Origin of the sequence: Halobacteroides halobius DSM 5150, from assembly GCF_000328625.1 — a bacterium.
GTDB classification, from domain to species: Bacteria; Bacillota; Halanaerobiia; order Halobacteroidales; family Halobacteroidaceae; genus Halobacteroides; species Halobacteroides halobius.
This window is the reverse complement of the sequence record NC_019978.1, coordinates 1,325,631-1,383,301: the sequence shown is the minus strand read 5'-3', so window position 1 is coordinate 1,383,301 and position 57,671 is coordinate 1,325,631. Positions and strand designations below refer to the sequence as shown.

The window sequence follows — 57,671 nt, the reverse complement described above, 5'->3', positions numbered from 1 at the left end:
ATCTATTAGAACAAGTTTACTAAAAGCTAAACAGAATTTAATCAAGTATAAAGGATCAAAACATATTATATTAGTAACAGATGGTGAAGATACAGGAAAGATTATGCCTAGTAAAGTAATAAAAAAGCTGACTAAGTTTAAAATAAAGACACATATTGTTCATATTGGTAAAATAGATAAAGTTAGTCAGTTAAAATTAAAATCATTAGCTAATTTAGGTAATGGTAAATATTTTACTTACTTTGAAAAAAATAAAATATCTCCTACAATTAACTTGAAATAAGTTTATTATGAAGGTAAAATTAATCTTTTATAGAAAAATTAAAAATATGGGAAGGAGGTACTTTATTATATAATTAAAATTAAATTGGAGGTGTAGATTAATAATTAGAAAAATAATAGCTATACTAATAACAGTTTTTATTGTCGTTAATATTTTGTTGAGTTTGGGGATTAATTTTTTTATAGATTGGTTATGGTTTGAAAGCCTTGGGTTTTCAAACAGTTTTTGGACAATCATCCAAAGTAAGATTAGTGTTAGATTGGGAACTTGGTTGTTTATTTCAACAATTATACTGGTTAATTTGTTTTTAACTAGAAAAAAAGTGATTAATTTTTGGCAGAGAATAAAGACAAAACATCAACAAGGTAAAGATGTTATTGAAATGAATCCTATGAACTCAAATAAATGGGCCAAATTAATTACTCCCAATAGAATAAATATAGTCTATATTCTGATTAGCTTATTTATAGGGTTTATTTTTAGTAATTTTGGTGGGTGGAAGATTATACTTAAATTTATAAATAGTACTTCTTTTAATAAAGTTGATCCAATATTTCAGAATGATATAGGGTTTTATGTTTTCAAACTTCCTTTCTATAATTTAAGCTACCAACTAGCAATGTTTTCACTAGTTATAGCTGGGGTTATTTCGGGGATTGTTTATCTAATAACTGCTAGCGGTGATTCTTTGTTTAGCAAGTTAAATGATAAACATATTAAATATCATCTATCTATTTTACTTTCTATCTTCTTTTTACTTAAAGCCTGGGGTTATCGACTCGATATGTACCAATTATTATATTCAGGCCGAGGAGTAGCATTTGGTGCTAGTTATACAGATATTAATGCTCGATTATTAGCTTTAAAAATATTATCAGTAATAACAATCATCATAGCTATCTTTGTATTCACCAATATTTTCTTTAAAAACCTAAAATTTATTATTGGTGGAGTAGTAACTTTAGTATTAGTTTCAGTTTTAGTAGGGGGAATCTATCCGCAAGTTATTCAACAATTTGTAGTAGAACCTAACGAAATAGCTAAAGAAACTCCTTATCTTAAATATAATATCAAATTTACTAGACAAGCTTATAATTTAGATAATATAGAAGAAAGAAATTTTCCGGTTAAGGAAGAATTAAGTTATAAAAAAATTGTTGATAATAAAAACTTGATTGGTAATATCAGATTATGGGATAAGAAACCTTTAAAAGCTACTTATAGTCAGTTACAAGAAATCAAGTCTTATTATAATTTTAAAAATATTGATATTGATAGATATAAAATTAATGGGAAGTTAAAGCAAGTAATGTTATCAGCAAGAGAACTAAATCAAGATTCATTAGCTAACCGTGCTCAAACCTGGGTTAATAAAAGATTAGTATTCACCCATGGGTTTGGAGTAGCTATGAGTCCAGTTAATAAGGTGACTCCAAGTGGATTGCCTAAATTTTTAATTAAGGATATTCCACCCGAAAGTACAGAAATAAATATAACTCAACCTAGAATCTACTATGGAGAGGCAAACAATGGTTATGCAATAGTAGATACTAAAGCAAAAGAGTTTGATTATCCGAAAGGAGATATTAATCAATATACTAATTATCAAGGTAGCGGAGGAATTAAGTTAAATACATTTTTTAAGAAAATAATCTTTGCTTTAAAGTATCAAACACTAAAGATATTTTTGAATGAAGATATTACAAATGATAGTCAACTAATGCTTAGACGAAATATTAATAAGAGAATTAGAAGAGTAGCACCTTTTTTAAGATATGATGCAGACCCATATTTAGTTATTAGTAAAGCAGGAAAGCTTTATTGGGTACAGGATGCTTATACAACAACTAGCTTATACCCTTATTCAGAACCTCAAACATGGGGGAATTATATTAGAAACTCTGTAAAAGTTGTTGTTAATGCTTATAGTGGTAAGATGAAGTTTTATGTGGTTGATCAGTCAGACCCAATTATTCAAACATATGATAAAATTTTCCCAGAATTATTTGTTTCAGCTAACAAGATGCCCCAAGATATAAAAAAACATCTTAGATATCCTAAAGGGTTATTCAATATTCAAGCAGATGTATATAAAAATTATCATATGCAAAATCCAAGAGTATTCTATAATAAAGAAGACTTATGGAGTATACCTCAGCAAACATATGCTAGACGAGCTCAAAATAACAATTCACAACGTTGGTTAAACTCCATAATTGAAGTGCAACCATATTATGCTTTGTTTAATCTACCCCAAGAAAAAGAAGCTAGCATGCTTTTAATGCTACCTTTTACTCCATTTAAAAAGAATAATATGATTTCTTGGTTAGCAGCTAAACCCAATGGCAAATTAGTTTTATATGAATTTCCGAAACAAAAACTAACTTACGGGCCAATGCAAATTGAATCTAGAATAGATCAAGACTCTAGTATTTCCAAACAGTTAAGCCTGTGGAATCAGCGAGGTTCCGAAGTGATTAGAGGAAACTTATTAACCATTCCAGTTAATAAATCTTTATTATATATAGAACCTATTTATTTGCAAGCTGAACAAAGTGAACTACCCGAGTTAAAACGAGTTGTTGTTGCTACTAGTGATGATTTAGCAATGGCTACTAATCTTCGATTAGCTTTACAGAAATTATTTGGTATAAAAAAAGAATTTAAAAAAGATATTCCAATAGAAGAAGCTCCACTAGTTAAGCAACCAACAACAATTAAAAAATTAATAGTAGAAGCTAATCAACTATATAAAGAAGCTCAAACTGAGTTAAAAGCAGGTAACTGGAGTAAATATGGTCAATTAATTAAAAAATTAAAAGATAAACTTAAGAAACTAAAAACTAAAGTTAAGTAATAAGTAGGGAGCGGAGGCTCCCTTTTTATTATGGATAATTTATTAATTATTGGAGGAATAAACTTTAAAAATAAGAAGTATAAATATATGTTACAGTATAATATTGATAAAGGATGGTAAGAATGGATAATAAAGTGGAGGTAATAAAAGAAACACTAGGTGTTGAAAATAATGAAGCTAAAAAAGCTTTGGATTTAGCTGACCAAGATTTAGATAAAGCATTAGAAATGGTAGAGTTTGTTGATAAAAGTTATGTGCTAATTCAAGGTAAGTTAAACTATGGTGGCTATAATAAAAATTATGCTCTATTTAATTTAATATTAAATGGAAAAGAAGGAGAATTTATTAAGACCAACTCTGTAGTTGATACAGATAATAAACTATGGGAAACAGATTTAACAGTTAATAATAAGGTTTTTACTAAAACTATAGATCAATTTTCATCCAATTTAAATAAAAAGAAACAACACCTAGCCTTAAAAAAAATCTTCACTCCAGCTCATATATATCAAATTTTCCAATTAACAAAAGAAGATAATATTGAAGAAAGGCAATTTTTCTTTGCAGAAAAATTAGAGAGGTATTTAGAAGAAGCAGTAGAATTAGAAATTATAGCTAAGCTAAAGACTAAAGTTCAATTAACAAGAGACCACCCTGATTTATTCTCTAACGAGAAAGAAGATACAAAAGAGAATACAAAAGAAGAGGGCCAACTAGGTTTAGATATCAAACTAAAATGTAGACCATTTATTTCCCCTACTAAAGGAAAGAGACCTAGAGATTTACATATAGAAGATAAATTAGTAGTAGAAATTATAGATAATAGAGAAATTGGTCGTTACTTTGGTAAGTTGTTAACAAGTAAATCCTCTGATTTAGTTACAGGAAAAATCACAGCACTAAATTTCAATTCTGCTGTAGGTCGTTATTCTATTACAGTTCAATTTGGCCCACGAGTATATGGAAAATTAGTTACAGGAACTGAAATTAAAATTGCTACTAAAAATGATTCTAATTCAACTCCAAATTCTACAAAGATAGAAGAAAAAGATAGTAATAATAATTCTATTATTCTCTTAGTAGCTATGAGCATTATTATCTTAGCAATTGTTAGTGTGGGATTTTATCTAATTTAATTAAAAAATTGTATGAAAAATTATTGATTATGACAATATAATATTGAAGGGAGGAAAAATAGTGGAAAATAAGCAAAAGTTAAGTGAACTATCAGAAGCAATAGGTGTTTCTGGTTATGAAGCTAAATTAGCAAAACAAGTAGGAGACTTATTTATAGATTATGTAGATGAAATAAAGTATGATGCGTTAGGAAATTTAATTAGTTGTAAAGAAGGAGCTGGGACTAATAACCTTAAAATCATGTTAGCAGCCCATATTGATGAAATTGGATTAATGATTACTGATATAGAAGATGAAGGTTTTTTAAGATTTACTCCTGTAGGAGGAGTTGACCAAAGGACTTTAGTGGGACAAGAGGTATTAGTTCATGGAGAGGAAAAATATCATGGAATTATTGGGGCCAAGCCTCCTCATGTTCAGGAAGCAGATGAAAGAAAAAAAGCATATAAGATGAAAGATCTTTATATTGATTTAGGTCTAGCAGCTGATAAGGTTAAAAAAGAAATTAATGTAGGAGATATTGTTTCCTTTGTTAGAGAATTTAAGAAGTTAGAAAATGATAGGGTTAGTGGTAAATCAATTGATGATAGAGCAGGTGTTTTAGTTTTATTACATACTCTTCAAGAGTTAAAGAAATTACGTCATCAAGCTGATTTTTATGCTGTAGCTACTGTACAAGAAGAGGTTGGAGTTAGAGGAGCAACTACTAGTACTTATGGAGTTGTCCCTGATATAGGAGTTGCTGTAGATGTCTCTCATGGTATTATGCCAGGAGTTAGTGATGAAAACGCATCAGAATTAGGAGAAGGCCCAGCTGTTGGTTTTGGCCCGCATGTGCACCCTCAATTATTCAACAAGTTTGAAGAGATAGCTAAAGATTTAGAGATTCCTTATCAAGTAGATCCTTCTAATACTCCAGCAGGTACTGATGCATATGCTATTCAAGTTACCAGGTCTGGAATCCCAACTGCTTTAATTACCATTCCTTTACGTTATATGCACACTTCTGTAGAAACAATATCTTTTAAAGATGTTAAGCGGGCTGGTAGATTATTAGCACATTTTATTGCAGAAATAGATGCTGACTTTGTGGAGGGATTAAAATGCTTTTAAAAGAATTAACAGAAGCTAATGGAGTTTCCGGTAGAGAAAAAGAGGTTAGAGGGTTAATTAGACAAAAAATAAGTAGTTATGTAGACGAAATTAGGACTGATAGTATAGGAAATTTAATTGCTCATAAAAAAGGCGATTCTAGTAAGCCAACAATTATGTTAACAGCTCATATGGATGAAATTGGATTAATGATTACTGATATTACTAAAGACGGCTTACTAAAATTTAAACCAATAGGTGGTATAGATAAGCGTGTTTTAGTTTCTAAACAAGTTTTAGTAGGGGAAGATAGAATTCCTGGTGTCATTGGGGCTAAAGCTATTCATCTGCAAGAACCAGAAGAAAGAGAACAACCATTAGATTATAAAAGTTTGTATATAGATATTGGTGCTAAAGATAAAGAAGAAGGGGAAAAATTAGTAGACTTAGGTACTATGGCAACATTTAATACTAAGTATAAAAGGTTAGGAGCCAAAACTGCTAAAGGCAAAGCTTTTGATGATCGAATAGGATGTGCTGCTTTAATTGAATTATTACAAGAAGACTATAACCTTCCCTTATATGCAGTTTTTACTGCTCAAGAGGAAGTAGGGACAAGAGGAGCTAGTATTGCTGCGTATAATATAAATCCTGATCTAGCTTTAGTTTTAGAAGGAACAACAGCTTCTGATGTACCTGGTAGTGAAGAAGAAGATTACTCAACTAGCTTGGGCCAAGGACCTGCTTTTACAGTTCAAGATGGTAGCGTAATTCCTCATAAAACAATTGTTAATAAGTTAATAGAAATTGCTGAGAAAGAAAAAATTAACTATCAATTTAGAAGATCAACCGCAGCTGGTAATGATGCTGGGGCAATTCATTTAACTCGAGAAGGAATTCCTAGTGGTGTTATTTCTGTGCCTTGTCGTTATATCCACTCTCCAGTCTCATTAGTTAATTTAGATGATTACCAAAGAACAATAAAATTAACTAAGTTATTCTGCCAAGAAGTAGCAAAAGGAGGAATTGATGATGAAAGAATTAGTTAAAAAATTAGTAGAAACCTACGGGCCAGCAGGAGATGAAGAGGAAATTAGTAGAGTTATTCAAACAGAAATTGAAGATTATGTTGACCAAATTAGCAAAGACCCTATGGGTAATTTAATTGCACTAAAGAAAGGCCAAAGTGCAGATAAAAAAGTTATGTTAGCAGCACATATGGATGAAATTGGATTAATAGCTACTCATATTGATGATGATGGTTTTATCCGTTTTTCTAATGTAGGAGGAGTATCTCCCCATACATTAATAGGAGAGCGAGTTTTATTTAATGGAGAAACAGTTGGAGTTGTAGATAAGGAAGGTAAGTTAGAAAAGATTAGTGATTTGAAAAATTCTAAAATGTATATAGATATTGGTGCTAGTAGTAAAGAAGAAGCTAAGAAGAAAGTAAAGATAGGAGATACAGCTTCTTATTATCGAAATTTAAATGATTTAGGTGATAGAATAACTGCTAAATCATTAGATGATAGAACAGGTTGTGCAGTATTGATTAAAACACTTAAAGAATTAGACCAACCAACTTATGATACCTATTTTGTCTTTACTGTTCAAGAAGAAGTAGGAACACGTGGTTCTAAAGTTTCAGCTTATGGAATCAATCCTGATTTAGGTATTGCTGTTGATGTAACTTTAACTGGTGATATGCCAGAAGCTAAAAGAATGGCGGTTTCATTAGGAGCAGGTCCAGCAATTAAAGTAAAGGATGCTACAGTGTTAGCTAACCCACAAGTTAAAGAAATGATGGTTAAGTTAGCTAAGAAAAATGAAATTCCTTATCAGTTAGAGGTGTTAAAAAGAGGAGGTACTGATACAGGGAGCATTCAATTAACTAGAGATGGTGTTTTAGCTGGTGCTCTTTCTATTCCAGCCCGACATGTTCATTCACCATCCGAAATGGTTGATATCAATGATCTAAAAAATAGTGTCCAATTATTAAGAAAAATATTAGTTAGTAATTATAATAATTTAATCTAGTCACTATTTACCGCCGTAAGGCGGTTTTTTTATTTAAATTAGAATTATCAATAGCTAGAATGCATAATTTAATAGTAGGAGACTTAAATACAGAAGGAGAGACAATAATGAAAAAGATAAAAATGATTACTACAGGTGGTACTATTGCAATGGGAGAAGATGAGGTTACCCACCAGATAGTACCTAAACTATCAGGACTAGATCTATTAAATAAAGTTCCTACTTTAGAGAGCATGGCCCAATTAGAGTTGACTCAATTTTCAAATGTAGATAGTTCCCAGTTAACTCTACAAGATATTTTAAGTTTGGCCCAACTAATAAAAAGCAGTTTAAAAGATGATGAGGTTAGTGGTGTATTAATTACTCATGGGACTGATACACTAGAGGAGACAGCTTATTTATTAGATTTAATAATTGATACCCCTAAACCAATAGTATTAACTGGTGCACTAAGAACCTTTGATCAGCCAAGTTCTGATGGGGAGTCTAATTTAATTCATTCTTTACAGGCCATTTTAGAACCAGCTAGTAGCAATAGGGGAGTCTTAGTAGTAATGAATAATCAAATTCATGCTGCTCGTTTTTTGAATAAAACCCATACTAATCGATTAGAGGCATTCAGTTCACTTAATTGTGGGCCCATGGGGAAAATTGATTATTCTGGAGTTCATTACTTTTATGAGCTTAAACCTCAAACTACAATTAAAATAGAATCTTTGACTACACCAATAGAAATTATCAAATTAGGTTTGGGCAGTAGTGATAATCTAATTAAAACTATTTTAGATTCCAAATGTCAAGGCTTAGTAATTGAAACTTTTGGCTTAGGTACTGTACCTAAAAATGTGATGGACCCTCTCAAAGAGACTAAAATACCAGTAATGATCACTTCTAGGTGTTTAGAGGGCCAAGTTTATGATCTTTATGGTGCTTTTGCTGGAGATAGAGAAATAACTAAAATGAATCTAATCTATGGCAAAAATTTAACTAGTGTTAAAGCTAGATTACTTTTAACATTACTACTAGGTAAAAACAAATCAATTACTGAAATTAGAGAGTTTATCAATCATAAACTAAAATTTTGAGCGGAGGTTACTATGAAAAAATTCAAACCACAAAGAGTTCTAATAGAAAAGCAAGCATTAGACTATCCACTAGCAAAGAAATTAGAAACTCAATTTTTAAAAGAAGATACCCCAGTAGATTATATAGAATCACACAATCGAGTTAGTCCAGCAAAAGAAATGGAACCTATTGAGTTATTTAATTGGACTAAAGAAACACTAGTTATAGGTACTAAAAAGACTCTACGTTTTAAATCTTGTCAACCTTCAGCAGATTATCGTTTAGTAACTAGTACCAGTTGTCCTGCTAAGTGTGAATACTGTTATTTAGCTAAGAATTTAGGTAGTGCTTCATATGTTAGGATTTATGTTAATTTAGAAGAAATTCTAAAAGCAGTAAAAAAGCATATTAGAAAAGGGCATGGCGAAATTATTACTTTTGAAGCTAGTAGTTCTTCTGATCCAGTTGCTGTTGAGCATCTAACTGGTTCTTTAGCAAAAACAATTGAATACTTTGGTAAACAGGATAAAGGTAGGCTTAGAGTAGTAACTAAATTTGCAGGAGTTGATTCTTTATTAAATTTAGAGCATCAACGACATACTAGATTTAGATTTAGTCTTAATACTAAATATGTAATAGATACTTTTGAACACTTAACTTCTAGTCTAAAAGAAAGAATTAATGCAGCTAGTAAAATTCAAGCAGCTAATTATCCGTTAGGTTTTATTTTAGCCCCACTAATGATTTATGATGGTTGGCAAGAAGGTTATACTAACCTGTTAAACCAACTTAAAGAGTCACTCTCTCAACCTACTGATGAAAACTTAACTTTTGAGTTAATTATGCATCGTTTTAGTACTAGGTCTAAGAATTTAATTGAAGCTAGATTTCCTAATACAAAATTAAAGCTTAACAAAAAGGATTATCAGCACAAAGGATTTGGTAAGTATGTGTATCCAGAACATGAAGCAGATAAGTTAAAAAAGTTTCTTTCTAAACAGATTAATGATTTATTTCCTAAAGCAAAAATAGAGTATTTCACTTAAGAGGTGATAATAATTAGTGATTATAAAACGCTTAGGGTTATTTCTTTGGCTTTTAAGATTTTAGCAGTGTTTGCTTTTTTGTTTACAATGTTTATTACCTTTGTTAATTTAGTTCAAGCACCAGCAATGGGGTTAAAATCTCATCCTAATCCCCTATTTGCTCTATTTAATACACTATTTCCTATTTTATTTGGTATCTTTCAAAGCGTTTTTTTATATGGTTGTGGAGAGGTAATCTTATTAATGATTGATATAAACTCCAATTTAGAAGAGATTAAACAAAAATAAAAAAAGGGGCCAAGTTTTAAGCCCCTTTTAATATCTGCTCTAGTTGTTCTTTTATTTCTTGCCAATTATGCACTCTAGGAATTGGCCCTTTAAAGCTTTGATTATGATCCATATCCATTAATAAGACTGGAATTCCTAACTCTTTAATTGGTAGCAAATTACTAACTCTATCATCTATAAACAACTCAATTCCTTCCGCTTGACAAATATTAGCCTTTTCTTCACTGTGAATTAATTTATCAAAAGGAATTTGATGTTCATCAAGCCAGTCAAGAGTTACTTGGTTGTGTTCTTTTGCCCTAGCAGTAACTAAAATAATAGTACAACCTTGCTGTTGTAAGTCAGCTAAAACTTCTTTTGCTTCAGTAAGAGGAGAAACATTAGCGAAGATTTTCCTTCCTTCTGTAGCCATAAATTCTTCTATCTCTTCTAGAGTTAAGCCATAAGCATCTCTAAAATCATACACCTGTTCTTTTCTTTCTTCTAAATTAAAATAATTACAAATTTTTTGATGCCAAATATTATCTGTACCTGTACCTTCATCAGTTAAAACTGCATCAATATCTACTCCAATTATCTTGTTCACTTTATCACCTCATTTTCTTCTTGAGTAATTAAAATATCTAATGCTGTTTTAGATGCCCTAAGATGTTTAGTCTCTGGTTCGATAGTAGTAAAGCGTTGCAGAATAAAAGGGATAGCTAATAAGCTATCTGGCAGTAATAGTAGTATCTCATAAGCTACTCCTAATAAAAGTAAGGTCTGCCAATAAAGATTAAATCCTAACCCTAAATATTCTATCAGCACAGTCATAATCAAATAAACTGCTACTAGATTAGTTCCACATCGTCTAGCTAAACGAGAATGCTTAGCTATGCTTTTAGAAAAATTTGCTTGATAATAATTAACTGCTTTATGCTCAGCACCATGGAATTTAAATATTTCTGCTAATAAAGTTTGTCTTAATAAAAATAATCCCCCTAATAGTAAGCCCCAATAAATGAATGGGTTTAAAAAGAAGATATTATTGACTAGTTTAGTACTACTGGCTGGAAATAAAATAAAATAAGCTTCCAAAACAATATTAAAACTAATTAATAATAAAATAGGCCAGAAGCGTTTAGGTTTACTAGCAGCTTCCTTAAAGAAAAAGTAAAGAGAAATAAGCAAACTTATCATACCTCTTAAAACAGGAATTTTTCTGGCTGATTGATATAATTTATTATTAGCTAGAGCATTCTTTCCTACCTGATAGACTAATTCGCCATCATTATAAAAGGCTTTAACAGAATAATGCTTTCCATATAAGGCTACTCCATTCTTATAAGCTCGACCCCCAATTTTCATTTTTTCACCCCCGATTGTTAAATAGTTTATTCTCTTTCTTAAAAATTGTCAATTCTAAGTTGCTTTTATTAGTGGTTATTAATTAAGTTTGGTGTCTTCATATCAATAAATAATTTTTTTAGGGTTGTTATTAACCAAATCGATAATATGATAAAGGTGATTCCTTCTGCTATTGGAAAAGCAAACCATAAGGTTGATAATCCATAAATTTCTCCTAAGAAGTACATAGTTGGTAATAAAATTAAAATTTGTCTTAAAAATGAGATAAATAAACTAGGGAACCCTTTACCAATTGCTTGGAAAGTTGTAGAACCAATCAGATTAACCCCCATAATCAAATAAGCAAGGCTGATTCTTTTTAAAGCGGTAGTTCCAATAGTTATTAATTTAGGATCATTATTAAATAGTCTAATTAGTTCATCAGCAAATAGTTGAAATGTAGCAAAACTAACTAATGAAAATAAAAAAGTTACTGCAGATCCAGAAATGATTGTTTTTTTCATTCTGTTAGGGTTGTTATGGCCATAATTATAACCAACAAGAGGCATAAAACCTTGGCTTAAACCTAAAATAGGTAAAATAACAAAAGCTTGTAATCTAAAGTAAATACCTACTATAGCAATTGCTGTTGTACTATATGCTCCTACAATTGTATTCATGCCAGCAATCATGATACTAGCTAATCCTCTCATGATCATTGCTGGAAATCCTACTTGATAAATTTCTTTAATAATTTGTAAATCAAAATCAAATTCTTCTAGTTTTAATTGGATCTGATTTTTATCACTTAAAATTACTAAAGTAATAAACAGTCCACTTAATGCTCTAGATACAACAGTAGCTACAGCAGCTCCTTCAACTCCTAGTTTAGGGAAAAATCCAAGCCCAAAAATTAAAAAAGGATCAAGAATTATATTGGTAATTGCTCCGATTAACATTGTTAACATAGGAACAAAAGTATTACCTTCACCCCGTAAAATATTATTAAAGATTATAGGGACAAATACAGCTACTGACCCCATCATAATTATCCTAATGTATCTATTACCTAAAGCAATTAAGTGGGGGTTATTAGTAAAGAGATTAATCAAATCATCCCCAAAGAAGCCTCCTATAATTCCTGTTACTATTGAATAGATAATAGCAATTAAAAAGACATGTTCTGCTGTATTATTTGCTTTATGCACTTCTCCCTTTCCTAATAATCTAGAGATTAAAGAATTAGTTCCAATCCCGGTTCCAGCCCCAATAGCAATTAAGATCATTTGAATCGGAAAAGCTAAGGCTAAAGCTGAAAGTGCTTCTGTGCTTAAACGCCCAATATAAATACTATCTACTACATTATATAAAGCATTAATTATCATTCCTACAATTCCTGGTGCCGCTAGTTTGAATAACAGTGGTAGAATAGGCTCTGTTCCTAATCTATCAGATTTTTTATTAAGCTCCATATCTATCCCTCCTGAAAAAGTCAATTATTAAGTTTTGTTGTTAAATTATGATTTATTTTATTGATCACTTTAAGAAATGTTTTAATTTCCTTTTTAGATAAATCTCTTCTAACTTCATTTTCAACTGTGCATAAAATTTCTCTAAATTTAGTCTCGAAATTTTTAGCTTTATTAGTTAAATAGATTAAATTTTTCCGTTTATCATTAGGATCAGTTTGTTTAGTTATAAAACCTATTTCTTCTAGTTTTTTAATCCCTCTACCTACAGCAGCTTTATTTAAATTATACATTTGGCAGATCTGATGTTGGCAGATTCCTTCTTGATTATATAAAGCAATCAATAATAAAATTTGTCCATGACTAATATCATAAGGTTTTAGTTTTTTATTCAGTAATGAAACATGAGCACGATAAGTCATACTTAAGTATTTACCAATTGGTTCATCTATCATTTTAACACCTCCTAATTGTTGACAAGACAACTAAATCTTATTATAATAAAGAATAGTTGACTTGTCAACTAAATAAAAAAGGAGGGCCAAGATGAAACCACGAAAAAAGCACTATAGAGTTAATGCTAAACAACTAATTGATAAGTTAGAACAGCGAGGGATGAAAGGTTATTATTGTGCTAACAAAGAAGAAGCGCTAAAGCAAGTAATGTCTTTATTATCTGCAGGGACAAGTGTTTCTTGGGGTGGGTCTATGACACTAGAGGCATTAGATATAAAGGAGAAAGTACATCAAGGTAATTATACTGTTTATGACCGGGCCAAGGCTAGTAGTGAAGAAGAGAAGGAGAAGATTTATCATCAAGCTTTAAATAGTGATTACTTTTTAACAAGTACTAATGCTATTACTAAAGATGGTAAATTAGTTAATATTGATGGTCGAGGTAATCGAGTAGCAGCTTTGATTTATGGGCCTAAAAATGTAATTGTAGTAGCTGGAATGAATAAACTAACTATTGATGAGGAAGATGCTCGTAAAAGAGTTAGGAATGAAGCTGCCCCAATCAATACCCAACGTTTAGAGATGGAGACCCCTTGTGCTATAACAGGTTCTTGTGCCAACTGCACAGGTGATAGTTCTATCTGTTCTCAGACAGTAATTACTAGATTATCTAAACCAGCCGGCAGGATTAAGGTAGTCTTAGTAGGAGAGCAGTTAGGTTATTAATTCGGTATTAAAGGGCTTAGTTGGCCCTTTTTTATACTGTAAGGAGGAGATGCAGAATGAAGTTTAAAATAAGAATAGTACTCTATGTAGTAATACTTACTTTAGTTACTACAGGGGTTGGATTTAGTGCTGATGAAAAAACAGGATTGGCAAAGCTTCTGAATTTAGGTTTAAAGCGGAATACTAATTTAAAAATTGCTAAATTAAAATTAGATAATGCAAAGGTTGAGTTTCAAAAAAGCAAACTCAATAATTTAGCTACTCAATCTCAGTGCTCTAAAATGCAAGCAAACATAACTTTATTACAAGCTAGAAACCAATACTATAAGACTCAAAGTCAATTGGTTAAAAAACTAATAACTAAATATTCTAAAGTGCTTTTAGCTAAACAAAATTTAGCAATTAAACAAAAAAGATATAAACTAGAGCAAATCAGATTAAATAAAACTAAAGCACAGGTAGATAAGGGGTATAAAAACAATTTAGCTTTAATAAAACAAATAAATAAGTTTCAAACTGCTAAATTTGATTTAGAACAAGCTAAAAATAACTATCAAACGACTTTACGAGAACTTAAATTTATGATTAATCAGATTAAAAAATTAGCAATTAAATTTAAAAATTTAAAAGCACCACAAATTTGGCAGATTGCCAAAAAAGAAGTATTAAAAATTGGAACTGCTAATAGTATAAACTTAAAGATACAGCAAAAAAATATAAAATTGGCCCAGCAAGAATTAAAAAAAGCTCAGCAAGTGCTAACTCCTAAACTTGATTTGAAAAAATTAAAGAATAATCTACAGATTGCTAAACTAAAAAAAGATAAGCTAAAACAAAGTCTAAAAAACTCGCTATATACAAATTACTATCAATTTAAGCAAGCAATAAAACAACTTAATTTAAGAAGAAAAGATTTAAATCAAATTAAAAAGAATTATAATTTAGTAGATAAGAAGGCAGCGCAAGGATTGGTATCTCCAGAAGAAGTTTTAGCCTCAAAAGTGCAATTATTACAAACCAAATATGACTATCAATCTGCTGTTATTAATTATTATAGTCAAGAATTAGCTCTAAAAACTGTTATGAGGTTAGAAGTGGAGGGATTAATTAATGGTTTTAGCCAAGAATAAATTATTAATTATATTAGTTATGACTACTTTAGTATTAGTTAATTCTAATATCAGTCTGGCAGCAGAATTAACATTTAAAGAGGCTATAGAGTTAGGATTAAAAAACAATTTAGCAATAACTAAAGCTGAAAGTAACGTTAGGCAGCTCCAAAGAGATCTAAAACGGATTAAAGCTGGTGCTAATTGGCAGGTTGATTTAGAAGGTGCTAATGGAAAGAATATCTTTCAAGTATCTAAAGGTGGAGGTAATAGTTTAAAATTTTCCTTAGCAGGAACTAAATCTTATTGGTCAGGATTAACCCTAACTCCTCAATTTAATTTTAAAGATCAAGACCTCTCCCAAGGTGAGCTACTAGATAATAATCTTAATTTTAGTCTTAGTGCTACTCAAAGTATTTATCCGCAACTTCCAGTTAAGTCAAAACAAAATTATCTTAAAACAAAACTTAAGCTACAGACAGCTAGAAAAAAATTAGCAGATATAAAGAATGATAAGTTAATAACTTGGGCCAATAATTATCTTAGTTTAAAAAGACAAAAGAAAAGATATAAACTAGCTCAAGTAAAATCTAAATTAGCTCAAAGAAAATTGGCCCATAGCTTGGCCCATCAAAAGATAAATGAGGTTGGTAAAATAGCTGTTTTAAGTGCTAAAGCTAATTTAAAAGATGCTCAGTATAATTTAAAGAAGATAGAAAATAAATATCAGCAAGCTCAACAAAATTTATTTAATCAATTAGGACTCTCTCTAAATAATGATTTGGTTTTAACTAATAATTCACATTATATGAAAAAATTAAAAAAGATTGCAGATTCTTTTCTTCCTAAGTTAGATGATAAAAGTAAGTTAATTGCTTTAGCTAAGAATAATAATCTAAAGTTGCTACAAAATAAAATAAATCAGCAGAGTTTAAAGTATGATTTAAGATGGCAAAAACTTAAAAATAAACCTACTGTGAATTTGAATGGCTACTATGATTCTAATAATTGGAATTTGGGGATTGCTATTTCTTATAATCTCTTTAATGGTGGAAAAAAAGAGTTAAAAACTAAAAATTTAACTAAAAAATTAAATTTCTTTAATCAAAAGTATCAATCTTTAATTAAGGATTTAAAGCTTAAAGTAGATGGTTTGATAAATGAAATAAAGGCTAATAAAATCAACTTAGCAGCTCAAAAGCTTAGATTAAAGAAAGCTCGATTAAATAATCAAATTGCTAAAAAACAGTTCGAAGAAGGATTGTTTGCCCAAGTTGCCTGGCAAGAGAAAAAAATAGCTTTAAATGAAGTAAGAATTAATTGGCAAGCAGCAAAAGATAAGTTATTAATTAGTAAGTTAGAATTAATTGATTATATAGGGAGGGAATTAAAGTGAGGAAAAAAATTATTATTGGAGTTATAGTAGTATTAGTTTTAGGATTAGGATTTTTTAGTTGGAATAAATTTATTAATCCCAAAGCAACCTCAACAAATAAAAAATTACTGCAAAGAAAAGTTAACTCTAATATGATTATGACTTTAAAAAAAGGCAATTTAGAAAAGATTATATCTATTAATGGAATTGTTAAACCTATTCAAAGTCAGGAGTTATACTTTAAAACTAATGGAACAATTAATTCAATTAATATAGAGGAAGGGGCCCAGGTGAAAAAAGGCCAAATATTAATGAAAATTGATGATGATCAACAACGACTAAATTATCTTAAAGCTAAAGCTAATTATGAAAAAGCAGTAATTAATGGTACCCCATCTGAAATTAAAAAAGCAAGATTGAATTTAGAAATTGCTAAAGATAAATTAGAAGAAACTAAGTTAAAAGCTCCTTTCACAGGAATAATTAATAAAATCAATATTGAAGAAGGGAGTTATACAGCTCAAAACCAAGGTAAAACAGTAGCAAAATTAATTGATAATAGTAGCTATCAAGTTGAAGTTAGTGTTGATGAAAGTGAAAGTCAGCAACTAGAATTAGGACAACCAGCTCGAATTACAATGGAAGCCTTACCTAATCAAGAATTAAGAGGAAAAGTGATAGATATAGGCGCTAATGCTACAAATACAAGTGGAGTAATCACTTTACCAGTTACAGTTTCAATCATAAATAAACCTCAATTTATCAAACCTGGTTTTTCAGCTGATGTAGAAATAATAGTTAAGCAAGTAAAGAACAAATTATTAGTTCCAATTACAGCTATTTATAATCAAGAAGGTCAAACTAAAGCAGTTAAGGCAGTTAATGGTAAGCCGAAGCCAATTAAAGTAAAGACAGGTATTTCTAACGGAAAGAAAATTATAATTAAAGAAGGCTTACAAGCTGGAGATAAAATTGTAATTAATACTTATAAATTTGCTAATACCGGAGAAAATCAAGGGCCAAGAGGAATGATAAGAGGAGGAGGGCGTTAATGCTACAGGTGAAAAATTTAAGTAAAAAATACCATGATGGAGAAGAAATAGCAGTAGAAGCATTAAAGGATATTTCATTTAATGTCCAAGAAGGGGAAATGGTAGCAATTATGGGGCCCTCTGGTTCTGGTAAATCAACTTTAATGCACTTAATTGGTTGTTTAGACCACCCAACTTCAGGTAAATATATATTAGATGGTAAAGAAGTTACTACAGCTAATGATAAAGAATTAGCTGTAATTAGAAATAAAAGAATTGGTTTTGTTTTTCAACAGTTTAATTTACTTTCTAAAACTTCTGTTTTGCATAATGTAGAAGTACCATTAATTTATGCAGGAGTAAGTCGAAAAAAAAGACGGGATAGGGCTAGAAAATTATTACAAAAGGTTGGGCTAGGGCACAGATTAGATCATCAACCTAATGAAATATCTGGTGGTCAAAAACAACGTGTAGCCATTGCTAGAGCATTAGCTAATAATCCTTCTTTAATTTTAGCAGATGAACCAACAGGAAATCTTGATTCAAAAACAGAAGATCAAATTATAGATATTCTTCATCAGTTACATGACCAAGGCCATACTATTGTATTAGTTACTCACTCAAAAAAAGTAGGACATAATGCAGAAAGAATCTTACATTTACTTGATGGAGAATTAATTGAAGATGAGGTGGTAGTGTGATTTTTGAAATAATAGGTATTGCTTTTAATAGTTTAAAAGCTAATAAAATGAGAACTTTTCTTTCTATGTTAGGAATTATTATTGGTGTTGGAGCAGTAATAGCTATTGTTTCTGTAGGGACAGGAGCTCAACAACAAATAACAGCTAATATCTCTAATTTAGGTTCTAATTTGATTAACATTAGTTTAGGACGTAGGTGGAGTAGAGGTGGAGTTAGTTCTAGGGCAACTAATGTATTTACTGTTAAAATGGCTGATGCTATTAAAGAAGTTGCCCCTGATGTTAAAGAAATAATCCCTAAAAATCAAGGGAGGGGTCTTTTAATTAATGGAGATAATAATCTTCAAACTACGGTAGTTGGCACTCAAGGAGCTTATCAGCGAATTTATGATTATTATCCTGTCCAAGGGAAATTTATCAGTCAAGCAAATTTAAAAGAGGCGAATAATGTTATGGTTTTAGGAGCTAAATTAGTTGATGAGCTATTTCCTAAAACTAATCCGTTAGGCAAAAAAGTTAAGTTTAATTATCAAAACAAGACCTTTCTCTTTACAGTGATAGGAGTAATGGAAAATAAGAGTACAGGGCCAATGGGAAATCTTAATGAACAAGCATACATTCCAACTACTACTTATATGAATAAATTATCCACTACTGAATATGTTAGTGGTTTTACTGCTCAAGCTAAATCATCTAAAGTGGCCTCTAATGCGGTAGAACAGATTAGATATTTTTTAACCCAGAGTATAAATAATAATGATGCTTTTAATATTATGAGTCAAGATCAAATTTTAAAGACCATTAAAAATGTTACTAATTCTATGACTATGATGCTAGGAGGAGTAGCTGCTATTTCATTATTAGTTGGTGGTATTGGGATTATGAATATTATGTTAGTTTCTGTAACAGAAAGAACTAGAGAAATAGGGATTCGTAAAGCATTAGGAGCTAAAAAAAGAAATATATTAACTCAATTTATAATTGAATCATTAACCTTAAGTAGTGTTGGGGGATTATTAGGGATAGGATTTGGGTATTTAGGTGCTTATTTGGTAGCACAAGTTGCAGGTTGGTCCTTTATAGTCTCTCCGCTGTCAGTAATAATAGCTGTTGGTTTTTCATTATTAGTTGGATTATTTTTTGGGATCTATCCAGCTATGAAAGCAGCAGACTTAGACCCAGTCGATGCGTTAAGTTATGAATAGATTAACAGAACCTGCTTACTAAGTATAATAAGCAGGTTCTTATTTTTTTGTAGGAATATTTGTTTTGATTAAGAATATTATCTTTAAGAGGTGTTTATTATAATAATTTAAGAGGGATATTATGGAATTAGATATTATACATATTGATATGGATGCTTTCTATGCTGCTATTGAACAGCGTGATAATGCTAATTTGAAAAACAAACCAGTCATCATTGGAGGAAAAAGCAAACGAGGAGTTGTTAGCACAGCCTCTTATGAAGCACGAGAGTATGGGATTCATTCGGCTATGCCAATTTATAAGGCACGTCAGTTATGTCCTCATGGGGTTTATTTAGCTCCAGACCACCAGAAGTATAAGAGGGTATCTGCTAAAATTAAAAATATTTTTAAAAAGCATACTGATTTAGTAGAACCCTTATCTTTAGATGAAGCTTATTTAGATGTAGGAGAAAATAAAGAAAATAGTATTAAAATTGCCAGAAGGATTAAACGGTCTGTTAAAAACAAATTAGATTTGATTGCTTCAGTAGGAGTTAGTTACAATAAGTACTTAGCTAAACTAGCTTCTGATTTAAATAAACCAGATGGTTTTAAAATCATATCTCCTACTCAAGTAGAAGAGATTTTATATTCTTTAGATGTTAGTCAGTTATGGGGAGTAGGACCCAAGACTGAGACTAAGCTACAAGAGTTAGGTTTTTATAAAATAAGAGATATAGCTACAACCAATCTTCAGTTTTTAGTAAGTAAGTTAGGCAAGAAAGGATATCAAATCTATAAGTTGGCCCAAGGAGAAGATAATAGAAAAGTAACTCCACCTCAAACTCCTAAATCTATTGGAAAGGAAACTACCTTTAAGGTAGATATCAAAGATAAATCGAAATTAAGTCAATATTTAACTAAACTATGCAACCAAGTAATTATGAGAGCAAAGGATAAAGAAGTAAAAGGCAAAACAGTTACTCTTAAGTTAAAATATGCTGATTTTAATGAAATATCTCGTAGTAAAACAGTTGAAGAATTCTTTATTAAAGATGAAGAAACTCTTTTTAAGTTAGCTACTGATTTATTAGCAGAAATCAAACTAAAAGATCAAGTACGATTAATTGGAGTAACATTATCTAATTTGGTAACTGAAGATTTTAAACAACTAAAGTTATTTAATAAACTAGATATTTAAGGGAGAGATTAAATATGTTTAGGGGAAGATTTTTTAAAATAGCGCATGGAACTATTTTAGTATTATTAATTTTCTTTTTAGGAGGTCAAATTCCTTATCTGATGAAGCCCTTATCTAAAGGGTTATCTATTGTGATATTGCCCTTATTATTAGGAGGTTTCTTATATTATTTATTAAGACCTCTAGTGCGATTTTTAGCTACTAATATAAAATCTAAAAGTCTTGCTATTATAATTACTATTTTAATAGTGATGTTATTTTTTACTATAGTTATCTATTTTGGAGGCAGTATAATTAGTGATGAAATTCAAAAGTTAATCAATTATATTTCTCTTAATTATGATGATGCTAGGGAGAATATACAGAAGCTAATTAAATTAGGTGGAGGACACTTGAATTTTTTAAATCAATTTAAAATTCAAGATCGAGCTATCTCATTTATGCAAAAATTACTAGGAGAAGTTAGTAATTATAATTTTATGGGGGTCTTTTCCTCTTTAACGAATATTGGAACAATTACAATTTTAATTCCTTTTGTTGTATTTTATCTTCTTAAAGATGATGAAAGAATTAGCAGGTTTATTTTATCATTTTTTAAGGGAGAAAAGAAAGCGCAAGCAAAACAAATTTTAGAAGAGATTGACCAAGTCTTAGCTGTGTATATTAGTAGTCAATTGATTGTAGCTTTTATTTTAGGCCTATTAATGTTTATTGGTTATCTAATTATTGGTCTGCCAAATGCTTTGGCCCTTTCTCTTATAGCAATGATAGGTTCTTTAATTCCTGTTTTAGGACTTATGATTGCTTTTATTCCTACAGTACTGATAGCTATTACTAATAGTTGGTTAATGGTAATAAAATTAATTATTGTATTAATTATAACTCAGCAGTTAGAAGGAAACTTGATTCGTCCTCTTGTCCAAGGAGATCGGCTTAATATTCATCCTTTAATTGTTTTATTTTTAGTTTTGATTTCTGTGTTATTATTTGGTATATTAGGAGCTTTATTTGCAGTCCCAGCTTATGCAGTTATGCGAGTAATTATTAGACATGCGGTTAATCTTCAAATTGAATAGTCTAGAAAGGAGAAAGAGTATTGCAGATAACAACTCCAGCAGTTTTATTTTCTACTGTTTCATTATTAATGTCTGCGTATGCAGCTAGGTTTTCAGCTATCGCTAAATTAATGAGAGGCTTATCTTTACAAATTAAGAGTGATAATCTAAGTCAAAAAGATTATTATAAAAAACAGATATCTATTTTATCTAAGCGAATTTATTATATTAAACATTTGCACTTTTTTGGGGTTCTATCTTTATTTTGTTCAACATTAGCTATGCTTTTGTTATTATTTAAGGAGTTTTGGTTAGCAAATATAATCTTTATAGTTGCTATTGTATTCTTTTTAATTGCTCTTGCAATAGCAATTATTGAAGTTTATCATTCTACAACTGCTTTAGATATAAAATCAAAGATATGAGGTGATATAATGAAGTTTACACTAACAACTCCAGCTCTTATTTTCTCTACTATTTCTTTATTACTATTAGCTTATACAAATCGATTTTCAGCTTTAGCAAGTTTAATCCGTAATTTACATGATAGAGCTAAACAAAAAGGTGAAAAAGATGAGATTATAGCTTCTCAGTTGATCAATTTAAAAAGGAGAGTTAAAATTATTAGAAATATGCAGTTTTTAGCTATTCTAGCTTTATTTTTTTGTGTTCTTTCTATGTTTTTCTTATTTTTTAATGAAAAAAATATAGGAGAGGTGTTCTTTGCAATTGGCCTTGGTTCATTAATGCTATCTTTAATTTTATCAGCCATTGAAATAAATATTTCGGTTAACGCTTTAAATATTCAATTAAATGAAGATATAAGAAGTAAAACTTTAGGCAAAGAAGATAAGCAAGATTAAATCCAGTATGAGGTAGTACTTTTATTTTATAGCTTAAATTGGTATAATAAAATATTGTAATAAGACTATAGTAAGTGAGGTAATAAAATGGTTGCAAAAGTTACTATTCTAGATGGTTATTTAGATGAACCTTCTTGTTTAGGAGTACCACCATATATTGCACCACATGTTAGGTATACTTATGGAGCTCTTAAAGAAGCAGGGTTGAAGCAAGAAGAGATTAATTATTTAACAGTAGACCAATTTCGAGATAAAAAAGATAAGACTCTGCAATTAAAAGATAGTAAATTAGTAATTGTTATTGCTGGTACAACTGTGCCAGGAAAGTATTTAGGTGGTAAACCAATTTCAATAGCTGAAATTGAAGATTTGGCCCAGCAGTTATCTACTCCAGAAGTAATAGTTAGCGGGCCAATAATTAACTGTGATTTAGAGCTTGATTATATTGATCATCTAGCTTATGAGATTCCAGGTTTGTTAGCTTATGAAAAGTTAACAAATTCTAAGCCACTAGACAAATATAAACCTGCTCAGATAATAGATAACTGGGCCAAGCTAGGAGCAGAAGTAACTACATTACATCCTAACTATCCTGAGTTGGTTTGTGAAATAGAGACATTTCGTGGCTGTCCTAGAAGCAATAATTGTTCTTTTTGTAGTGAAGGGTTTAAAGAATTAACTTATCATCGTAGTGTAGACGGGGTTATTAAAGAAATAGAGGCTTTATATAAGCAAGGAAATAGATACTTTAGATTAGGAGCACAGACGGATTTATTGCTCTTCCAGGCTAAGAAGAAAGATAATAGGTTGCTTCCTAATCCTGAAGCTATTAAAAAACTTTATAGTGGTATTAGAAAAGTAGCTCCAGATTTGAAGGTTTTACATATGGATAATATTAATCCAGCTACTATTGTTGATTATCCTAAGCAAGCTGAAAAGATACTAAAGACTATTGCTAATTATAATACAGCTGGAGATATAGCAGCCTTTGGTTTAGAGTCAGCTGATCCTAAAGTTTTAAAAGCGAATAAGATTGGGACAACTGCTGATAAGACTTTCAAGGCGATTAAAATGGTTAATCAAATAACTGGATTTAGAGAAAGGGGAGTTCCTAAATTATTACCAGGAATTAATCTACTCCATGGTTTAAAAGGTGAACGAGCCGAGACAATGGAGCTAAACTTCAAATTTTTAAAGAGAGTATTAGATGCTGGACTATTATTAAGAAGGATTAATATTCGCCAAGTCAATCCTATAGGTAAGTATCAAACGGCTCATTATAATAAATATCAATTTAAAGAATATAAAAAACAAGTCAACCATAAGATTAATCAACCTATGCTAAAGAAGGTATTTCCAAGTGGTACTTTATTAGAAGAAGTAATTATTGAAGAGATAAGAGGTAAAATATCATTTGGTAGACAATTGGGTACTTATCCTATTTTAGTTGGTATCCCGGGCCAATATCAATTAGGTGAGAAATTAGATATAAAAGTAATAGACCATGGGTTTAGATCAATAACTGGAATTCCTTATCCTTTTAATATCAATCAAGCAAGTATTGACCAGTTAGAGGCCCTACCAGGCATTGGGAAGAACCGATCTACTAAACTTTTTATGGCGGGGGAGATTAAAAGTTTAGATCATCTTGGTCAAATTTTGGATGGCTATGATGTTTCTCAGTTAGAGGAGATCGTTACTTTTAGTTAATTGATAATTGATAGTTAAAATTAAATAATAAATAATAGTTAATAAAGAATGTCTGATATATAGTACTTAAGTTGTTAAAAAAATACTTTTATAATTATAAAAGTATAGCTTATTGATATAAAGTTTAACTAGTGATTCTAAGTTTAAGTAAACCACAATATAAATATTGATTCACTTTAAAAAGTTAATTATTTCAAATTATACATTGTCAATTGTAAACTGTAAATTATTAATTATTAATTGGGGTGATGAAGATGGCTATTGCTGAGGTAACAGTAGTTCCTATTGGAACAGCAGATACAAGTCTAAGTAATTATGTTGCTGACTGTCAAGATGTATTAGCTCAGGAGGAAAGAGTTGAATATCAACTAACACCTATGGGGACAATTATTGAAGGGGAATTAGATGATATTCTAGTAGCAATTAGAAAAATACAAGAGGTTCCTTTTGTTAATGGAGCTAATAGAGTAACAACTAATATTAAGATTGATGATCGTAGAGATAAAAAAGCTAGTACAGAGCAGAAGATTAAGTCAGTAAAAGATAAAGTTCAAGACTAAGGTTACTCAAACCTAAAGAAGTGGAGGTTTCATTATGAAAGAAGTTTATCTAGATAATGCAGCAACTACTAAAGTAACTCCTAAAGTAGCTGATAAAGTAAAGCAAGTTATGACAAAAGAGTATGGTAATCCTTCTTCCTTACATAATAAAGGACTAGCAGCAGAGAAAGTAATTAAAGAAGCTAGAGAAAATTTGGCCCATAAGTTACAAGTAGAAGCTAAAGAAATTTTTTTTACTTCTGGAGGAACTGAGGCTAATAATTTAGCTATTAAAGGTGCTCTTAAAACTCTAAGAAATAAAGGGAATAGGATAATTACTTCGTCTATAGAACATCCGTCAGTTCTTAATGTCTTTAAAGAGTTAGAAGAAGAATGGGATGTAAAATACCTAGAGGTAGACCACAAAGGGAGTATTAATTTAGATCAATTAGAAAAATTACTTACTGCAGATACAGTTTTAGTCAGTATTATGGCTGTTAATAACGAGACAGGTACTATTCAACCTTTAAAAAAGATAAGTAATATACTAAAATCCCATAAGAATCTATATTGGCATGTTGATGGAATTCAAGCTTTGGGTAAAGTTAACATTCTTCCTGATAAGTTAGGAATTAATCTTTATTCTATGAGTGCTCATAAAATTCACGGGCCAATGGGAGTAGGAGCTTTATATGTTAGTTCTGATACCAGGTTAAAGTCTTTAGTGCAGGGGAGCTCTCAAGAAGAAGGATTGCGACCAGGAACTGAAAATGTACCTGGAATTGCTGGTTTTGGTAAAGCGATAAAACTGCTGCCTTCTAAAGAAGAAATTAAAGATATGTATCAGCTTAAGAAAGATTTAACTACTAGGATTTTAACTGAAATAGATGATGTTTTTTTAAATGGCCCACAAATAGAGCAAGGAGCTGCTCATATAGTTAATATGTCTGTTGCTGGGTTAAGAGGGGAGGTAGTAGTACATAGTTTAGAAGAAGAAGGGATTTATATCTCTACAGGTGCTGCTTGTTCTTCTCGTCAGGCTAATTCCCATGTTTTAGAGGCTTTAGAGGTTGGCCCTGATTTAATAACTGGTGCTTTAAGATTTAGTTTTAGTTTAAATAATACTAAAGAAGAAATAGATTATACTGTAGATATACTAAAGAATAAAGTAACTATGTTAAGAAAATATATGTAGCAATCTGCTGAAGATTAACTCAGACTTAAATTTAATAAAAATAGAGGTGATAACAATGAAGAAATTATATTTAATCAGATATGGAGAAATAGGAACTAAAGGAAAGAATCGTCATGTTTTTGAAGATAAATTAGTTAGTAATGTTAGACAAGCTTTAGAAGCTATTGATAAAGAGGCTAAAATTAATGTTTATAAAACTTCAGGACGTATTTTTGCAGAGACCAATTTAGCAGAAGATAAAGTGCTTAATAAATTACAAAAGGTTTGTGGTATAGTAGGTATTTCTCCAACGAGAAGGGTTGCTCTTGATATAAAGCAGGTGAAAAAAGCTAGTTTAGCAGCTGTCAAAGAAGCTTTACCAACTGATGATAAAACTGTTAACTTTAAAGTAAGTGCTAGTCGAGCTAATAAAAACTTTGCCTTAGATAGTATGGAGTTAAATAGAGAACTAGGTGCTTATGTATTAGAGAATACTCCTGATGGAAGATTAAATGTTGATCTATATAATCCTGAGATTGAGTTAAATATTGAAGTTCGTTATAAACATGTTTATATTTATACTCAGGATATACCTGGAGTTGGTGGTCTGCCTGTGGGAACTACAGGTAAGTTAGGAGTCTTATTATCAGGTGGGATAGATAGTCCAGTAGCTAGTTGGATGGCTATGAAACGCGGGGTAGAAATTATGCCAATTTATTTTCATAGTTTTCCATTTACTAGCGATCGAGCTAAAGAGAAGGTGGTTGATTTAACTAAAGTATTGGCCCACTATCAAGGTGAAATAGATTTACATGTTGTACATTTTACTGAAATTCAAAAGGAAATTAATGAACATTGTCCTGCTGACTTAACTACAATTATTATGCGCCGGAAGATGATAGAGATTGCTGAACAAATTACAAAAGAACGAGGTGGTAAAGGTTTAGTGACTGGTGAAAGCATGGGCCAAGTAGCAAGTCAAACCTTAGAATCTATGCATGTAACTAATATAGTTTCTACTATGCCTATTTTTAGACCTTTAATTGGAATAGATAAAATAGGAATTGAAGCTAGAGCTAAAGAAATAGGCACCTATGAAACTTCTATCCAACCATATGAAGATTGTTGTACTGTATTTGTTCCTAAAACACCAGAAACTAGACCTACTTTAAAACAGGTTGAAGCTGGAGAAGTAGATTTAAAGATAGATGATTTAATTAAAGAAGCAATTAAAGATGTAGAGGTTATAAAGATAAAAAAATAAATTGGTGAGGGGCCAAAGCCCCCCACTGTTAGTTATTAACAATCATCAACAATATCACATTCTCCACATGCAAACTCGAGTTCTCCTCTTATTTCCCAAGTTTCCTCTCCATCTGCTCCAAATTCGCCACAGGTTACATTAACTAAATCAGCTACTATATTTTTAGCTCCAATCACACGAAGATCATCACAATTAGCATCACTTGCTACACAAACTGCTGTAGGTTCATCAACACATATTATAGTTGAATCACATACTGGAGCTTGAGATCCTGTTTCAGGTGCAGAATCACTAACTACACATATACCACCTAATAACTTGATATTGCCTTCAATAAATATTTCAGTGATAGCTAAAGTAGCTACACCATCAAATTCAACTTGAACAGCACATTCTTCTGCAGCACATTCAAAGCATCCTTCTTCTTCTAAAAAGTAAGCAGCAAGATCAAAATTCTCTTCAATATAATTTTCTCGTTCTTCTAAAGTATCACCTGGAATAGAAAAACCAGCTGGAATAACTAAAGTGAAACAAAATTCAATATCTTCTGGCGGAACACAAATTCCTATTGGACCCAAACTTGTATCAGGGCAACCATCAGGGCAGCCTTTAGGACAATCAACACATTGTTTATCCATCTTATCACCTCCTGTGCTATTAGTTTTTTTTAACCTATTTTCAGCGGAGGTAGAGTTATTTTCTGCTGCATCTTTAAAGTAATATATTATTTCCATCATTTTTTGTCACCTCCTTATTAAATGAAGAATTTAGTATATGCTATTCACTAGTAAATTAATTTGGGATAACTGAAAATAAGATTAATACATATTATGGAAATGATGCATAATTGTGAAAATAAAATAGCTGTTTTAAAAATTTATTAAGTTGACACTATTATTAAGATATGTTATCATTATTCTAAATTTAATATTTGATTTCTTATCTGGATTGATTAAAATTCCCTCTTCTTGCTAAAGAAGATTTTTTGTTTATAATAAAGGACTGTATTTACTATCTAAGGAGGAGTTAAAATGAGTAGTAGAGAAAAAGAGTATGGTTTTGAGACTCAAGCTTTACATGGAGGTTATAATCCCAAAGAAGATAATAGAGGTTCTAGAGCAGTACCTATTTATCAGACAACTTCATATGTGTTCGATGATGCAGACCATGCAGCTAGTTTGTTTGCATTAGAAGAAGAAGGGGATATTTATACTCGAATAGGGAATCCTACTAATGAAGCTTTAGAGAAAAGAATAGCCCAGTTAGAAGGAGCCGAAGCAGGGTTAGTAACTTCTTCAGGAATGGCCGCTATTAACTTAACCGCGCTTACACTAGCAGAAGGTGGGGGCAAGATTGTTTCCTCTAAGTATGTATATGGAGGAACATATCATCTGTTCTCTGAGACATTACCTAAATATGGGATTGAAACTACTTTTGTAGACCCACATGATTTGGATAACTGGGAAGAAGCTATTGATGAGGAGACAAAGTTTTTATACTTAGAGTCGCCAGGTAACCCAACGTTAGATGTAGTTGATATTGAAGCAGTAGCAAATTTGGCCCATAAATATGATCTAAAGTTAGTTATGGATAATACATTTAATACTCCATACCTGAGCAAGCCACTTGAATTTGGAGCAGATATAGTAGTTCATTCTACCACTAAGTACATAGGAGGACATGGTAGTTCTATTGGTGGGGTTATAGTTGGCCCAACAGACTTTTTATTAAAAGCTAGAACGGAAGGGTATCGTGACACTGGTCCTGCTATGAGTCCGTTTAATGCGTGGTTATTTATCCAAGGATTAGAGACATTAGCTTTAAGAATGGAAAAACACTCTAAAAATGCACTTAAAGTTGCTAAGTGGTTAGAAGATCATCCACAAGTTGATTGGGTTAGATATCCTGGATTGAAAAGTCATCCTCAACATCAATTAGCTAAAAAACAGCAACGATATTTTGGAGGAATGCTTTGCTTTGGAATTAAAGGAGGATTTAAAGCAGGGAAGCAATTAATTAATAATGTTAAATTATGTTCATTGCTAGCTAATGTAGGAGATACAAGGACTTTGATTATTCATCCTGCTTCAACTACTCATGAACAGTTATCTAAAGAAGAACAAGAAGCGGCAGGAATCACTGATAATTTAATTAGATTATCAATCGGCATTGAGAATGTAGAAGATATCATTGCTGATTTAGAACAAGCATTTAAATAATTAACATAAAGCCTCCAATTGAATTGGGGGCTTTATCAGTTAAGATGGGAAGGGATTTAAATGAAGGAAAAAATCTACAAATTATTATGGGCAGGATTTATTCTTGCTTTACTAACAGGAGTTATAGTAAGTATAAGTTCATTTTTGCAAAAAGAGGTCATAACCCCCATTAAGATTAGTGATGCTTTATTTATAGAGTTTTTAGTATTATTTACTCTAGGTAACTTTCTTTATTTTAAAGATAAAGTATTATTCACTAAAAAGGATGAGACTAATGATAATCAAGGTTGGGAATTAGTAGTTATTAGTTTACCTATAGTTCTATTTAGTATTTTAATCACTTTAATTTAATACTGCTTAAAGGATAAGTAATAGATTATATCTAAAATAAATAATAGAGGTATACTATTAGATAGAAGGGATGATATAATGTATCCATTAAAATTCAAACCAGTTTATAAAGAAAAAATTTGGGGTGGTACTGCTTTAATTTCAGAATTTAACAGAGATTTACCTAATGATTCTATCGGAGAAAGTTGGGAGATTGCTGCCCATGGGAATGGAAGTAGTACAGTAGCTAATGGTAAATTTAAAGGACAAGAATTAATGGAAGTAATCAAATCTCATGGAGAGAAGGTTTTAGGAAGTAAAGCTAGAGCAAAAGATTATAAGAAGTTTCCCTTATTAATTAAATTATTAGATGCCAATGATAAACTATCTGTTCAAGTCCATCCTAATGATAAATATGCAAATGAATATGAAAATGGAGAGTTAGGCAAAACAGAGATGTGGTATGTTATTGATGCTCAGCAAGATGCTAAGTTAGTCTATGGAGTTAAACCAGAAGTAACTAAAGAAGAGTTTGCATCTTCAATTAAAGAAGGCAGATTGCAAGAAAATTTAATTGAAGTCAATGTTAAACCAGGTGATGTCTTATATATTCCTTCAGGAACTGTTCATGCTATAGAAGAAGGAATTTTATTAGCTGAAATTCAACAGAATTCTGATACTACTTATAGGGTTTACGATTGGAATAGAATGGGGAAGGATGGCACACCTAGAGAGCTACATATAGAGTCTGCTTTAGATGTAATTGATTTTGGTAGTAAACCACCATCCAAAGTAACAGGGTTAGAAATTAAAGAAGCTAATACAACTAGAGAGATATTAGTGGCTTCTCCATATTTTATTACAGAAACTTTAGATATTACTGATAGATATCAGCTGGAAGCTAAAGGTGATAGATTTTATGTTTTAATGGGCTTAGAAGGAGAAGCTAATCTTTTATATCAAGATCAAAAAATATGCTTAACAGCTGGAGAAACAGTTTTAATTCCTGCTAGTTTAGGCAAGTATCAAATAGAAGGAGATTGTAAATTGATTAGATCTTATATTCAAGATCTGACTGAGTTTAAAACAGAGTTGAAGGCTCAAGGTTATTCTGATGAAGAAATCAAACAGATTGCTGGTTTATAGAAAAAACTACTCCTCCTCATTTAAGGAGGAGTTTTTAAGGTTTAATACGGTTCCAATCTTCTTTAGTAATCCCATTAGTCATAATTAAAAGTGTAAAGTAAACACAAGTGCTTAAAAAGATAGAACTAGTCAAACTAATTAAGTTATTTTGTGAAATATGATAGATTAATTTATAACTTTGCGGTAAGATTAAATAAACTAAACTACCAGCTAATAGCGGTTTAAAGAAAACATTATTAATAGAAGTGTTTAATCTTACTTGATGATTAATTGAAAACCAGTTTAAAGTAGCAGTAATTAAATATCTAATCCCTATTGATAAGCTAATGATAAAGAAGCCCCATTGTTTAGGTAAATAGATGATACTGTGAATTAGTGTTAATTCAATTGCTAAGCCTATAATTGAATTTCTAACAACTATATTTGGTTGCCCTAACCCCTGTAAAATACTACCAAATATGTGTGAAAGATATAAAAATATAGCCAACGTAGCTAGAGTTTTTAGTGGGTCTCCAGCTTGAGGATAAGAGAAGATTAAATCACAAATTTTATGTGGTACTAAAAAAAGGATAATCACGGCTAATAAACCAAAATAAAATGTTAAGCGGATTGCTTCATTGGCCCGTTGCTTAATTGCAGAATAATTATTTTGTGCTATAGATTCTGAAATTGCAGGAACTAAATTAGAGTTAAGAGCTATTGTCATAACAGTTGGTAAATAGATTAATTGTTGAACCATACCTGATAATTGCCCATAAAATGAAGTTGCAGCAGATAGGCTATAGCCTAGTTTTTCTAAATTCCCAGGGATGTTAATTGATTCAACACTATACATTAATGAAGTAATGAGTTTACCTAAGGTAATCGGTATCCCAAATTTTATGAGTTCTTTTGCTAACTTAAGATTGGATTTACTTTTCTTAGGGTTAGAGTAACTTCTTAATTGTGGTAGATAGTAAAGAAATATAACGATTAATGTTAAAAGACCAATTCCTTCCCCAAAACTAACTCCTATAGCTGCGCCCATTGTTTGAAGCTTTAAAGAATGAGTTAATAACTTTAATACTAAGAATAAAGTTATTAACAAACGAGTGATTTGTTCGATTATCTGAGAAATAGCTGTAGGGGTCATTAATCTTAAACCTTGAAAGAAACCACGTAAGATAGATGCTAAACTAGTAAAAAATAAAGCAGGAGTAATTGCTAATAAAATATAATAGGTTCTAGGGTCATCTAAAACTTTGGTTGCTATCAATTTAGCATATTTAGCAAAACCTAATGTAGTAAATAGGCTTATAGTAAACACAATTAAAAATGTTATCTTCAAAATTTGTAATATAGTATAATAGTTATCTTTACTAGCTTCTCGAGAGACGAATTTAGAGATGGCTACTGGAAGTCCCATAGTAGTAAAAATTGAGATAGTTATAAAAATAGGGAATACTCTTTGAAATAAGCCTAATCCTTCATCACCGATAGTACGAACTAAGATAATTCTTAGCCCGAATCCTAAAACTCTATTAAAAAGTCCTGCTAACATTAAAACAAAAGCACCTTTGATTAATGATTGGCGTTTAATTTTTTCTCACTCCTTAAAGGGGTTTAATATATATATATAGTTTAGACTCTATTTAAATTAATAAAAATAGCAGGAAGTAATATAATTATAAAATTATAAAGGAGAAATTTAAAAATGAAAAGAAAGATTAGTTTTTTATTAATAGTATTAATTATCCTTTTCAATTATTCAGTTGTATTAGCCACTGATAAAGTAGCAATAGACAATAAAATTAATGCTGATTCTAACTTTTATTTTTTAGATCGCTTTGGAGAGAAAATCCATTTGTTTTTTGTAAGTGGAATGGATAAAGCTGAATTAAAACTTATGCATGCTTATGAGAGATTATTAGAAGCTGCTCAGATGTTAGAAAAAGATGATATGGATAGGGCAGGGGAATTATTTAAGGAAGCTGTTAATGATTTTTCTTCTGCTGTAAAGATAGCTGCTAATAGTGCTGTTGATGATAAAGAATTTGAGGAGACTAAGAAGAAAGTAATAAAGGCTATTGGAAGGTTGAAGAAAGATTTATTGAAAAATAAATTATTTGACGGATTAAATCTTTAATTTAAATCACAAAAAGAAATAATGGTAAATATATTATGGTAAAGAGTTATAAGGAGGAGGGATGGATGACTGAAGATGAGGTAAGAGATTTGATTAAAATAGCTAAAAACTTAAAGAATAAAAAGGATAAAAGACAAATAACTGCTTTTGAAGAAGAAGAACTTAAACAAATTTATCATTTGTTAGTGGTTGATAATGAACCGGTAGTTAATAATAAAGATACTAAGACGAAGCTTTAAAGCTTCGTCTTAGCTTTATTTGCTGATTATTGCTTAGGTTTAAATGTTACACACTGCGTACCATAAGAATTAGAAGAAGGAGCAGGTTTACTAAATGTTCCTGCTTCCATATCTGAACTATGATCCATGTTACTGACTTGTATTTTATTAGCATTGCAGACGTTGCCTTGGCCCCAATAGTGACAGTTTTTTACGTTACAGCCTATCTGGCTCATTTTTTCACCTCCTGAAGATGAAAATTAACTATATTTATTTTTTATCTTTTCTTTTTTAATTATACATTTTATTATAAACATTTGGGCTTAAGTGTTTACATTAAGTTAGGAGCATGGTATTATTTAAATAGAAATACAATAAAATGAATATTTGATTGCATTTAGAGTAAAAATAATGAAAAGAGGGGTAAAAATGAAGAACATAAGTTTTAAACAAGCTATTAACTCTTTTGAAAAAGACTTAATAGCAGCTAAAGGATACTCTAAAGCTACTGTTGAAAATTACAAAAATGATCTAGATATATTCAAAAGATATCTAGCAGATAATTGGGATTTGAAATTAAATGATTTAAATATTTTAGATGATACCGATACAATTCATTTTTATATTACAGAATTTTTATCCGATAACATTTTGATTAAAGATAATTCTGCCCAAAGAAGAAATCGCTTGTTATTTGCTTTAAAAAGCTTTTTTAAATTTTTAGTCACAAGAAACTTAATTGGAGAAGATCCGACCAAAAAAATCGATACTACTAAAACTAAAACGCGAGTTAAACCAGTTTATATCAAAGAAAAAGAATTCAATTCCTTTTTAGATACTATTGAACAAAGTGATTCGAGATATGCTCTACGAGATGAAACAATACTTAAATTGCTTACTTTTGCTGGACTCCGTGTATCTGAACTGGTAAGTTTAACTTGGCAGGATATTGATTTTGAAGAAAAAAATATTACCATAACCGGTAAAGGTAACAAAGAAAGAATTGTTCCTTTGTTAGATCAAGCAATTACAGCAATTAGAAATTATATTCCCGTAAGAGAAAAAATAGATTCTAAGCGAAGTGAAGATGAAAATATTATCTTTTTATCCCAAAAAAGAACTAGATTTAATCCAGCTAGTATCTGGAGGTTAGTTAAAAAGTATGCTAAAAAGTCTGCAATTAGCAATGCAGATAAGATTAGTCCTCATAAATTACGACACACCTTTGCTTCACTGGTATATAAGAAGACTAAAGATATAAGAATTGTTCAACAACTTTTAGGTCACTCTGATATATCAACTACGCAAATTTATACTCATGTTGACCAAGAAGAAATGAAAAAAGCTATTAATAAATTTGGTGAAGTAATAGAATAATATTTTTTGAAATAAGGCACTTTATAAAGTGCCTTATTTCTGTTTTATTTTACTCCTCGATAAAAATGGCCTGTTGTATAACCTTTTTGCTGCATCTTTTGATTTAATTTTTTTATTTTATCCGGGCCAAGCTTTCTGCCTTGGATTCTACTTTGGTATGCTTTAGTAATTTCTAGCACTTCTTCTCTACTCTCAACTGTAAAATCTAATCGATAACTATGACAGTTAGTTTCTTTAATCTCTTCTAGATACTTCATCAAATACAATGGTTGACTATTATAGATGATACTGCGACAACTTTGAGGCTCAGTTTTAATTGGAGCAATCATATTCTTACGGTCTAACAAACCGTATCCTTTTGCTAAACAGTCTACATTACATTTTTTAGACTCTTTCGGGCCAAGATCACCAGTAACAAAACCAACTGGACAATACTCACTAATCATCATTGGTAAATGACCATAAACAATAATTTCTTTCTCTATTTGGTTATACTTAGTCAATTCACTAATTTCTTTACGGGTTAATTCTGGTGATAGTACGACACCTTGGTAATCTTCTTTGGCCCAAAGTTTAGTACTATAGCTATTAAAGATGTTTAGTGGAAAATCAGCTACTAACTTTTTAGTACTATCTTTAACTAGCTTAGCTACCCCTAACTGTGGTACTAAGAAACCATCAATCTCTGTTTTCTCTAATCTAGTTATCTTCTGTTTGATTTTCTCTAACTCTTGCTCTTTGGCTATCCTAGGTAATCGAATAAAGATTTCAGTTTCTTGGGCCTGTTTAGTTACATTCTTTAATCGAGTAATCTTTATTTGACTATCACAATAAATTCTATCCACTTCTAGCTTAAGTAGATCTTCAATGTAGTCTTCTTGTTGGAGATAAACTGTTACTTGTTTTTCAGATTTTTGGTGATTAGATTCTAAGTTGAATATTTTATTTTGTAATTTATTAGTTCTAGGGCTAGTTATAAATTGCTGAGCCCTTTTATCATTTAATTTATTGACTGCTTTACGGCGCACTTCATTTAATTTAGAAATAGGAATGAATAGATTGTCTGCAATATCTAACTCTAGATTAGTTAATTGATATGACGTATTCCCTAATTTGGTTAACTGTTCTCTAAAATCAGCTGTAGTTAGTGGTTGGTTTTTAGCCTCCTCAGGGATAAAGTCTACTGTAGATGATACTTGGAAGCCGTCTTTATCCCAGAGTATAAAGTTCATCTTCTCTCCTATCTTAGCAGTTAAATGACCATAGGTTTCTATTTTTTTAATAGTATCAGGTTGAACAAAACTTTTTGCTAACTCATCTAATAAACTCTCTTGAGCTGTTCTATAGACAGGATTACCAGATCTAACAGTTCCTCGTACTTCAACTTCTAATAAATCACCAGCTGAATTCTTAGAAACTACCTTACTATAATTTTGGCCCTTGTCAGTCCAAATCTCAATCCCATCACCTGGCTTTACAGTTTTATCTAATTTAATCTGACAATGATTAGTTGCAGAATTATAACTTATAACTTTTCCCACCTTTACTCCCCAGTTATTAGGTCGCTGATGACTAATTAGTGCTAGATCTTCCTGTCCCTTATAATATCCTGGAATGAATTCTCCTCGATTAAAGATCTGGGCCAAGCTCTCTTGGTCTTCTGCCTTAACTTGATAGCTATCTTCTTGAAAATACTTATCAATATACTTACGATAAACTCTAGTAGTTAAAGCTGCATACTCAGGACGTTTCATTCGCCCTTCAATTTTAAACGAAGCAATCCCGGCTGTGATTAACTCTGGTAAGATCTCTAAAGTATTAATATCCTTAGGACTTAACAGATGTTGTTGGGCCAATTCTTCATTAATAACTTCTTCTGTTTTTAAGTCTACTAAACTATAAGGTAAGCGACACGGCTGAGCACAGCGCCCTCTGTTTCCACTACGCCCTCCAATTAAGCTACTCATTAGACATTGTCCTGAATAACAAATACATAACGCTCCGTGAATAAAGGTTTCTACCTTTAAATTAGTATTATTTATAATTTCTTTTATTTCAGATAAAGAAAGTTCTCTAGCTAATACCACACGAGAAAAACCTAATTCTTCTAAATATTTAGCTCCTGCTAGATTATGTATTGTTAGTTGAGTACTAGCATGCAACTCAAGATCAGGAAAATATGCTCTGATTAATCTAGCTGTTCCTAGATCTTGAACAATAACTCCATCTGCCCCAGCCTGATATATTTCCCCAACAAACTGTAATACATCTTTTATCTCTTTATTTTTATGAAGAGTATTGACAGTAACATAGACCTTTACCCCTCTAATATGAGCATAATCAAAAGCAGACTTAAGTTCTACTAAATCAAAATTTTGGGCCCTATTACGCGCATTAAAAGCTTGGCCCCCTAAATAAATAGCATCACAACCATTTTGTACTGCTGCATATAAACTATTTTGATCACCTACTGGTGAAAGTAATTCTGGTTTATTAGTCACACTAACTACCCCTTTCTAAAATAATCACTAAGCTTAATTGTATCTTATCTTAAATATTATTGCAATTTTGAAGGACTTAAGATAGTAGATGCGAAACTATTAATTTAGTATCCCATAACACAGTAATTTAATTAGACATATGCTATAATTATATACTAAATGATTTTAGGAGGTAGGAAGATGTCTTTGCAAAAGTGTTCAAAATGCGGAACAGTATTTATTAATCAACATACAGATAGAGAATTATGTTCTGATTGTTTTACAAAAGAGAGAGATAACTTTAGAAAGGTAAGAGATTATTTATGGGATCATACAGGAGCTACAGTAGAAGAGATTGCTCAAGAAACTGGAGTAAAAGAAAAAATCATCCGTAGGTTTATTAGAGAAGGACGTTTTAACCGCAGATAACTAACATATTTAATTTAAATAGTGTGTGCTAGCCAACATCTATTTTTCCTCCTGACAAGTATAATAGTATTGAAAGAAATAAAGGGAGGAATTAAAATGAAAAAAATTATATCTTTATTATTAGTTTTATCATTAGGTTTGTTAGTTGTTGGTTGTAGTAGTATTACTGGTGATAGTAGTCTAGATAGTGATAGTGCAGAATTACAAATGTTGCTTACAGATGCTCCAGTAGACGGTGTTGATGAGTTAAATGTAACGATTGATGGAATTGATATTAATAGTGATGCAAGAGGATGGGAAACTCTTTCTACAGAAAAACAGACGTTTGATTTACTTAAGTTACAAGGAGTTACTGCTAAACTGTTAAACAAACATTTAGAACCAGGTACATATAATCAAATAAGATTATATGTAACCGATGCAGAAGTAGTAATAGATGGCAATACTAAATCTGTAACTATTCCTTCGGCCGATCAAACAGGATTAAAATTAACTAATTCATTTACTATCGAGAAAGGTGTTCCTAAAGCTTTATTACTTGATTTTGATGCTCGTAAATCATTAAAAGATGCAAAGCAAGGATATAAATTAACACCTACAATCAGACTTGTAGAAAGAATCAAAACTGGAGATTTAAAAGGAACTGAAGTTTTAAATCAAGATGGTAATGTTGCCACAGGATATGTAGTAAAAATATATAAAAATTACGAAACAGCAGATGAAAAAGTTATTACTTCTACAATTATTAAAAAAGATGGAAGCTTTAAGATCTTAGGATTACAAGCTGAAGATTATACAATGGTAATTTCTAATCCTAATACAACTACTACAGAACCATATACAAAAGAAGTTTCTATAACTGCTGAAAAAATCAACGAATTAAAAACTATTAATTTAAAATTTTAATAAACCACTATTTAAGAAAAAGACCAATCCTTAAGGATTGATCTTTTTCTACTTTATAATATTTTCTCATATTTTTTATTTCTAATCTAATAAAATTAAATACCTATCTTTAATCAGCAATTCATTATTCTCCATCATTTGATTTAATATCTTAGTTACAGTAGCTCTAGTGGTACCGACTAAATTAGCTAGTTCTTGGTGAGTAATCTTTTTAGTAATCAAAGTTCCTCGTTTATGTTCAGAACCATACTTGTATGCTAGCTCCTTTAATTCGTCTTCTAAACGCTCTCTGACACTCTTAAAGGTTAGATTTTGAATCTGTTGATTAGCTTTTCTTAACCTTTGTGATAAAATAGCAATAATTTTTAAAGAAATAGCAGGGTATTGAGCCACTAAACTCTTAAATTTGCTTCTTTCTATTATAAGTAATTGACAAGGCTTAATAGCTTTTACAGAAGCAGAACGTAAGCTATTATCTAACAGAGCCATCTCCCCAAAGAATTCTCCTCTGCTTAATAAGGTTAAAGTCTTCTCTCGTCCTTGATCATTTGTTTTAAAGACCTTAACTAAGCCATCTAAGATAATATAAATTGCATCTCCTCTATCCTCTTCCCAAAAGATTATTTCATTTTTATCATAACTTTCATTATATATTATATCTGCTACCCTTTCTAATTCATCTGTAGTTAGATCCTGAAAGAGAATAAAGTTTTTTAAAAATCGATTGACCATAACATCTACCTCCTAAATTACCTTTTGCCCTTGCCCTGGCTTTTCTTTGCTTTAGTTGATGCAGAATTGTTTGTTGATTGGTTACTTTGGCCCTTGTTTTTATTAACCGTGGGGTTTTGAGAATTATCTGCAGGTATATTATTTGGTTTATTATCTTTTCCTGCTTTTTTCTTTTCTTTAGCTTTTTGCTTCTGTTCTTTTATCATCTGTTTAACCTTCTTCTTAACTTCCTGGGCCCATTGTTTAGTCTTCTTTAGCCATTTCTTTTTCTTATGCCACTTTATTTTACCTTTAGCTGAGATAGCACTAACTTGAGGTTTTGTCTGTTTATTTTTAACCTTAGCCATCTGTCCTGCAGTAATTTTTACTTCTCCTACAGCAGAGCTAACTGCTACTTTACCCTCTGTAACTGCTACTTTGGTAACCTGACTGTTAGTAACCTCTACACTAAAAGTAGTCCCTCTAACTCCTGCTACAGCTGATGGAGTCTCGATTTTAAAGCGCCCCCCAAACTGATCAATAAATTTAACTATTACTTCTCCAATAGTAAGTTTTAGCTTCTTTAAATCTAATTTTCCAGCCTGATTTTTAGTAACTTCTAGCTTTGATTGGTCCTCAATTAATACCTGGGCTTGATTAGTAAAGATTAGTACTGCTTTACTATCTGTTTTCGTTCTTATTTTATCTCCTACTTCTAGTTCAACTTGGCTCTTAACTTGCTTCCACTTATTAGTAAAGAACCACCAACCATCTTCTTTATAAAGCACCTTCCCTTCTAGATGTTTTAATTTTATTGTTGTATTAGCTAATGTCTGTCTAGGAAAAAGATTCAAAATCAAAACTGTTAAAATTGCAATTAATATAATCTTTTTATAATTTCTCATTAACTTTCCTCCTTGATTACTTGATATATTTTAACCTCTTTTTCTTTACCTTTTACTTTAACCTTTGCTTTTTTTTGAACTAAAAATTTATTCTTTATAGTATGATAAGTTTCTTCCCCAATTAAAATTTGATTAGTCTTAGCTTCTGTTTCTATTCTAGCAGCAGTATTTACTACATCCCCAATAGCCGTATAATCACTTCTTTTTTTAGAACCAATATTACCTACTAAAGCCAAGCCTGTATTAATCCCTATAGTAACTCGTAAGGGAAATTCAGGGTTGTTTTCAATCTTCTCTTGGATATTTAGGGCCAACTGTACAGCTTTATTAGCATGATCGTTTTGTTGAGTAGGAGCCCCAAAGAAAATCATTGCTCCATCCCCTAAGAATTTATCTAAAGTTCCATCTAGTTTAAAACACTCCTCTGTTATTACTGCAAAATAACGATTCAGCACATTAACAACTTGATCTGAGGTTTTATTTTCTGCAAAATTAGTAAACCCTACTAAATCAACAAATAAAACTGAAATCTCTCTTCTTTCCCCTTTTAGATAATCTTTATCAGATAAGTTAACCATTCTTTCTATAACTTCAGGAGCTAAATAACGAGCAAAAACAGTCTGCAATCTATCTTTTCGCTTTTCTATCTGCAAGTAAGCAACCAAATTATTAAAAATTAAATTTAGGATAGTAACTAATATAAAAGGTATAAGGGGAATAAATAAATTAAAGTTAATCAATCCCCAACAACTAATAATAACTATTAAAATTAAAGCTACTATAGTTAATATTATTCCAGTAAAAGGTGACAGCATTTTATAAAGATAAGCCAATATTAAACTAGATAATAAAACCAAAATACTAGTATTAACTAAACTTAACTTGTGGATAAAAGAATCTTGCAAATAATTATCTATAATTTCTGCTTGTACTATAATCCCAGGAATAAAACCTTTAATTAAAGCTAAAGGAGTCATTAAGTAATCTTGTAAAGCATCATCTGTAGCCCCTATAAGTACGATTTTATCTTTAAAGGTTCCTGTAGTAAAATTACCATTTAATACTTTACTATATGAAATTTGTTTGAAGTAGTCTGTCTGGTAATGAAAATTAATCAATAAATCTTGCTTCTTTAAATCTATACTAACATTATTATAACTACGGGCCAAATTAATACTAAAAGGAGAAATCTTTTTAGTATTAATTATAGTAAGGCGTCTGATCTTACCATCTCTATCAGGTAATAAATTAAGATAACCTCCTCCGGCAGCAACTCTTTTAAATTTAGTCAGTGGAGTATTTATTTGTTGGATATTAATCTCTTCATCTGTTAAAGTCTTAACTACTTGTAAATCTAAAGTAGACGGTAAAAAAACATTCTGGGCTTTACTAACTGCTTTTTTTAATTGTTGATCTTCCTTTGCTGTTGAAGGAAGATCAAATAAGATATCAAAGCCGATTAACTTGGCCCCTGCTTGATTTAATATTTTAATTAATTGGGCATGATATCTTCTAGGCCAAGGCCACCCCCCTAATTTATCAAGAGAAAATTGATCTATTTTTACAATGACTATTTTATCTTGTCTATTTACAGTAAATAAACTTTTAAACAATAATCTATAATCATAGGTGACCAACTCTAAGTCTTTTAACAGTCCACTGGCAAATATAACAGTTATTACTATACCTATTATAAGTCCTAATATTAACCATGACTTCTGTTTTAACATAACTCCTCCTTACCTATATAATTTATTCTTTAAAAAATAAATTTCACCTGCTTTATATCTTTTTGGTTTTTATTGCCATGAACTTTTTTTAAGATGCTGAATATACATATAACTAAGTATTAAAATCTGGATCTAGGAGGGGTATAGTGCTTAAACTTGTTATCTTATTTACCATTATTCCATTGGTAGAGTTATTTTTGTTAATTCAAATAAGTATTCATTTAAGTAGTTGGTTAGCTATAGGTTTAGTAGGTATTACGGGGATGTTAGGAGCTGGTCTAGCTAAAAAGCAGGGTACTGCTGTTATTAAAAAGATAAATTATTCTTTATCTCAAGGTAGAATGCCAGCAGATAGTGTAGTAGATGGTTTATTGATATTAATCGGTGGCGTTTTATTAATCACACCAGGTTTATTAACTGATATAAGTGGTTTTGCTTGTATTTTACCTTTTACTAGACCTTATATCAAAAAAATAACTAAGGGACGATTAAAAAAGTTGATTGCTACTGGTAGAATTCAATTTTTCTCTAAAGATAGTGACGAAAGTCAAACTATTGATATAGTTGAGGACAATGATGAAGATTAATAGACCAATAATTTATTATCCCCCCTTACAAACTATTATTAATTCCTGTTATTTAACTTAACTTTTAATGTAATATATCATTTAAATATCACGATTGCTATATATTGTCAGGAGGGATAAATAGTTTTATACGATGACTATTAATCATCATCTACAAGATCATTTACTAGATCATCTATCTCATCTTGGGATAACACTTCATCATCTGACATAATATCACTCCTTTATTAAATTATACTTTACATTTATATTATATCTGTTTTTTCTTTCTTTTTTCAAGGAATAAAAGAGAATGAACCTGATTATTAAAAAAATAAGCCCCATTAGGGGCTTAAAAGTATGATTATTTAATTCCAACTTCTTTAAAAAAAGTTTTGAAACCTTGCTCTCCATTTTTATTTCTTTTATAAACTCCAGCATCCTCTAAAACTTGCTTGAATTTCTTTCCCACTTCTGTTTCTAAGATTTCTTGAGCTTTATTTTCTGTAAGATTACTACCATAAACCTCTAGCATTTCTTCTATCCAGTTATTATGTGTAGCTAACTTGTCATTAACTATATTTTTGTTATACTTTCGTTCTCCAGTCAAAAACTTTTTAATTTCTTTTAATTCTTTCTTTAACCTACCTGGTAAGATAGCTCGCCCCATTACTTCTATTAAGCCTATATTCTCCTTTTTAATATGATGTAATCCTTTATGAGGATGAAAGATACCAAAAGGGTATTGTTCAGATTTTCTATTATTTCTTAAAACTAAATCCAATTCAAAATAATCTTCCTTTTTTCTAGCAATAGGAGTTACTGTATTATGTCGCTCTCCATTACTATATGCTTTAATATCTCTTTCTAAGTCGCTATATTCTTTCCAAGTACGATGGATTAGACCACCTAATTCTACTAATTGGTTAGTATCTTTAGCTTTAAGTCTAACTACTGACATGGGCCAATTAACTATACCAACCTTTACTTCTGGGAAATCTGGATGAGAAAATTCTTCTTCTGTTTTTGCTTTTTCCATAGGGAAAGTATGATTACCACCTTGGAAGTGATCATGGTTTAAGATAGACCCTCCGACTAGTGGTAAGTCTGCATTTGACCCTAAGAAATAATGGGGAATTTGATCTACAAAATCAAATAAAGTTGCAAAAGTTTTTTGATTAATACTCATTGGACTATGCTCTTTATAAAACACAATACAATGTTCATCATAATAAACATAAGGAGAATATTGTAAAAACCACTCTTCATTTTCTAAAGTAAGTGGTATTACACGATGTGTTTGTCGAGCTGGATGATCTAAACGCCCGGGATAACCTACATTATCTAAACATAAATAACAACTAGGATAATCAATTTCTTCTTGTTCTTTAGCATCAGCAATGGCTTCTGGGTCCTTTTCTGGTTTGGATAAGTTAATTGTTATCTCTAAATCTCCATATTCAGTTGCAGTAGTCCAAGACATATTTTTAGCTATTCTATCTTGTCTAATATAATTAGAATTTTTAGACAAGGAGTAGTAATTATCTGTTGCTTCTTTCATTGAGTCTTGCTTAGCTATTTGCCAGAAATTTTTAGCTACTTCTGATTGTCTAGGCATTAGTTGGCCCATTATTTTTGTATCGAATAAATCCCTATAAGTTATTGTGTTTTTTTCTAGTATTTCTTCTTGGGCTGCATAATCAAGTAGATTATCTAAAATCTGTTGTGGGGAATCAGGCACTTGACAATCAAGTTCTCGATAAGTTATTGTAGCAGGTTCTTTAATATTAAGTAAGTCCATAATGCCATTACGAGCGGGCACTACATCCCATTTACCCAATAAACCTTTTGCTCGACCATACTTAAGTAACTTCTCTATTTCTAAGGTGCTATCAATCTGACTCATAGTTGGCCCTCCTTTTGTTTAATTGATTTAGCCTTAACCTTGTATTCAAGTCTGACGATCACTTGGTGATAAATCTCCTGAAGTTACACTTTATATCATTATGTTACCTTGACTGAACAATTTTAATTGTACATTGTCAATTATCAATTCTCAATTACTCTTAATCTCCAAACATAACTTTGGAAATCACCTTTCATCTTAGAAAGATCTATTCCATTAAACATCTCTGGTAAATTCAATCCAGCATACATTAATTCATCTCCACCATATACTTTATCTGTGCCTACTACTTTATAATTTTGCTCTGGATTCAACCCCTTAAGTTTTAAACTATAAAACTTAGGGTTTGGTTTAGTTAAGACTCTATAACAACCTACATAAGCTTCACTTTTATCCTCTGCTACTACCATCCACGCTGTTAGGTTGCCATCTCCTTCAAAAGGACTAATTAATCTATAAAATTCTCCTTTTTGAATTAACTCTCTAATTTCCTTATACTCTGCTATTTGTTCCTTGATAATTTTCTTTTCTTCATTTGTCATTTCAGTTAAATCTAATTCATAGCCAAACATCCCAAATTTAGCTACATCGCCTCTCATATCTAAAGAAGTGATTCTCCCTGTTTGGTGATTTGGTACTGCGGATACATGAGCTCCCATTGAGCTTAATGGATAGACTATACTTGTTCCATATTGAATTTTTAATCTTTCTACTGCATCAGTATCATCACTAGTCCAGGTTTGTGGCATATAATATAACATTCCTGGATCAAATCTACCCCCTCCACTAGCACAACTTTCAAATAAAATATCAGAGAATTCTGTGGTTAATTTTTCTAAAATTCTATACAATCCTAACATATAGCGATGTGGAAGTTCTTTTTGTCTCTCTGGAGGAAGGTCGGCTGAACCAATCTCTGTCATATGACGATTCATATCCCACTTAACATAACTAATTGGAGCATTTTCTAAAATATCAGATAACATCTTAATCAGTTTATCTTGTACTTCTTTTCTAGATAAATCTAATATCAACTGATGTCTTCCTTTAGATCGTCCTCTCTCTGGCACATGAATACACCAGTCGGGATGAGCTCGATATAAATCACTATCTGGTGAAATCATTTCTGGCTCAAACCATAAACCAAAGTCCATATCTAAATTTTCAATTTTTTCTCCTAAACTATCTAATCCATTAGGAAGCTTTCTTTCATCTACAAACCAATCTCCTAACGATGACCTATCATCATCTCGTTTACCAAACCAACCATCATCTAAAACAAATAATTCAATTCCTAAATCACTAGCAGTTTCTGCTAAGTCTAATAGTTTATCTTCATCAAAATCAAAGTAAGTTGCTTCCCAGTTATTAACTAAAATTGGTCTAACTTTATCTCTATATTCACCTCTAGCCAACCTTGTTCGATACAATTTATGATAAGTTTGTGACATTTGATTAATTCCTTGATCAGAGTAAACCATTACTACCTCTGGAGCTTGGAAACTCTCTTTTGGTTCTAATAACCAGTTGAAATCAAAAGGATTAATTCCTAAATTTACTCTAGTTTGATCAAAGTGATTAACTTGTACTTGTCCTAAGAAATTACCACTATAGACTAAGCTAAAGCCATATGCTTCTCCTTGATCTTCATTAGCTCCTTCACTTACTAATGCTAAAAAAGGATTTTGATAAGGACTACTAGCCCCTCTTGTGCTTTCAATAGCTTGAATTCCATGTTCTAAAGATCTCCTTTTTAAGTGTCTTTCTCTAGACCAAGAGCCTGATAATTGAAGCAACTCAAAATTAGCATTATTAAAATCTACACTAGCACTTAAAGCTCGATTTAAATTTAAATTTTGTTTACCTTTGTTAACAAATTTAACAGATCTAGTAATTGCATTAAATTTTTCATAAACTGTATAACTAAGAGAGACTTTTAAATTAGCTATTTTATCTTGCAAAGTTATTTTTAAAGTTTTTGCTTCTTCTTTATCCTCTACATAAGTAGCTGGTAAACCTGTTAACTTTTCTTTTCCTTTAATAATTTCATGTGATTGATATCTTAAATCACTAATTCTTGAACCATTTTCTAATTCAACATGATAAGCTGGTTGCCGATAATCAGTCTGACCATAAGCTGGATATTCTTGTGGAATTATATCTAAAGAATAACTTTCATCATGAAAATCTTCATTTTTGGGAGACAAATATGGTTCTAATGCTCTTTCTTCATGTCTAATCAAATGGGATAAATCTCTATTCTTTTTAATTTTTTTGCCCCAATATACATGACCTAAGTGACCACTTTTTAATACTTTAATCACATAACTAGTCCCTTTAGTTTGTAAATGAAAAGTTTGTTTAGCTTTATTATAAAAGACCCCCATAATTTACCTCCTAATAATTTTCTACTTTCATTTCTAAATACCATTTATAAGTATCTTGCGCTGGAATTGTTGCTACTTTATTAATTTTATCTGCTACATATAAATCATCATAAATTCCTGTGCAAGGTTCTAAAGCAATATTATAATCTCCTCTATATCCTCCTTGAGTCTTCCAAACTCCTAAATAAGGTACTTTATCAACGGGAAACTTATACATTAACCGTTCCTGGGTATCTTCATATTCTACTCCGCATTTACCTTCTTCTAACTTATGTGGAATATAAAATTTCTCACAGTTATTAGCACTTTTAGATTCTACTCTGCTCATATCAATTTCTGTATTATTTTCTGTTGTAACAATGGGATAATCATATATTTTTCCCCAATCTCCTAGGTGTTCACTTGAAGTTTCGAGATTAATTATTTTATCTTCGCCTGGAGGAAAAATAATCTTAGTATGTTTAGGATTACAATTTAATAAAGCATGAGCACACCAAATAAATTTAAATTCCTGGCGTGAAAAATTAGTTACTGTATAATCAATCCTTATTTTTTTGTTTTCTAAATTAATTTCTTTTTTCAATTTATAAGGAAATCTAGGACTAACAACTGATAATTTAATAACTTCATCTTTAACCTTTAAATCCCATGGTAAAGTCCATACTTCACCATGGTCGGGAATTGGTGTTGCTTTCCAATCCCCATCTGGATAAAAACTAGCATCTACACTGGGAAATATTTCATCAAAACCACTGGAATCATAGGCTAAAAAGTCAGCAGCATATTCTGGAATTTCCAGTTTTTCTTGCTCACTTTGAAATAAAAATTCTCTATCTGTTTCTTTATGACTTAGAGAAGCCATTTTTCCTCCATACTGAGGAAGGAATTCTATCCTTAATAAATCATTTTCTAACACAATACTTTTTAATCCTTTATAAGTTCCCTGGTTGATAATAATAATCCCTCCTTAACCAAAATAATAAATTAATTAAATTAATAAAGTTTTTGTTGATTTAGTTAGTAGACTTGCAAACTTCTTGCTCTAATTTAACTTCATGAGCTCCATCTTCAATACTACAAATATAAATATCTGGTTCTATTCCTGTTTGGGTTTGATATTCCTTAGCTACTTTACTTTTAAACTCATCAACAGCTCCTTCCTTAACTAAATTAACTGTAGAACCACCAAAGCCTGCTCCAGTCATTCTAGAGCCTAATACTCCATCGATTTCTAAAGCTAAAGCAACCATTAAATCTAATTCATCACAACTTACTTCATATAACTCTTGTAAACTTTGGTGCGACTGAGTAATTAAAGCTCCTACTTTTTCCAATTTATTATTTTTTAAAGCTTTAATTGCTTTAGTGACTCTATTGTTTTCACAGATAACATGTTCACATCTTTTTCTTACAACTAGCGGTAGTTGATCTTCATATTTTTTAAATTGGTCTATAGATACATCTCTTAAGGCAGCTACATCTTGATCTAGTAATTGATTAAACAATTTAACTCCTTTTTGACATTCTTTTAACCTTTGATTATAAGCTGAGTCTACTAAGCTATGCTCTACATTAGTATTTGCTACTACTATCTTAATCTCGCTAGTTCCAAAAGAAGCTAACTGATACTGATGACTCCGACAATCAATAAATAAGGCATTATCTTTCTTTCCTAAAGCAGAAATAAATTGGTCCATAATCCCACAACTAACACCAACAAATTCATTTTCAGCCTTCCGACATATTTTAGCCATTTGTACTCTATCTAGTTTAAAATCATTTGTTAATTCAAACGCAAGAGCAGTAGCTACTTCTAAAGCAGCAGAAGAGCTTAAACCTGCCCCTTGAGGAACATTTCCAGTTAAGACTAGATTCATTCCTTGCAATTGATAGTCTTCTTCTAGTAAAAACTTAGCTACCCCTTGTAAATAATTAATCCATTGTGTTTTTTCATTATATTTAATATTAGCTAAAGAAAATGAAACTTCAGTAGCAAAATCTAAAGAATAAGCTTTAACTTGTTGATCATCTCGAGGTTGAACTGCTATTGTAACTTCTCTATCAATAGCAACTGGTAAAACAAAACCATCATTATAATCTGTATGACCACCAATTAAATTAACTCTACCTGGTGCTTGAGCAACTTTAATTGGATTTCCATTATCTCCAAATTCTTTAATCAGCTTTTGTTTTGTTTTTCTAGCTTGATCATTCATTGATTTCCCTCCCCTTTATTTAATTGACAATGGACAATGTCCAATTTACAGTTAAAATCAAATAATAATTCTGTTATAATTTCTTTTAGGAAAAATCATACTCTTTTAGAAGAACTGCTTTTCGATTTTGAACTTAATTGTTCACTGTCAATTGTTAATTGTAAATTGATTTAAAAGCCTTGTGGATGATTTTTATGCCACTGCCAAGCAGTTGCAATAATTGTTTTTAAATCTCCATACTGTGGTTTCCAGCCAAGTTCTTTTTTGATTTTTTCTGAACTAGCAATTAAAGTAGCAGGATCTCCAGCTCTCCTCTCTCCTGCAATTGCTTCTATTTCTTTGCCAACTACTTCACTAGCAGTCTCAATCACTTCTTTAACTGAATAACCATCTCCATTACCTAAATTATAGATTGAACTTTCTTTACCATCTGCTAAAGCCTCAATACCTAAAATATGAGCTTGGGCCAAGTCTGTGACATGAATATAATCTCTAACACAAGTTCCATCACGAGTTGGATAATCTGTGCCAAAGATAGCTAGCTTATCCCGTTGACCTAAAGCTTTTTGTAAAACAATTGGAATCAAATGAGTTTCTGGATTATGGTCTTCTCCAATCTGACCTGATTCATCTGCGCCACTAGCATTAAAGTATCTTAGAGAGATATATTTTAAATTATAAGCTTGATCATAATCTTGCATTATCTGTTCAAAAAATAACTTTGACCTACCATAAACACTAGTTGGCTCTTTAGGCAAATCTTCTGTAATTGGTATATGATCTACATCTCCATAAGTGGCTGCAGTAGAAGAAAAGACGATATTTTTTACATTATTTTCAACCATTACATCCAATAAATTTAATCCATTTACCATATTATTTTGATAATATTTAGCCGGTTCTTCCATTGATTCTCCTACTAAACTATCTGCTGCTAAGTGAATTACAGCATCAATATTATAATCTTTAAAAGTTGTAGTTAATAATTCCTTATCAGCTAAATCACCTTCTACAAATTTTCCACCCAAAACTGCTTCTTTATGTCCCTTCTGTAAATTATCATAAGTAATAACTTGATGTTTAGTGTCTAGTAATTCTTTAACTACATGACTGCCAATATATCCAGCGCCACCTGTGACTAAAATATTCATCTAACCCCTCCTTATTATAATTATTCTAATAACTCAGGCCCAGCAAATAACTCTTTTAATACTAATGTTACTCCTCCTATAGTAGCTGCTTGCCCTTTTAACTTAGTTGCTAAAATTTTAATATTTTCAGCTGGAACTTCTAAAGCCTTAACTTCAATAACCTCTTTAATATATTTAAATATATATCCTTTAGCTTCATTTATATCTCCTACAATAACTATCAGTTCAGGATTTAATATATTTAGTAGATAAGCAATTCCTATCCCTAAATAGCGACCAACTTCTTTTAGTACTTGTTGAGCTACTTCATCTCTCTGCTTTGCTGCTAAACAAACATGTTGGATATTAATAGCATCTAAGTTGTCATTAACCAAATTAGTAATTTTACTTTTGGCCCCTTGTTTAATTAACTTTCTAGCTCGTTCTGTGATTCTAGGATTAGAAGCTAAACTTTCTAGGCAACCATAATTACCACAACTACACTTAGGACCATCATTATCAACTACTATATGACCTATCTCTCCTGCACTATAATTAACCCCTTGATACAATTCTCCATTAATCACAATTCCAGAACCAATCCCATTCCCAATATTAATAGTAATAAAATCATCTGAATTACGAGCAATCCCAAACCATTGTTCCCCTAGAGCCATAGCTCGAGCATCATTATCAATAAAAGTAGGAATCTGAAATTCTTCTTCAATTAGTTTTTTAATAGCTACATTTTTCCAATTATAATGTGGAGCAAATATTGAAATTCCTGTTTCACTATTAATTAAACCGTGAACTGCCATTCCAATTCCTATAATTTCTTCTTTATCAACTTTACTTTCTGCGATTGTTTGATAAATCAAATTAAATAATTCATCTAGTACATAATTTTGTTCTAAATTTTCTAATGTTTTGCTATTATTAACTAAAATATCTGCTTCTAAATTAGTAATTATTACTTCAAGAATTTCAGGGCCAAGGTTAACCCCAATAATATAGCCTGCTTTAGGATTTAATTCTAATAACACAGGGGGGCGACCTCCACTAGATTTTCCTAATCCATTCTCTCTAATAAAGTTCTTTTTTATTAATTCTCTAGTAATTTTAGAAATGCTAGCAGGCGTTAGACCAGTTAATTCTGCTATATCTGCTCTAGAGATTGGCCCTTTTTCTCTAATACATTCCATAATTAAAGAAACATTTAGTTGCTTCATTACATCAAAGTTAATCTTTTGATTCATATTTTAAATCCTCCTAATGTGCTCCATTGATCAAATATCCTGCTTTAAAATTATTCCATCAAATGGTTGTAACTGCAATTCTGTTTTTGCTTGTTTACCATCAATTGTTTTATACGTTTTAGATAAGTTAATTTTATATGATTGCGAGTTATGATTTAAAGCAATTAAATAATTGTTTTTCTCTCCTGTTTTTTTAATTATTTCTACTCCTTTTTCAGTTTCAATTGCATTAAGACTTGTTTTTATTAGAATTCGTTCATATAAGTAACTTAATAACTTATCATCTGGTGAACACCCAATATAATAAACTTCTCCTTGACCATATTTATTTTCCGTAATAGCAGGTGTTCCGGCATAAAAGTTCTGATTATATTCTGCTAAACTTTTAGCTCCAGTAAGAGTAATTAAATCTGACCAGACTCTTGTATCATATTCTTTGTTCTCAAAAACGACTGAGTTTTGCTGATTCACTTGCAAAGATTCATATTCATTTATTTCTATTCCAGCTAATTCAGAAAAGAATCCTGGTAAAGTTTTATCGGTGACTATATTATTTTCATCTTTAACTCCGTTACGATAAGTGAGAACTAATTTACCACCATTAGTAACAAAAGATTCAATTTCTTTAATCCAGTCGCTATTAACTAAAAATAAAATTGGTAACACTAAGATTTCATATTGCTCTAAATTACTGAGTTGACTAATCACATTAACATTAATATTTTTATTAAAGAAAGGTCGATAAATTTTTTCTACTTCTTCTCTATAATCAAAAGCTGAACTTTGAGGTTGAATCTGCCAAGCCCACATATTATCATAGGAATGATACAAGGCTACTTTAGCTTTCCTTGTACTATTAGTAAAATCATCTCCAGCTAAGTCTAATTCTTCTTTGATTTCTTTGATTTCTTTGTATTTCCGTTTAGGTTTACCATCATGATCTAAAATACCATGGCAAAATTGCTCTGTTCCAAAGCGACAAGCACGCCATCTAAAGAAAATAATAGCTTCTGCTCCATGACCTAGAGCTTGATAAGTCCACATTTTAGCCTGATTAGGACGTGGTAAGTAACCAATTTGATCCCAACCTTGTGCACCAATTAACTCTTCCATTATCCAAAACGGCTGATTTTTTAAGCCATACATTAAATCATGATTAAATGCTGTAGTCTCAGGATTAACAGGTTTAGCTAACCCTCCCCAAACTGGATAATTATCAAAGGAAACAAAATCTAAATCTCTAGCTAAATTATCTAAATTAAGGGTATGTCCAGTAAAGATTAAATTATGAGTTATCCATTGTTCTGCAACTTTTTCTCTAATAATATCTACTTGCATTTTCTGATAATCTACTATAGAATCTGAACTAAACCGATAAAAATCCAATAATAGACTAGGATTATGAGCTGTCCAAGTTTCTTTAGGGGTTGGAATTTGATCCCAACTATTATAGCTTTGGCTCCAAAAGACTGTACCCCAAGTTTGATTTAGATTCTCTAAAGTACTATATTTTTCCTTAAGCCAATTCTGAAATTCCTTTTGACAGTCATCACAATAACATTTATCTGAAGCTTCATGGCCAAATTCATTATCTATTTGCCAACCAATCACAGCTTCATTGTCATTATAATGTTCTACCATTTGGGTAACAATTTTATGTGTATATCTTTGATAATTTAAATTATTAAAACAGTAATGGCGCCGACCTCCGAAGTTATTACGTTGGCCCTGTTTATTGATCTGTAAAATGTTAGGGTGTTTTTCAATTAACCAAGCTGGCGGTGTAGCTGTTGGAGTACCTAGTATTACATCAATATCATATTGATGCAATAAATCTATTACTTTATCATATAAAGAGAAGTTATATTGTCCTTCTTTTGGTTCAATTACACTCCAACCAAATTCAGCTATTCTTACTACATTAATTCCTAATTCTTTCATCATTTTTATATCCGTTTCCCATCTTTCTTCAGGCCAATGTTCTGGGTAATAATCTACTCCAAAATACATATTAAATTCCTCCTTATCCTTTAACTGAGCCACTTAGAATACCGGAAATGAACTGTTTTTGTAATAGCAAAAATGTAATCAAAATAGGTAAAGTAGAGATTGAAGCACCTACTAATATTTGTCCATAATCAATTCTAGAAAGCCCCATTAAACCTGATAAAGCAACAGGTATTGTTTTCATTTTTGCAGAACTTAAAACAACTAATGGCCACATGAATCTAGACCACTGAAACATAAACATATAAATCCCTAAAGCTGCTAGAGCAGGTCTCATTGTAGGTAGCACTACTTTCCAAAAGATTTTAAACTCCCCACAACCATCTATTCTAGCCGCATCAATCAAATCTGTTGGTACTTTTAACATATTTTGTCTCATTAAAAATATACCAAAAGCATAAGCTAAATTAGGTAGAATAACAGCTTTGTAGCTATTGACCCAATCTAACTTGGCCATCATATCAAATAAAGGAATTAATTTTGCTTGAGGAGGTAACATTAAAGTAATTAATACTATAAAAAACAAAATATCTCGTCCTTTAAATTTAAATTTTGCAAATGCATATCCAGCCATTGAACTAATAATAATATTACCAATTGTAAAAGTAATTGTTACAAATAATGAATTAAAAATCACCCTCCCTAAACCAATTTGTTGATTCAGGTTAACTATATTTGTAATTAAATTATCTCCTGGTAATAACTTAGGTGGAAAGCTAAAAATTTCTCCAGAAGAATGAGTTGCTGAAATAAACATCCAATAAAATGGAAATAGTGAAGCTATTGCTCCAATTCCTAATGCTACATAAAGAATTATTTTTTCTAATTGTACTGTATTAGTAGTCTTTTTGCTAATTTGAGTTTGATTTACTTCAAATTTAGATTCCTCCACCTTCTTCACCTCCGATTTTTAATTGAAAATAAGAAAAGATTGCTGTTAAAATAATTAATACATAGCTGATTGCTGATGCATAACCAAATTCAAAGTATCTAAATCCAGTTCTATATAAATATAAGGCAATAGTTAAAGTAGCATTATTAGGCCCTCCATGAGTTAAGATATAAGGTTCGCTAAATAACTTTAAAGTTCCAATAGTTGATAGTACAAAACTAAATAAAATAATTGGTCTCATTTGTGGTAGTGTTATATAAAATAATTTTTGGATTTTACCTGCTCCATCTATTTCAGCAGCTTCATATAAAGTTTCGGGAATACTTTGTAATCCAGATAACATAATTACCATATTGTATCCAGTCCAACGCCAAGTTATTGCAACCATCATTGCTATTTTGGCCCATAGAGGACTACTTAACCAAGGTATTTTACTAAAACCTAAATTGGATAAAACATAATTTATAAATCCAAAGTCATCATTAAGTAAAATGGAAAATACAATTGAATAAGCAACCAAACCAGTAACTGAAGGTGTAAAATAAGAAATTCTAAAAATTGATTTTAATTTGATTAAAGTAGAATTTAATCCAATGGCAATTAATAAAGCTAGAGCAGTCATAATTGGAACTTGACAAATTAAAATAATTAGTGTGTTTTTTAATGCTTTTAAGAATATTTGATCAGAGAACAAATGCTTATAATTAGCTAAACCAGCCCAGACGTAATGTCCCCCTTCTCTAATTTGAAAGCTTAGTAATAGAGTTTTGATAAATGGATAGATAGTAAAAATAGTAAATAATATTATCGCTGGAGCCAAAAAATAATATGGTACTGTGTTTTTATTTATTTTAAATCGATCTTTTAATTTCTGTATAGTCATTCTTACTCACCCCTTTTTATACTTAATTAATTTAGTGAATAAAAAATATTTTCTTATAAAGGGGTCAGGTACCTGACCCCTTTATAATTATTATTCTTTTATTTCTTTTATTTCTCTTCCTAAAGCATTAGATATTCTCTTAGCTGCATCATTTAAAGCTTCTCTAGATGTTTTCTCTCCAGTTACAACTGCAGCTTGAGCATTAACTACAAATTGTAATGCCTCAGAGAAACCACTTGTAAAGTAGGCTTTTTTAATATTTGGAACTGTTGAAGCAAACAACTTAGAAATATTTTGGTTATTGAAGAATTCACTCTTTTGATCAAAGTATGGATGATTATATGCTGGAAGATAAGATGGGAATAAACCATATTTTTTATACATAGTAATTTGATTTTTAGTTTCTGCTAAAGCATTTTTGATAAAGGCCCAGGCCATTTTTTTATTCTCACTTTGAGATGTAATAGCTAAATTAGAACCACCAAGTTGAGCTGCTCTATTACCTCCTTTTTCAAAAGCTGGAAGCTTCATTACTCCCCATTTTCCTTTTGATTTTGGCACTTGGTCTTTAATTGTTCCAGCATACCAAACTCCAAATGGAATTGTAGCTACCCGTTTATTCTTAGTTGCAGTTATATAACCATTCCAACCGTTAACTTTAAGTGCTATATTTTTATCAACCATTTTTTCTAATACTTTCATTGCTTTAACAGCTTTATCAGAATTAATAGTTATTTTACCTGCTTGATTAAAATAAAAAGTTCCAAGTTGATTCATTAACATTCGGAAAAATCCATCATCATAAAAATCATAGGGAGCCATTTTCACTCCAGTAGATTGTTTGATTTTAACACCTGCTGCAATGAATTCATTCCAAGTATCAATTTTTTTGGGATTTACATCAGCTTTTTTAAATAAATCAGTTCGATAAAAAACACCAGCCGGAGCGGAATCCCAAGGTAAAGCCATTATTTTACCATTTGTTTTACATTGTGCCCATTTACTTGAATCAAACTTATCAATGTATTTATCCGCACCAAACTTTGTTAAATCTACAAAACCATTAGGGAACTTATAAGTATAAGTAGGTAATCGTTGACTTTCAATTTGAACAATATCAGGTAATCCTGCACCAGATGCTAAGCCAACTGTTAATTTATCGTAAGCATCTTTGCGACCTACATTAACAACATTGACTTTGACATTTGGATAATCTTTATGGAAATCATCTATAGTTGCTTCTAAACCTTTAGCTGCTACATTCCAGGCCCAAATTGTAACTTCTTGTTGTTCTGGTTTTTTTTCGTTATCCCCAAAAATCCACCATGCATTACTTGTATTGGTAGCCAAAAATAAAGTCCCAACTAATAAAATCAATACTAATGATACAGACATAAGTTTTTTAGACATTTAATCTCCCCCTTTGATAGTGTGTTAGCATCTGAACTTAATTAATTTAAAAAATAAAGTGTCAAAAAATAAACTCCACTCGTACTTTGGGTGCAGTTATTCTCCCTTAGCACAGTGGATTCTTGTAAGATTATATTGATTATAACCACTTATATTTAATTGAATACATTTATATTATAAACTGAGATATTGAATTTGTCAACCTTTTTTTACGCTATCTTACGCTATCTAAAATTAGTTACCTTCATTACTAATTCTTGGGTCACTTACCTTTAAAAACAAAAAGATGACTCCTAAACTAATCATCAAAAATGAAATACCAAAGACTACTTTATAATTTAGTATATCAGCTAAAAAACCTCCTAAAAGCGAGATAATAGTTACCACTATACCAACAACTGCATTAGTAAGTCCAACATAAATAGTCCTTTCTTCGGGAGATGAAGCAAAATCTGCGATAATAGTCATAAAAGAAACACTAGTACCTCCTAAAGCTATTCCAGTTAATACAAATACTAAATAAAAGAAGATTAACTTTTGAGCGAAAAAAGCTACTAAAACACCAACTGCATTAAAAATACTAGCAATTAAGATTACTAATTTATGTCCATATTTATCCCCAAAGTAGCCCCAAAAGATATTGGTTAAACTTTTACTTACAATTAATATTACTGTAAATGCTCCGACAATATTATCTGCTTTATCTATTTCTAATCCTAATCTTTCGATACCAGCTACTGTAAATAGACCGTTAGCCATACCAATAAATTGAATCAAAATGCCACCAATTAAAAAGTTTCTATAATTAATCTTTTCTTTTAATATCAAAAAAAGTTGCGTAAAATAATCTTTAAAGTTATCTGTTTTACTATCTACTGGATAAGCAGGCTCTTTAGTCAAAGCTAAAAATATATATGATCCCATCATAGCTAGAAAAGTTAAGAAAAATAATATTGTGAAACTAACTCTAAAATCAAACTGATTAATTATATAACCTGCTCCTAAAGCTCCTAAAACTTCTAAAACACTGCTTATAAAAGTACGATAGCCAAAAAACTTACCTCTTCTATCTTGTGGTATAACTTTAGCAACTAAATCAAACCAAACTGGGCCAACTAATCCACCAAATAAATTGTGAATAGTCCACAGTAAGAAAAAACCTATTAATAACCAGCTTTTATATTTGGCTCCTAATATAAAAGTCAAAATAGCTAACCCTAACCATGGTAGTCTTTGAAAAAGCCCAAAAGACAATACTTTCTTTTTCTTTTTATCTAAATCAGCTGTCCATTTAGCTGATAAAAGTTGGGGGACAGTCGTACTGAACATTAAGATAGCAGTTACCATACTAATTAAAAAATTTGATTTTGTCAGTTGCCGAACAAATAAAGGTAGTATAGTACCAGTTGAAATAAATCCCATCCCTAGAGTATAAAAAGCACCGTCTAAAA

General features: G+C 30.8%; 54 protein-coding genes (2 of these 54 cut by a window edge). 32 read left to right on the top strand and 22 right to left on the bottom strand.

All coding sequences use genetic code 11. The features are described 5' to 3' along the window. The 9 genes from HALHA_RS06775 to HALHA_RS06735 form a co-directional block, all read left to right on the top strand. Positions 1–283, top strand: the end of a protein-coding gene (locus tag HALHA_RS06775; protein WP_015327045.1) for a vWA domain-containing protein. It extends 419 nt beyond the left edge of the window; only the last 283 of its 702 coding nucleotides appear in the window; its start codon lies beyond the left edge, outside the window; the stop codon is at positions 281–283. A gap of 100 nt (positions 284–383) precedes the next feature. Further along, entirely contained in the window at positions 384–3,140 is a 2,757-nt protein-coding gene (locus HALHA_RS06770) for a UPF0182 family membrane protein (RefSeq protein WP_015327044.1), read from the top strand. A 122-nt stretch (positions 3,141–3,262) separates the two neighbouring features. Further along, positions 3,263–4,276 carry a hypothetical protein gene (locus HALHA_RS06765; protein ID WP_015327042.1) on the top strand — a complete coding sequence of 338 codons (1,014 nt, stop codon included), beginning with the start codon at positions 3,263–3,265 and terminating at the stop codon, positions 4,274–4,276. A 61-nt stretch (positions 4,277–4,337) separates the two neighbouring features. Continuing rightward, the gene (locus HALHA_RS06760; RefSeq protein ID WP_015327041.1) at positions 4,338–5,390 is read left to right on the top strand and encodes a M42 family metallopeptidase; all 1,053 of its coding nucleotides are present in this window, start codon (positions 4,338–4,340) and stop codon (positions 5,388–5,390) included. Then, a complete protein-coding gene (locus tag HALHA_RS06755) occupies positions 5,381–6,418 on the top strand; it encodes a M42 family metallopeptidase (protein WP_015327040.1) in 1,038 nt (345 codons plus the stop codon). The genes HALHA_RS06760 and HALHA_RS06755 overlap by 10 nt, the downstream gene beginning before the upstream one ends. Further along, positions 6,402–7,406, top strand: coding sequence for a M42 family metallopeptidase (locus tag HALHA_RS06750; RefSeq protein WP_015327039.1), 1,005 nt, complete (start codon positions 6,402–6,404; stop codon positions 7,404–7,406). Before HALHA_RS06755 ends, HALHA_RS06750 begins: the two co-directional genes overlap by 17 nt. 107 nt (positions 7,407–7,513) lie before the next feature. Beyond that, complete coding sequence (locus tag HALHA_RS13470; RefSeq protein ID WP_041607702.1) at positions 7,514–8,491, top strand: asparaginase; 978 nt, start codon at positions 7,514–7,516, stop codon at positions 8,489–8,491. 12 nt (positions 8,492–8,503) lie between these two features. Further along, the gene (gene splB, locus HALHA_RS13465; protein WP_015327037.1) at positions 8,504–9,517 is read left to right on the top strand and encodes a spore photoproduct lyase; all 1,014 of its coding nucleotides are present in this window, start codon (positions 8,504–8,506) and stop codon (positions 9,515–9,517) included. A 45-nt stretch (positions 9,518–9,562) separates the two neighbouring features. Then, a complete protein-coding gene (locus HALHA_RS06735) occupies positions 9,563–9,805 on the top strand; it encodes a hypothetical protein (RefSeq protein WP_041607701.1) in 243 nt (80 codons plus the stop codon). Between the two features lie 16 nt (positions 9,806–9,821). Here HALHA_RS06735 and HALHA_RS06730 read toward each other — a convergent pair whose 3' ends face one another. The 4 genes from HALHA_RS06730 to HALHA_RS06715 form a co-directional block, all read right to left on the bottom strand. Then, complete coding sequence (locus tag HALHA_RS06730) at positions 9,822–10,391, bottom strand: 5' nucleotidase, NT5C type (RefSeq protein WP_015327035.1); 570 nt, start codon at positions 10,389–10,391, stop codon at positions 9,822–9,824. After that, positions 10,388–11,152, bottom strand: coding sequence for a DUF1385 domain-containing protein (locus tag HALHA_RS06725; protein WP_015327034.1), 765 nt, complete (start codon positions 11,150–11,152; stop codon positions 10,388–10,390). The genes HALHA_RS06730 and HALHA_RS06725 overlap by 4 nt, the downstream gene beginning before the upstream one ends. Positions 11,153–11,220: 68 nt before the next feature. Beyond that, entirely contained in the window at positions 11,221–12,603 is a 1,383-nt protein-coding gene (locus HALHA_RS06720) for an MATE family efflux transporter (RefSeq protein WP_015327033.1), read from the bottom strand. Between the two features lie 20 nt (positions 12,604–12,623). Further along, positions 12,624–13,055, bottom strand: coding sequence for a MarR family winged helix-turn-helix transcriptional regulator (locus tag HALHA_RS06715; RefSeq protein WP_015327032.1), 432 nt, complete (start codon positions 13,053–13,055; stop codon positions 12,624–12,626). A 91-nt stretch (positions 13,056–13,146) separates the two neighbouring features. Here HALHA_RS06715 and HALHA_RS06710 point away from each other — a divergent pair, with 91 nt between their 5' ends. From HALHA_RS06710 to thiI, 14 genes are all read left to right on the top strand, one after another. Continuing rightward, positions 13,147–13,782, top strand: coding sequence for a lactate utilization protein (locus HALHA_RS06710; RefSeq protein ID WP_015327031.1), 636 nt, complete (start codon positions 13,147–13,149; stop codon positions 13,780–13,782). Between the two features lie 56 nt (positions 13,783–13,838). Next, on the top strand, positions 13,839–14,912 hold the full coding sequence (locus HALHA_RS06705; protein WP_015327030.1) for a TolC family protein: 1,074 nt from the start codon (positions 13,839–13,841) through the stop codon (positions 14,910–14,912). Further along, complete coding sequence (locus HALHA_RS06700; RefSeq protein ID WP_015327029.1) at positions 14,893–16,287, top strand: TolC family protein; 1,395 nt, start codon at positions 14,893–14,895, stop codon at positions 16,285–16,287. Before HALHA_RS06705 ends, HALHA_RS06700 begins: the two co-directional genes overlap by 20 nt. Beyond that, positions 16,284–17,318 (top strand): efflux RND transporter periplasmic adaptor subunit, encoded by a 1,035-nt coding sequence (locus HALHA_RS06695; RefSeq protein WP_015327028.1) that lies wholly within the window; start codon positions 16,284–16,286, stop codon positions 17,316–17,318. The genes HALHA_RS06700 and HALHA_RS06695 overlap by 4 nt, the downstream gene beginning before the upstream one ends. After that, positions 17,318–17,998, top strand: a complete 681-nt coding sequence (locus tag HALHA_RS06690) for an ABC transporter ATP-binding protein (RefSeq protein ID WP_015327027.1) — start codon at positions 17,318–17,320, stop codon at positions 17,996–17,998. The genes HALHA_RS06695 and HALHA_RS06690 overlap by 1 nt, the downstream gene beginning before the upstream one ends. Further along, the gene (locus tag HALHA_RS06685) at positions 17,995–19,203 is read left to right on the top strand and encodes an ABC transporter permease (protein WP_015327026.1); all 1,209 of its coding nucleotides are present in this window, start codon (positions 17,995–17,997) and stop codon (positions 19,201–19,203) included. Before HALHA_RS06690 ends, HALHA_RS06685 begins: the two co-directional genes overlap by 4 nt. Positions 19,204–19,324: 121 nt before the next feature. Next, positions 19,325–20,386: a DNA polymerase IV gene (locus HALHA_RS06680; RefSeq protein WP_015327025.1), complete on the top strand. Its 1,062-nt coding sequence runs from the start codon at positions 19,325–19,327 to the stop codon at positions 20,384–20,386. A gap of 14 nt (positions 20,387–20,400) precedes the next feature. Then, entirely contained in the window at positions 20,401–21,462 is a 1,062-nt protein-coding gene (locus HALHA_RS06675; RefSeq protein WP_015327024.1) for an AI-2E family transporter, read from the top strand. A 20-nt stretch (positions 21,463–21,482) separates the two neighbouring features. Further along, complete coding sequence (locus HALHA_RS06670; RefSeq protein WP_015327023.1) at positions 21,483–21,866, top strand: DUF2721 domain-containing protein; 384 nt, start codon at positions 21,483–21,485, stop codon at positions 21,864–21,866. 9 nt (positions 21,867–21,875) lie between these two features. Further along, a complete protein-coding gene (locus tag HALHA_RS06665; protein WP_015327022.1) occupies positions 21,876–22,304 on the top strand; it encodes a DUF2721 domain-containing protein in 429 nt (142 codons plus the stop codon). An 87-nt stretch (positions 22,305–22,391) separates the two neighbouring features. Then, on the top strand, positions 22,392–24,014 hold the full coding sequence (locus tag HALHA_RS06660; protein ID WP_015327021.1) for a radical SAM protein: 1,623 nt from the start codon (positions 22,392–22,394) through the stop codon (positions 24,012–24,014). A gap of 254 nt (positions 24,015–24,268) precedes the next feature. Next, on the top strand, positions 24,269–24,574 hold the full coding sequence (locus HALHA_RS06655; protein ID WP_015327020.1) for an MTH1187 family thiamine-binding protein: 306 nt from the start codon (positions 24,269–24,271) through the stop codon (positions 24,572–24,574). A 34-nt stretch (positions 24,575–24,608) separates the two neighbouring features. Then, a complete protein-coding gene (locus tag HALHA_RS06650) occupies positions 24,609–25,748 on the top strand; it encodes a cysteine desulfurase family protein (RefSeq protein WP_015327019.1) in 1,140 nt (379 codons plus the stop codon). Positions 25,749–25,803: 55 nt separating this feature from the next. After that, on the top strand, positions 25,804–26,991 hold the full coding sequence (thiI, locus tag HALHA_RS06645) for a tRNA uracil 4-sulfurtransferase ThiI (RefSeq protein ID WP_015327018.1): 1,188 nt from the start codon (positions 25,804–25,806) through the stop codon (positions 26,989–26,991). Positions 26,992–27,026: 35 nt separating this feature from the next. Here thiI and HALHA_RS06640 read toward each other — a convergent pair whose 3' ends face one another. Continuing rightward, positions 27,027–27,728 carry a hypothetical protein gene (locus HALHA_RS06640; RefSeq protein WP_015327017.1) on the bottom strand — a complete coding sequence of 234 codons (702 nt, stop codon included), beginning with the start codon at positions 27,726–27,728 and terminating at the stop codon, positions 27,027–27,029. A 294-nt stretch (positions 27,729–28,022) separates the two neighbouring features. Between HALHA_RS06640 and HALHA_RS06635 the strand changes: the two genes are divergently transcribed. The 3 genes from HALHA_RS06635 (at position 28,023) to manA (ending at position 30,686) form a co-directional block, all read left to right on the top strand. Beyond that, positions 28,023–29,210: an O-acetylhomoserine aminocarboxypropyltransferase/cysteine synthase family protein gene (locus tag HALHA_RS06635; protein ID WP_015327016.1), complete on the top strand. Its 1,188-nt coding sequence runs from the start codon at positions 28,023–28,025 to the stop codon at positions 29,208–29,210. A gap of 60 nt (positions 29,211–29,270) precedes the next feature. Then, a complete protein-coding gene (locus tag HALHA_RS06630; RefSeq protein ID WP_015327015.1) occupies positions 29,271–29,561 on the top strand; it encodes a hypothetical protein in 291 nt (96 codons plus the stop codon). Positions 29,562–29,639: 78 nt separating this feature from the next. Next, positions 29,640–30,686 (top strand): mannose-6-phosphate isomerase, class I, encoded by a 1,047-nt coding sequence (gene manA / locus HALHA_RS06625; protein ID WP_015327014.1) that lies wholly within the window; start codon positions 29,640–29,642, stop codon positions 30,684–30,686. A gap of 34 nt (positions 30,687–30,720) precedes the next feature. Here the strand turns inward: manA and HALHA_RS06620 are convergent, their stop codons facing one another. Further along, positions 30,721–32,247, bottom strand: a complete 1,527-nt coding sequence (locus HALHA_RS06620) for a putative polysaccharide biosynthesis protein (RefSeq protein ID WP_281098779.1) — start codon at positions 32,245–32,247, stop codon at positions 30,721–30,723. 132 nt (positions 32,248–32,379) lie between these two features. Between HALHA_RS06620 and HALHA_RS06615 the strand changes: the two genes are divergently transcribed. Both HALHA_RS06615 and HALHA_RS13555 read left to right on the top strand, forming a co-directional pair. Beyond that, positions 32,380–32,811 carry a DUF5667 domain-containing protein gene (locus HALHA_RS06615; RefSeq protein ID WP_015327012.1) on the top strand — a complete coding sequence of 144 codons (432 nt, stop codon included), beginning with the start codon at positions 32,380–32,382 and terminating at the stop codon, positions 32,809–32,811. 65 nt (positions 32,812–32,876) lie between these two features. Beyond that, positions 32,877–33,050: a hypothetical protein gene (locus tag HALHA_RS13555; RefSeq protein ID WP_015327011.1), complete on the top strand. Its 174-nt coding sequence runs from the start codon at positions 32,877–32,879 to the stop codon at positions 33,048–33,050. A 26-nt stretch (positions 33,051–33,076) separates the two neighbouring features. On the opposite strand, the gene HALHA_RS06610 is transcribed toward HALHA_RS13555, so the two are convergent. Beyond that, positions 33,077–33,265, bottom strand: a complete 189-nt coding sequence (locus HALHA_RS06610; RefSeq protein ID WP_015327010.1) for a DUF1540 domain-containing protein — start codon at positions 33,263–33,265, stop codon at positions 33,077–33,079. A gap of 193 nt (positions 33,266–33,458) precedes the next feature. Here HALHA_RS06610 and xerA point away from each other — a divergent pair, with 193 nt between their 5' ends. Further along, positions 33,459–34,406 (top strand): site-specific tyrosine recombinase/integron integrase, encoded by a 948-nt coding sequence (gene xerA / locus HALHA_RS06605; RefSeq protein WP_015327009.1) that lies wholly within the window; start codon positions 33,459–33,461, stop codon positions 34,404–34,406. A gap of 44 nt (positions 34,407–34,450) precedes the next feature. Here the strand turns inward: xerA and HALHA_RS06600 are convergent, their stop codons facing one another. After that, on the bottom strand, positions 34,451–36,907 hold the full coding sequence (locus tag HALHA_RS06600; protein WP_015327008.1) for a U32 family peptidase: 2,457 nt from the start codon (positions 36,905–36,907) through the stop codon (positions 34,451–34,453). 180 nt (positions 36,908–37,087) lie between these two features. Here HALHA_RS06600 and HALHA_RS06595 point away from each other — a divergent pair, with 180 nt between their 5' ends. Further along, positions 37,088–37,315, top strand: coding sequence for a hypothetical protein (locus tag HALHA_RS06595; RefSeq protein ID WP_015327007.1), 228 nt, complete (start codon positions 37,088–37,090; stop codon positions 37,313–37,315). A 96-nt stretch (positions 37,316–37,411) separates the two neighbouring features. Next, on the top strand, positions 37,412–38,221 hold the full coding sequence (locus HALHA_RS06590; RefSeq protein WP_015327006.1) for a DUF4382 domain-containing protein: 810 nt from the start codon (positions 37,412–37,414) through the stop codon (positions 38,219–38,221). Between the two features lie 81 nt (positions 38,222–38,302). On the opposite strand, the gene HALHA_RS06585 is transcribed toward HALHA_RS06590, so the two are convergent. From HALHA_RS06585 to HALHA_RS06575, 3 genes are read right to left on the bottom strand one after another with little or no spacing between them, the layout of a single operon-like run. Further along, a complete protein-coding gene (locus tag HALHA_RS06585) occupies positions 38,303–38,953 on the bottom strand; it encodes a Crp/Fnr family transcriptional regulator (protein WP_015327005.1) in 651 nt (216 codons plus the stop codon). 17 nt (positions 38,954–38,970) lie between these two features. Further along, positions 38,971–39,837 carry a FecR family protein gene (locus tag HALHA_RS06580; RefSeq protein WP_015327004.1) on the bottom strand — a complete coding sequence of 289 codons (867 nt, stop codon included), beginning with the start codon at positions 39,835–39,837 and terminating at the stop codon, positions 38,971–38,973. After that, entirely contained in the window at positions 39,837–41,567 is a 1,731-nt protein-coding gene (locus HALHA_RS06575) for a CHASE2 domain-containing protein (RefSeq protein WP_015327003.1), read from the bottom strand. The genes HALHA_RS06580 and HALHA_RS06575 overlap by 1 nt, the downstream gene beginning before the upstream one ends. 146 nt (positions 41,568–41,713) lie before the next feature. On the opposite strand from HALHA_RS06575, the gene HALHA_RS06570 reads away from it, so the two are divergent. After that, positions 41,714–42,154, top strand: a complete 441-nt coding sequence (locus HALHA_RS06570) for an FxsA family protein (protein ID WP_015327002.1) — start codon at positions 41,714–41,716, stop codon at positions 42,152–42,154. Positions 42,155–42,497: 343 nt separating this feature from the next. Here HALHA_RS06570 and galT read toward each other — a convergent pair whose 3' ends face one another. The 11 genes from galT to HALHA_RS06515 all read right to left on the bottom strand — a co-directional run. Next, positions 42,498–44,039 carry a UDP-glucose--hexose-1-phosphate uridylyltransferase gene (gene galT, locus HALHA_RS06565; protein ID WP_015327001.1) on the bottom strand — a complete coding sequence of 514 codons (1,542 nt, stop codon included), beginning with the start codon at positions 44,037–44,039 and terminating at the stop codon, positions 42,498–42,500. 143 nt (positions 44,040–44,182) lie between these two features. Next, a complete protein-coding gene (locus HALHA_RS06560) occupies positions 44,183–46,426 on the bottom strand; it encodes an alpha-galactosidase (protein ID WP_015327000.1) in 2,244 nt (747 codons plus the stop codon). Between the two features lie 10 nt (positions 46,427–46,436). Continuing rightward, positions 46,437–47,288: an aldose epimerase family protein gene (locus tag HALHA_RS06555; protein ID WP_342662818.1), complete on the bottom strand. Its 852-nt coding sequence runs from the start codon at positions 47,286–47,288 to the stop codon at positions 46,437–46,439. A gap of 151 nt (positions 47,289–47,439) precedes the next feature. Further along, on the bottom strand, positions 47,440–48,642 hold the full coding sequence (locus tag HALHA_RS06550; protein ID WP_015326998.1) for a galactokinase: 1,203 nt from the start codon (positions 48,640–48,642) through the stop codon (positions 47,440–47,442). A 170-nt stretch (positions 48,643–48,812) separates the two neighbouring features. Beyond that, positions 48,813–49,793 (bottom strand): UDP-glucose 4-epimerase GalE, encoded by a 981-nt coding sequence (galE, locus tag HALHA_RS06545; protein ID WP_015326997.1) that lies wholly within the window; start codon positions 49,791–49,793, stop codon positions 48,813–48,815. Between the two features lie 20 nt (positions 49,794–49,813). Further along, positions 49,814–51,028, bottom strand: a complete 1,215-nt coding sequence (locus tag HALHA_RS06540) for an ROK family transcriptional regulator (RefSeq protein ID WP_015326996.1) — start codon at positions 51,026–51,028, stop codon at positions 49,814–49,816. A 30-nt stretch (positions 51,029–51,058) separates the two neighbouring features. Next, complete coding sequence (locus tag HALHA_RS06535) at positions 51,059–53,038, bottom strand: beta-galactosidase (RefSeq protein ID WP_015326995.1); 1,980 nt, start codon at positions 53,036–53,038, stop codon at positions 51,059–51,061. 13 nt (positions 53,039–53,051) lie between these two features. After that, a complete protein-coding gene (locus tag HALHA_RS06530) occupies positions 53,052–53,927 on the bottom strand; it encodes a carbohydrate ABC transporter permease (RefSeq protein ID WP_015326994.1) in 876 nt (291 codons plus the stop codon). Continuing rightward, entirely contained in the window at positions 53,914–54,810 is an 897-nt protein-coding gene (locus HALHA_RS06525) for a carbohydrate ABC transporter permease (RefSeq protein ID WP_015326993.1), read from the bottom strand. Before HALHA_RS06525 ends, HALHA_RS06530 begins: the two co-directional genes overlap by 14 nt. Positions 54,811–54,900: 90 nt before the next feature. Further along, entirely contained in the window at positions 54,901–56,220 is a 1,320-nt protein-coding gene (locus tag HALHA_RS06520) for an ABC transporter substrate-binding protein (RefSeq protein WP_015326992.1), read from the bottom strand. 234 nt (positions 56,221–56,454) lie between these two features. Then, positions 56,455–57,671 carry the 3' portion of an MFS transporter gene (locus HALHA_RS06515; RefSeq protein WP_015326991.1) on the bottom strand. Its footprint extends 73 nt past the window's final position, so the window shows 1,217 of its 1,290 coding nt (coding positions 74–1,290); the start codon falls outside the window, past its right edge; its stop codon occupies positions 56,455–56,457.

Bases quoted from the DNA above. Each gene is read 5' to 3' on its own strand.
- HALHA_RS06765 (WP_015327042.1), top strand. From the start codon at position 3,263: ATGGATAATAAAGTGGAGGTAATAAAAGAAACACTAGGTGTTGAAAAT.
- HALHA_RS06755 (WP_015327040.1), top strand. From the start codon at position 5,381: ATGCTTTTAAAAGAATTAACAGAAGCTAATGGAGTTTCCGGTAGAGAA.
- HALHA_RS06750 (WP_015327039.1), top strand. From the start codon at position 6,402: ATGAAAGAATTAGTTAAAAAATTAGTAGAAACCTACGGGCCAGCAGGA.
- HALHA_RS13470 (WP_041607702.1), top strand. From the start codon at position 7,514: ATGAAAAAGATAAAAATGATTACTACAGGTGGTACTATTGCAATGGGA.
- splB (WP_015327037.1), top strand. From the start codon at position 8,504: ATGAAAAAATTCAAACCACAAAGAGTTCTAATAGAAAAGCAAGCATTA.
- HALHA_RS06725 (WP_015327034.1), bottom strand. From the start codon at position 11,152: ATGAAAATTGGGGGTCGAGCTTATAAGAATGGAGTAGCCTTATATGGA.
- HALHA_RS06720 (WP_015327033.1), bottom strand. From the start codon at position 12,603: ATGGAGCTTAATAAAAAATCTGATAGATTAGGAACAGAGCCTATTCTA.
- HALHA_RS06715 (WP_015327032.1), bottom strand. From the start codon at position 13,055: ATGATAGATGAACCAATTGGTAAATACTTAAGTATGACTTATCGTGCT.
- HALHA_RS06710 (WP_015327031.1), top strand. From the start codon at position 13,147: ATGAAACCACGAAAAAAGCACTATAGAGTTAATGCTAAACAACTAATT.
- HALHA_RS06705 (WP_015327030.1), top strand. From the start codon at position 13,839: ATGAAGTTTAAAATAAGAATAGTACTCTATGTAGTAATACTTACTTTA.
- HALHA_RS06700 (WP_015327029.1), top strand. From the start codon at position 14,893: ATGGTTTTAGCCAAGAATAAATTATTAATTATATTAGTTATGACTACT.
- HALHA_RS06690 (WP_015327027.1), top strand. From the start codon at position 17,318: ATGCTACAGGTGAAAAATTTAAGTAAAAAATACCATGATGGAGAAGAA.
- HALHA_RS06680 (WP_015327025.1), top strand. From the start codon at position 19,325: ATGGAATTAGATATTATACATATTGATATGGATGCTTTCTATGCTGCT.
- HALHA_RS06675 (WP_015327024.1), top strand. From the start codon at position 20,401: ATGTTTAGGGGAAGATTTTTTAAAATAGCGCATGGAACTATTTTAGTA.
- HALHA_RS06665 (WP_015327022.1), top strand. From the start codon at position 21,876: ATGAAGTTTACACTAACAACTCCAGCTCTTATTTTCTCTACTATTTCT.
- HALHA_RS06660 (WP_015327021.1), top strand. From the start codon at position 22,392: ATGGTTGCAAAAGTTACTATTCTAGATGGTTATTTAGATGAACCTTCT.
- HALHA_RS06655 (WP_015327020.1), top strand. From the start codon at position 24,269: ATGGCTATTGCTGAGGTAACAGTAGTTCCTATTGGAACAGCAGATACA.
- HALHA_RS06650 (WP_015327019.1), top strand. From the start codon at position 24,609: ATGAAAGAAGTTTATCTAGATAATGCAGCAACTACTAAAGTAACTCCT.
- thiI (WP_015327018.1), top strand. From the start codon at position 25,804: ATGAAGAAATTATATTTAATCAGATATGGAGAAATAGGAACTAAAGGA.
- HALHA_RS06640 (WP_015327017.1), bottom strand. From the start codon at position 27,728: ATGATGGAAATAATATATTACTTTAAAGATGCAGCAGAAAATAACTCT.
- HALHA_RS06635 (WP_015327016.1), top strand. From the start codon at position 28,023: ATGAGTAGTAGAGAAAAAGAGTATGGTTTTGAGACTCAAGCTTTACAT.
- HALHA_RS06630 (WP_015327015.1), top strand. From the start codon at position 29,271: ATGAAGGAAAAAATCTACAAATTATTATGGGCAGGATTTATTCTTGCT.
- manA (WP_015327014.1), top strand. From the start codon at position 29,640: ATGTATCCATTAAAATTCAAACCAGTTTATAAAGAAAAAATTTGGGGT.
- HALHA_RS06615 (WP_015327012.1), top strand. From the start codon at position 32,380: ATGAAAAGAAAGATTAGTTTTTTATTAATAGTATTAATTATCCTTTTC.
- HALHA_RS13555 (WP_015327011.1), top strand. From the start codon at position 32,877: ATGACTGAAGATGAGGTAAGAGATTTGATTAAAATAGCTAAAAACTTA.
- HALHA_RS06610 (WP_015327010.1), bottom strand. From the start codon at position 33,265: ATGAGCCAGATAGGCTGTAACGTAAAAAACTGTCACTATTGGGGCCAA.
- xerA (WP_015327009.1), top strand. From the start codon at position 33,459: ATGAAGAACATAAGTTTTAAACAAGCTATTAACTCTTTTGAAAAAGAC.
- HALHA_RS06595 (WP_015327007.1), top strand. From the start codon at position 37,088: ATGTCTTTGCAAAAGTGTTCAAAATGCGGAACAGTATTTATTAATCAA.
- HALHA_RS06590 (WP_015327006.1), top strand. From the start codon at position 37,412: ATGAAAAAAATTATATCTTTATTATTAGTTTTATCATTAGGTTTGTTA.
- HALHA_RS06585 (WP_015327005.1), bottom strand. From the start codon at position 38,953: ATGGTCAATCGATTTTTAAAAAACTTTATTCTCTTTCAGGATCTAACT.
- HALHA_RS06580 (WP_015327004.1), bottom strand. From the start codon at position 39,837: ATGAGAAATTATAAAAAGATTATATTAATTGCAATTTTAACAGTTTTG.
- HALHA_RS06575 (WP_015327003.1), bottom strand. From the start codon at position 41,567: ATGTTAAAACAGAAGTCATGGTTAATATTAGGACTTATAATAGGTATA.
- galT (WP_015327001.1), bottom strand. From the start codon at position 44,039: ATGAGTCAGATTGATAGCACCTTAGAAATAGAGAAGTTACTTAAGTAT.
- HALHA_RS06560 (WP_015327000.1), bottom strand. From the start codon at position 46,426: ATGGGGGTCTTTTATAATAAAGCTAAACAAACTTTTCATTTACAAACT.
- HALHA_RS06555 (WP_342662818.1), bottom strand. From the start codon at position 47,288: ATGGCTTCTCTAAGTCATAAAGAAACAGATAGAGAATTTTTATTTCAA.
- HALHA_RS06550 (WP_015326998.1), bottom strand. From the start codon at position 48,642: ATGAATGATCAAGCTAGAAAAACAAAACAAAAGCTGATTAAAGAATTT.
- galE (WP_015326997.1), bottom strand. From the start codon at position 49,793: ATGAATATTTTAGTCACAGGTGGCGCTGGATATATTGGCAGTCATGTA.
- HALHA_RS06540 (WP_015326996.1), bottom strand. From the start codon at position 51,028: ATGAATCAAAAGATTAACTTTGATGTAATGAAGCAACTAAATGTTTCT.
- HALHA_RS06535 (WP_015326995.1), bottom strand. From the start codon at position 53,038: ATGTATTTTGGAGTAGATTATTACCCAGAACATTGGCCTGAAGAAAGA.
- HALHA_RS06525 (WP_015326993.1), bottom strand. From the start codon at position 54,810: ATGACTATACAGAAATTAAAAGATCGATTTAAAATAAATAAAAACACA.
- HALHA_RS06520 (WP_015326992.1), bottom strand. From the start codon at position 56,220: ATGTCTAAAAAACTTATGTCTGTATCATTAGTATTGATTTTATTAGTT.